The 57,671-nt window shown below is 69.9% G+C and carries 42 protein-coding genes (1 of these 42 running past the window's edge); 34 read left to right on the top strand and 8 right to left on the bottom strand.

What is annotated here, in order from left to right:
• On the bottom strand, positions 1–404 hold the start of the coding sequence (locus ABZ234_RS08000; RefSeq protein ID WP_355011482.1) for a hypothetical protein. Its footprint begins 862 nt before the window's first position; 404 of the gene's 1,266 nt are visible here — the first part of the coding sequence; it begins with the start codon at positions 402–404; its stop codon lies off the left edge, out of view.
• 520 nt (positions 405–924) lie between these two features.
• Here ABZ234_RS08000 and ABZ234_RS07995 point away from each other — a divergent pair.
• Positions 925–1,878, top strand: a complete 954-nt coding sequence (locus ABZ234_RS07995) for a MinD/ParA family protein (RefSeq protein WP_355011481.1) — start codon at positions 925–927, stop codon at positions 1,876–1,878.
• Between the two features lie 70 nt (positions 1,879–1,948).
• Here the strand turns inward: ABZ234_RS07995 and ABZ234_RS07990 are convergent, their stop codons facing one another.
• Positions 1,949–3,061, bottom strand: a complete 1,113-nt coding sequence (locus ABZ234_RS07990) for a lytic transglycosylase domain-containing protein (RefSeq protein ID WP_355011623.1) — start codon at positions 3,059–3,061, stop codon at positions 1,949–1,951.
• Between the two features lie 460 nt (positions 3,062–3,521).
• Between ABZ234_RS07990 and ABZ234_RS07985 the strand changes: the two genes are divergently transcribed.
• The 15 genes from ABZ234_RS07985 (at position 3,522) to ABZ234_RS07915 (ending at position 39,300) form a co-directional block, all read left to right on the top strand.
• Positions 3,522–3,857, top strand: a complete 336-nt coding sequence (locus ABZ234_RS07985; protein WP_355011480.1) for a hypothetical protein — start codon at positions 3,522–3,524, stop codon at positions 3,855–3,857.
• Complete coding sequence (locus ABZ234_RS07980; RefSeq protein WP_355011479.1) at positions 3,857–4,147, top strand: hypothetical protein; 291 nt, start codon at positions 3,857–3,859, stop codon at positions 4,145–4,147. The genes ABZ234_RS07985 and ABZ234_RS07980 overlap by 1 nt, the downstream gene beginning before the upstream one ends.
• Entirely contained in the window at positions 4,147–4,872 is a 726-nt protein-coding gene (locus ABZ234_RS07975; RefSeq protein ID WP_355011478.1) for a hypothetical protein, read from the top strand. Before ABZ234_RS07980 ends, ABZ234_RS07975 begins: the two co-directional genes overlap by 1 nt.
• An 8-nt stretch (positions 4,873–4,880) precedes the next feature.
• Positions 4,881–6,314, top strand: a complete 1,434-nt coding sequence (locus tag ABZ234_RS07970; protein WP_355011477.1) for a hypothetical protein — start codon at positions 4,881–4,883, stop codon at positions 6,312–6,314.
• A complete protein-coding gene (locus ABZ234_RS07965; protein WP_355011476.1) occupies positions 6,314–7,786 on the top strand; it encodes an SCO6880 family protein in 1,473 nt (490 codons plus the stop codon). The genes ABZ234_RS07970 and ABZ234_RS07965 overlap by 1 nt, the downstream gene beginning before the upstream one ends.
• Positions 7,787–7,808: 22 nt before the next feature.
• Positions 7,809–9,368 carry a hypothetical protein gene (locus ABZ234_RS07960; protein ID WP_355011622.1) on the top strand — a complete coding sequence of 520 codons (1,560 nt, stop codon included), beginning with the start codon at positions 7,809–7,811 and terminating at the stop codon, positions 9,366–9,368.
• Positions 9,365–11,170 carry a TraM recognition domain-containing protein gene (locus ABZ234_RS07955; protein ID WP_355011475.1) on the top strand — a complete coding sequence of 602 codons (1,806 nt, stop codon included), beginning with the start codon at positions 9,365–9,367 and terminating at the stop codon, positions 11,168–11,170. The genes ABZ234_RS07960 and ABZ234_RS07955 overlap by 4 nt, the downstream gene beginning before the upstream one ends.
• Positions 11,167–11,763 carry a DUF4913 domain-containing protein gene (locus ABZ234_RS07950; protein ID WP_355011474.1) on the top strand — a complete coding sequence of 199 codons (597 nt, stop codon included), beginning with the start codon at positions 11,167–11,169 and terminating at the stop codon, positions 11,761–11,763. Before ABZ234_RS07955 ends, ABZ234_RS07950 begins: the two co-directional genes overlap by 4 nt.
• A 100-nt stretch (positions 11,764–11,863) precedes the next feature.
• A complete protein-coding gene (locus ABZ234_RS07945) occupies positions 11,864–12,148 on the top strand; it encodes a hypothetical protein (protein ID WP_355011473.1) in 285 nt (94 codons plus the stop codon).
• A gap of 41 nt (positions 12,149–12,189) precedes the next feature.
• Positions 12,190–35,220 (top strand): AAA family ATPase, encoded by a 23,031-nt coding sequence (locus tag ABZ234_RS07940; RefSeq protein ID WP_355011472.1) that lies wholly within the window; start codon positions 12,190–12,192, stop codon positions 35,218–35,220.
• Between the two features lie 63 nt (positions 35,221–35,283).
• Positions 35,284–35,676, top strand: a complete 393-nt coding sequence (locus ABZ234_RS07935; protein WP_355011471.1) for a hypothetical protein — start codon at positions 35,284–35,286, stop codon at positions 35,674–35,676.
• Between the two features lie 254 nt (positions 35,677–35,930).
• Positions 35,931–36,446, top strand: coding sequence for a hypothetical protein (locus ABZ234_RS07930; protein ID WP_355011470.1), 516 nt, complete (start codon positions 35,931–35,933; stop codon positions 36,444–36,446).
• Between the two features lie 429 nt (positions 36,447–36,875).
• Complete coding sequence (locus tag ABZ234_RS07925) at positions 36,876–37,184, top strand: hypothetical protein (protein ID WP_355011469.1); 309 nt, start codon at positions 36,876–36,878, stop codon at positions 37,182–37,184.
• Between the two features lie 15 nt (positions 37,185–37,199).
• Positions 37,200–37,706 carry a hypothetical protein gene (locus ABZ234_RS07920; protein WP_355011468.1) on the top strand — a complete coding sequence of 169 codons (507 nt, stop codon included), beginning with the start codon at positions 37,200–37,202 and terminating at the stop codon, positions 37,704–37,706.
• A 451-nt stretch (positions 37,707–38,157) separates the two neighbouring features.
• Entirely contained in the window at positions 38,158–39,300 is a 1,143-nt protein-coding gene (locus ABZ234_RS07915; protein WP_355011467.1) for a hypothetical protein, read from the top strand.
• A gap of 222 nt (positions 39,301–39,522) precedes the next feature.
• Here ABZ234_RS07915 and ABZ234_RS07910 read toward each other — a convergent pair whose 3' ends face one another.
• The 6 genes from ABZ234_RS07910 to ABZ234_RS07885 form a co-directional block, all read right to left on the bottom strand.
• The gene (locus ABZ234_RS07910) at positions 39,523–39,960 is read right to left on the bottom strand and encodes a winged helix-turn-helix domain-containing protein (RefSeq protein WP_355011466.1); all 438 of its coding nucleotides are present in this window, start codon (positions 39,958–39,960) and stop codon (positions 39,523–39,525) included.
• Entirely contained in the window at positions 39,957–40,538 is a 582-nt protein-coding gene (locus ABZ234_RS07905) for a hypothetical protein (RefSeq protein ID WP_355011465.1), read from the bottom strand. The genes ABZ234_RS07910 and ABZ234_RS07905 overlap by 4 nt, the downstream gene beginning before the upstream one ends.
• 607 nt (positions 40,539–41,145) lie before the next feature.
• Complete coding sequence (locus tag ABZ234_RS07900; protein ID WP_355011464.1) at positions 41,146–43,140, bottom strand: hypothetical protein; 1,995 nt, start codon at positions 43,138–43,140, stop codon at positions 41,146–41,148.
• Positions 43,141–43,413: 273 nt separating this feature from the next.
• Positions 43,414–43,965 carry an isochorismatase family cysteine hydrolase gene (locus tag ABZ234_RS07895; RefSeq protein ID WP_355011463.1) on the bottom strand — a complete coding sequence of 184 codons (552 nt, stop codon included), beginning with the start codon at positions 43,963–43,965 and terminating at the stop codon, positions 43,414–43,416.
• A gap of 24 nt (positions 43,966–43,989) precedes the next feature.
• The gene (locus ABZ234_RS07890) at positions 43,990–45,153 is read right to left on the bottom strand and encodes a hypothetical protein (RefSeq protein WP_355011462.1); all 1,164 of its coding nucleotides are present in this window, start codon (positions 45,151–45,153) and stop codon (positions 43,990–43,992) included.
• A 106-nt stretch (positions 45,154–45,259) separates the two neighbouring features.
• Entirely contained in the window at positions 45,260–45,571 is a 312-nt protein-coding gene (locus tag ABZ234_RS07885) for a winged helix-turn-helix domain-containing protein (RefSeq protein ID WP_355011461.1), read from the bottom strand.
• A gap of 116 nt (positions 45,572–45,687) precedes the next feature.
• Here ABZ234_RS07885 and ABZ234_RS07880 point away from each other — a divergent pair, with 116 nt between their 5' ends.
• From ABZ234_RS07880 to ABZ234_RS07795, 18 genes are all read left to right on the top strand, one after another.
• On the top strand, positions 45,688–46,365 hold the full coding sequence (locus ABZ234_RS07880; protein ID WP_355011460.1) for a hypothetical protein: 678 nt from the start codon (positions 45,688–45,690) through the stop codon (positions 46,363–46,365).
• A 55-nt stretch (positions 46,366–46,420) separates the two neighbouring features.
• Complete coding sequence (locus ABZ234_RS07875; RefSeq protein WP_355011459.1) at positions 46,421–46,588, top strand: hypothetical protein; 168 nt, start codon at positions 46,421–46,423, stop codon at positions 46,586–46,588.
• A 40-nt stretch (positions 46,589–46,628) separates the two neighbouring features.
• Positions 46,629–46,805, top strand: coding sequence for a hypothetical protein (locus ABZ234_RS07870; RefSeq protein WP_355011458.1), 177 nt, complete (start codon positions 46,629–46,631; stop codon positions 46,803–46,805).
• Positions 46,802–47,704, top strand: coding sequence for a hypothetical protein (locus tag ABZ234_RS07865; protein WP_355011457.1), 903 nt, complete (start codon positions 46,802–46,804; stop codon positions 47,702–47,704). Before ABZ234_RS07870 ends, ABZ234_RS07865 begins: the two co-directional genes overlap by 4 nt.
• A gap of 92 nt (positions 47,705–47,796) precedes the next feature.
• Entirely contained in the window at positions 47,797–47,961 is a 165-nt protein-coding gene (locus ABZ234_RS07860; protein WP_355011456.1) for a hypothetical protein, read from the top strand.
• Positions 47,962–48,186: 225 nt separating this feature from the next.
• Entirely contained in the window at positions 48,187–48,348 is a 162-nt protein-coding gene (locus ABZ234_RS07855; RefSeq protein ID WP_355011455.1) for a hypothetical protein, read from the top strand.
• Between the two features lie 91 nt (positions 48,349–48,439).
• A complete protein-coding gene (locus ABZ234_RS07850; protein WP_355011454.1) occupies positions 48,440–48,859 on the top strand; it encodes a hypothetical protein in 420 nt (139 codons plus the stop codon).
• On the top strand, positions 48,856–49,134 hold the full coding sequence (locus ABZ234_RS07845) for a hypothetical protein (RefSeq protein ID WP_355011453.1): 279 nt from the start codon (positions 48,856–48,858) through the stop codon (positions 49,132–49,134). The genes ABZ234_RS07850 and ABZ234_RS07845 overlap by 4 nt, the downstream gene beginning before the upstream one ends.
• Complete coding sequence (locus tag ABZ234_RS07840; protein WP_355011452.1) at positions 49,131–49,343, top strand: hypothetical protein; 213 nt, start codon at positions 49,131–49,133, stop codon at positions 49,341–49,343. Before ABZ234_RS07845 ends, ABZ234_RS07840 begins: the two co-directional genes overlap by 4 nt.
• A 74-nt stretch (positions 49,344–49,417) precedes the next feature.
• Positions 49,418–49,672: a hypothetical protein gene (locus ABZ234_RS07835; RefSeq protein WP_355011451.1), complete on the top strand. Its 255-nt coding sequence runs from the start codon at positions 49,418–49,420 to the stop codon at positions 49,670–49,672.
• Between the two features lie 31 nt (positions 49,673–49,703).
• Positions 49,704–50,024: a hypothetical protein gene (locus ABZ234_RS07830; RefSeq protein WP_355011450.1), complete on the top strand. Its 321-nt coding sequence runs from the start codon at positions 49,704–49,706 to the stop codon at positions 50,022–50,024.
• A 98-nt stretch (positions 50,025–50,122) separates the two neighbouring features.
• The gene (locus tag ABZ234_RS07825) at positions 50,123–51,682 is read left to right on the top strand and encodes a hypothetical protein (RefSeq protein WP_355011449.1); all 1,560 of its coding nucleotides are present in this window, start codon (positions 50,123–50,125) and stop codon (positions 51,680–51,682) included.
• Between the two features lie 427 nt (positions 51,683–52,109).
• A complete protein-coding gene (locus tag ABZ234_RS07820; RefSeq protein ID WP_355011448.1) occupies positions 52,110–52,304 on the top strand; it encodes a hypothetical protein in 195 nt (64 codons plus the stop codon).
• 29 nt (positions 52,305–52,333) lie between these two features.
• Entirely contained in the window at positions 52,334–52,900 is a 567-nt protein-coding gene (locus ABZ234_RS07815; RefSeq protein ID WP_355011447.1) for a hypothetical protein, read from the top strand.
• A gap of 27 nt (positions 52,901–52,927) precedes the next feature.
• Positions 52,928–53,359, top strand: a complete 432-nt coding sequence (locus tag ABZ234_RS07810) for a hypothetical protein (RefSeq protein WP_355011446.1) — start codon at positions 52,928–52,930, stop codon at positions 53,357–53,359.
• A gap of 7 nt (positions 53,360–53,366) precedes the next feature.
• Positions 53,367–54,497, top strand: coding sequence for a hypothetical protein (locus tag ABZ234_RS07805; RefSeq protein ID WP_355011445.1), 1,131 nt, complete (start codon positions 53,367–53,369; stop codon positions 54,495–54,497).
• Between the two features lie 176 nt (positions 54,498–54,673).
• Positions 54,674–55,066, top strand: coding sequence for a hypothetical protein (locus ABZ234_RS07800; protein ID WP_355011444.1), 393 nt, complete (start codon positions 54,674–54,676; stop codon positions 55,064–55,066).
• Between the two features lie 90 nt (positions 55,067–55,156).
• Positions 55,157–57,460: a hypothetical protein gene (locus ABZ234_RS07795; RefSeq protein WP_355011443.1), complete on the top strand. Its 2,304-nt coding sequence runs from the start codon at positions 55,157–55,159 to the stop codon at positions 57,458–57,460.
• The last annotated feature ends 211 nt before the right edge of the window (positions 57,461–57,671 follow it).

The following is a 57,671-nucleotide window of genomic DNA, read 5'->3' as shown; positions in this document are numbered from 1 at the left end:
TCGACGGCGTCCGAGGTCTCCTTGGGCGCGGTGCTCTCGGACTCCTTCTTGGCGGTGGTGCTTGCTTCCTTGTCCGAGGCCTCCTTCGCGGCAGGGGCCTTGGGGGCCTCAGAGGCGCCCCGGCGGGCCTCCAGGTTCTCCCTGAACCTCTTCAGGTTCACGCGGCCCTTGTCGAGGATGTCGCGCATGGCGCGGAACAGGTCCGCGATCTTTTTCGTGATCTGACGCGGGTCGATGCGGTTGCGCCTGTTGAGCTGGTTGGCCACCTGCATCGCCGCGAAGACGATCTCGGCGGTCGTTTTCGTGGCGCGTGCGCCGGCCGAGGTCATTGCCACCGCACCGGCGCCCAGCGGCTCGGGGTGGTCCGTGGTCGGACTGGCGTCCGTGGGGGTTGGAGTGGACATGGCCTTACCTTACGAGAGGGAGCCGTCGTCACCGAAGATGGCGGAAGCATCTGTCATCATCTGCACCGTGAATGCTCAACGGCCGACCGCGCCACCTCCCGTCCCCTCAGCCACACCGTTCGGTCCAGCTGGTGTTCCCCACGCTGCACCTGTGCCCTCCGCGCCGACCGCCGGCCCTGCCCTTCCCCCCGCAGCGGAGCCGCATGCGGCCACACCGGCCGCCACGCCCTTCGGTCCTGCCCACGTACCGCACGCCGCGGAGCCGATCGTCCCACCGTCTGCGCTGGTGCCGGGGGTTCTGCGCCCCGGGGCGGACAAGGCCCCCCCGTCGGCGGACTCCGGTCCCGGTTCGGGCCTGCGCGCCCTGGCCCAGGAGCAGCCGACGCCGACCGCGGCCGCAGCCGCGCCTGCCGCTGTAGTCCCCAGGGCCCCTGCGCCCCCCACCCCCGCGCCTACGGCGCCGGAGGCGCGGGGGTGGGCACCGGCTCCGCCCCCGTCTGTGGCTCCCCCTGCTCCGTCGATGCCTCCGTCCGCAGCGTGGCAGGAAGCCATCGCGGACAAGAACGCCGCTGTGCACTCCCAGCGCACTGACCCTGCGCAGAGCGGGCTGCGCAAGGCCCTGTCGCGGGCGTCCTTCGGGCTGATTCCCGCCCAGACGCCGCGGCAGGCCCGTATGCACGAACTGGGAGAGGTCATTGCCCTCCCCCTGCCCGAGCACCATCGCGTGGCGGTGCTGGGCCTGAAGGGGGGCGTGGGCAAGACCACGACGACGGTGGCCCTGGGTTCGGTGCTGGCGTCCCAGCGCGAGAGCCGGATCATCGCCGTGGACGGCAACCCGGACCGGGGCACCCTCGGGGACCGGGTCCGCAGGACCACCGACAAGACCGTGCACGACCTGTACACCGACGCCGAAACGATCAGCCGGTACACACAGTTGCGCGCCTACACCTCGGCCAACAGCGCACGCCTGCAGATCCTGTCGAGCTACACCACGGGCCCCATCCTCAAGCGCTACGACGCCGCCTCCTACAAGGTCACGGCGGACCTGTTGGAGCAGCACTTCGACCTGGTGGTCACCGACTGCGGCACGGGACTGCTGGACCCGGCCATGGCCTCGATCCTGGACCTGGCGGACCAGGTCATCATCGTGCTCGAGCCGGCTGTGGACGCCTCCAACTCGGCGATGGCCACCTTGCAGTGGCTTCACCAGAACGGCTACGCGCATCTGGCGGCGGCGTCGTTCGCAGTGGTCTCGGGCGTGCAGGAGCACACTCGCAGAGCCTTGAACCTCGATCAGATCATCGCTCAGTTCGAGCAGTATGTGCGGGGAGTGGTGCAGGTTCCCTACGACGACCACCTGGCAGAGGGGAGTGTCTTCGATCTCGACCTGCTGCACGCGCGTACGCGGGAGTCCTACATGGACCTGGCCGCGCGGGTGGTGGGGCGGCTGGCGGAGGCCTCCGGGGGCAGGTGATCATGGCGCAGGGGGTGGGCCCCACACCACCCCCACACCTTTTGCGTCTGTATAGGCCTTTTTGTCTGATCTAGTGTGTCCAGCTGATGTGGACGTGGTCGTAGTGGTTCTGGGTCAGGTCACCGCGGTCCTCCATCCCGCACCACTTGCCGCCCGGCATGTCGGGGACGTTGTTGTACCACTGCGGGGTGCGGTCTGCGCGGGTGCAGGCGGTCCACCCCGGGTTCCAGATGGACTGGCGCCAGATGACGTAGTCGATGCCCAGCTGCTCGTGGTTGGCGATGGCCCACATCGCCAGGGCGTCGCCGTTGGCGTTGCCATCGGGGGTGTTGGGGGCGGTCATGAAGTCGCATGCGCGGCCGGCGCCGTGGTCGTCGGCGCTGGCCCGGTCGCAGTGTTCGCCCCAGGAGACGTTCGGAAAGTGCGTGATGATCGTCTGGTGGCCCAGGCAGGTCAGCTGCGTCGTGGTGCCCATGGGTCCACAGTTGTGGGACTTGCCGGTCGCAGCGATGTCGGAGGCCTGGTAGGAGATGTTGCCGTCGCCGACGAAGACCACGCTCATCGCGTCGTAGGCGTCGATCTCCCGGAGGACGTCCTCGACGTAGGAGGTGCTGCGGTTGTAGCTGAACAGGGCCGACCGCAGCTCCTCGCGGTCGCTGAGGTCGCGGGTGCCGCTGCCGCACAGGTGGGCGGCGGCGGCCAGGGTGGCGTCGAAGACGTTGTGGGGGTCCTCGATGCCGTCGCCGTTGCCGTCCTGGCCGTAGGCCTCCCAGGAAGTGGGGATGAACTGCATCGGGCCCACCGCGCGGTCGTAGTCGGTGTCGCCGTCCCACTGCCCGCCGTCGGAGTCGGGGAAGGCCACGGTGTTGCCGCCGGCGCCGCTGCCGTCCAGACGTGGCCCGATCACGCGGGGATCGGTGTCACCGGTGTTGGAGATGGAGCTGCCCGCCGCGTGGTTCGATTCGATTTGGCCGATTCCGGCCAAAATCGTCCACCGCATCCCGGAGCAGTCGGGCCGGATGTCCGGGGTGGACGACGCAGCCTGCCCGTAGGCCTGCAGGAGCGTGTCGTGGATGCCTTCCACACTGTCAGGCAGGCCTTGGTTGTTCTCATTTCCGCTGGTGAGAAGCGTGAATATGAGCAATGGCAGCGCCACGACGAGGGCGATGAGCCCCGCGATCACTCCCTTCAACGGAGCTCCTCCTGATCCCTTTTCTCTGGCTGGCAGCACAAACGGTCCGTAGGCGACAATCCTGCCTCGGCGGAACTTCAAGGCCCCTGTGCGACGGACTTGCGGACAGTACCGGGGAAGCCGCACGCTCGGGGAGCCCCAAACGGAGGTATGTCGTATTTGTGACCTCGTGAGGTCACAACTGCATCCTGAGTTCCTCAGGGGTCGTTGTGTCTCGCTAGGCTATCGGTCGCACAGCCCGGGGGTTTCGGCTGTGCAGCGGCATGCAACGGAGGCACATATGGATCGACCCCCCTCTGTGGCAGCGGGCGAAAGAGGCTTTGAGGGCGTAGTCGTCCTGGGCGCACACGGCGGAGCAGGGACAACGACATTGGCCCGCCTTCTACCTGATCCTGCCTTTGACCTGGGCCCGGTGATGGACCCCGCTGGAACGGCCCGACAGGTCAATCCGGTGGGCAGGCCCATCGTCCTCGTTACCCGCAACACCGTGCCCTCTGCCGCGGCCGCCTCGACCTCGATCACCGAACTGGCAAAACAAGGGCTGCGACCAGCCTGTTTGGTGATCGTCTCCGACGGCGTCGGCTCTGAGCCCCGCGAGGCCAAGGTGCGTTTTCGCATGCTCGACCCGCATGTGGGACCGGCAGGGGGCGGAGGTCTGGTGCGGTTCTCGTTCATTCCCTCCATGCGCGGCAACGAGGACCTGCCCACGGCAGAGGAACTGCCACGTCGCTCCGCCCTCGAGCTGGCGCAGATCAAGGAACTCATCGTGCAGAAGGACACCGTTTGATGACCGAATACCTCGAATTCGCCACAACACAGCTGGCTGTGGGGGCCCCCAACCCGGCGCCGGAGGTGCCGGACGGCATGGCCGGGCCGGTGAACCGCATCATCGGGTGGGGCAAGTGGATCGTCATGGCCATGGGGGTCATCGGCCTGCTCTTTTGCGCTGGTCAGATGATTATGGGACGTCGCAACCGACACCAGATGTCCGCTGACGGAGCAGTTGGTGTGCCCTGGGTCATCGGGGGGATCTCACTGATCGCCCTGGCCGCCCCGCTCGTGGATGCGTTCGCCTGATGGGCCGCGAGTTCACCCCGTTCGCCAGCAGCCCGCAGACCCCGCGGCTGCGGCTGGTCCTGGTGGGCGGCGCCATCGTCCTGGCAGTGGGCGCGTTCGGCCTGGGCCGACTGACGATGCCCGACGAGGCGCCCGCGCCGGACGCGGGCGCGCCCAGCGAGACCGCTCCCTCGGAAGCAGCTACACCCCCCGAAGGAGGTCCGCTCGACGCCCAGGACGTGACCTGGCGTGAGCACGGGGGTGTGCGCGTACCGTTCTCGGCCACGCACGGGCCGGCCGAGGACGAAGGCGGGTGGGTGCGCGGGTTCGAGCGCACCGAGCAGGGCGCGGTCCTGGCGGGCACCCATATCTTCCTGCAGGCCAGTGGCAGCGCGGACATGCCGGAGGAGGCTATCAACGCCTCCCTCACCCAGCAGCTCACCGGCGAGCACGCTCCCACCTTCGCCGAGGGCATCCGCGAGCGCGGTTTCGACCCGGACCCCAGCCGGTCCGACATCCTGGTGGAGGCCTACAGCATCCACGAGTTCAACGACACCGGGGCGGTCTTCGAGCTCGCCCTGTCCAACCAGGGCAGCGACGGCTCGACCATCACCACTTCCACCGTGATCACCATGATGTGGCAGGACGGGGACTGGCAGATGCTGGTGCCCGAAAACACCATGGAACACGTGCGTGTCCTGGAGAACCTGGACGGCTTCACCCCCTTCCCCGACGACGAATCGTGACTTGACGCATGCCCGAAACCGTTGAGGACTGCCAGGGCAGCGACTTCGCCCTCAACATGGGCGACTGCCTCGAAATCCACATGGAGACGCTGCGCGACAACGTCGTCTCCAATATCCGGGATGCGGTCATGAACACCGTGAACAACGAGACCGAGAACGCCCTGGCGAACCTCGCCGAGTCCATCAACAGCGCGGTCGCCTACATCCTGGACGTCCTGCTCGGCTGGATCGTGGGAGGTGAGAGCCTCGACCTGTCCACCGGATCCGAAGGCACGACGATCGGCCTGATGGGGATCTACCTGGATCCCATCGTCATGGCCGTGGCAGTGGTGGGCATCCTGGTGGCCGCAGGCCAGATGGTGCTCACCCGCAAGGCGAATCCGCTGCTGCCCGTGGGCCGGGGCATCTTCGTCATCATCGCGGTCCAGGCCATCGGTATCCCTGTGGCCAACGCCCTGATCTCCTTCGGGGACATCTGGTCGGAATGGGTCATCACCGACGCACGCGACCGCGGCGTCGAGGAACGCCTCATCTTCGTGCTCACGTTCGGCCAGTACTCCGGCGGCGACGTCGACCCCGAGACCTCGGTGGGCGCCCTGTGGGCCTCCACCCTGCTGATCACCCTGTTCGGGGTGATCGTTGCGATCGTGGCCGCGATCCAGATCGTGCTGATGATCTTCCGTGAGGCCGTCATCGTCATCCTGGCCGCCATGCTGCCCCTGGCGGCAGCGGGGATGCTGATGCAGTCCACCTCCAGCTGGCTGACCAAGGTCACCAGCTGGATGCTCGCCCTGATCATGTACAAACCCGCCGTGGCCGCGGTCTACGCGATCACCTTCATCTTCATCGCCGAGGGCAACGACCTCAACACCTATCTCACCGGCGTGATGATGCTGATCGTGTCGCTGTTCTCCATGAAGGTACTCACCAGCCTCTTCTCCTGGGCCACTGGGTCGGTGGCCAGCCCCGGCGGCCTGGGCGGCGGAGGCGGAGGCGGCTCCCTGGCTGGTGGCGCGATCGGCGCGGCCATCGGCGCTGGCTCTGCAGCGGCCGGAGGCTCCGGAGCCTCCAACCAGGCCGCCGACACCAACCAGCGCCTGGGCAGCGCCGATCAGGGCGCGAGCGGCGGCGGAAGCGGCGGAAGCGGCGGAACTCAGAGCCCTACCGGGGCCAAGCAGGACGCGGCCGGCCAGGCCGCCAGTTCCAGCGGTTCGGGCAGTTCGGGCGAAGCCGGTACCCCCGACGGCGCCAAACCCTCTACTGGCAGCAGCACAAGCAGCATCGCCGACGCAGGGATCAAGGGCAGCGCCGCCGGTCCCATGGGCAGCGCCCTGGCCGCGGGCGCCAAGGCCGGCGAACAGGCCACCGTGGGCGCCTACCGCGGGCTGGAAAGCGCGGCATCTGAGTCCACCACACCCCCCGACGAGCAGAAAGGCACCTGATGAGCGAGGACGGCCCGCGCACCTACGGAGGTTGGCGCAGGTCCCGAGGGATCGGCTTCTTCGGGCTGGGGATGGGCGGCACCCTGGTCCTGTTGGGCGCCTTCCTGTTCCTGGTTATCGCGGCCCAGATCGCCCCCGTCCTGCTGCTGTGGTTCGGCCCACCCTCCCTGCTCGTGGCTGCTTCGGTCCTGGTCCGCGTCAACGGCGAGCCCGTGGGCATGGTCGTGGTCCAGCGCATGCGCTGGGCCCTGGGGTCCATGCGCGGACACAACCGGTACAAGGCCGGGGTCATCACCGACCACCCGCACGCCTTCCAGCTCCCCGGCACCCTGGCGCCGTTGCGGCTCCTCAGCGCCAACGACGGGCTGGGGGGCCAGTACGGGGTGGTGTGGAACCGGCGTACCGGCGACCTGACCGCGACCATTCGCGTGGCACCGGCCTCGATCTGGCTGGCCGACCCCGAAGAGGTCGACACCTGGGTCGCGAACTGGGGCCACTGGCTTTCACGCCTGGGCCACATGCCGCAGGTCAAGTGGGTGGCGGTCACCGTGGACACCGCCCCTGAGCCCGGTTCAGTGCTGGCCGAGCGGGTGGGTGCCTCCCTCGACGGCACCGCTCCCCCCCAGGCCCGCGACATCATGGAGGAGCTGGTGCGTACCGCGCCGGCCGCGGCCGCCGACGTGGAGACACGGGTCTCGGTGACCTTCAACCCCTCCCTCTTCCCGGCCCGCCCCAAGACCATGGTCGAAGCCATCGGCGAGGTCGGACACAGCCTCACCCAGCTGGAGTCCTCCCTGTCCAGCTGCGGCGTCTCTGTCCTGGGCAGGGCCAGCGCCCCCCAGATCGCCGGCGCGGTGCGCGTGGCCTTCGACCCCAGCGCGCGCGGCCGGGTGGACCAGTTCCTGGAGGAGGACCCCGGCCAGCTGACCCTGGAGGGCGCCGGTCCCGTAGGGGCCCACGAGCACGTGGGCTACTACGAGCACGACTCGGGCATCAGCGTCTCCTGGGCCTGGAACGAGGCCCCGCGCCAGAACGTGCAGTCGCAGATCCTGGCCGGCCTGGTGGCCCCCACCCGCGACCCCAAGCGCATCACCCTGATCTACCGTGCCTACAGCGCCGCCGACGCCGCGCGCATCCTGGAGGCCGAGGTCAACGCGGCGCACTTCCGCCAGAGCCTGCGCCGCAAGCAGGGCCGCGACGAAACCGCGCGCGATACCTTCGACCAGGCCCGTGCCCGCCAGGCCGCCGCCGAGGAAGCCGCCGGGGCAGGAGTGACGCTGGTGACGATGTACGCCACCGTCACGGTCACCGACCCCGAGCAGCTGCCCCGCGCCATCTCCGAGGTGGAGTCGTCGGCGGAGGCCTCCAAGATCCGGCTGCGCCGCCTCTTCCACTCGCAGTCCAACGGCTTCGCCGCCACCCTGCCGTGTGGCATCTACCCCCCCGCCCTCGCCTACGAGCTGCGTAACTAGCAAGGAGGACGCCGTGGTGCTGATGCGCCGCCGCGCCAAGAAGAACGCGGCCCCGACCCCCGAGGACACCTCCCCCGCCCCGACCGAGCAGGTGCCCCCGACGCCCGCACCGAACGCCGGGCAGGACCGTGACCCCGATGTGGACCTGTCCCATGTGGCACCGCTGTGGGGATGGCGCCACCCCAACAGCGGACGCGCCCTGCACGTGACACCGGGAGTCGAGTACCAGGGCACCACGACTCAGGTGTGCGGCCTTTTTCCCTTCACGGCAGGAGCCGGCACACCGGTGGTCGGCACCCCCATCGGCCGCCACCAGCTCCACGGTGAGGTGGTGTGCCTGGACCCGCTGGAGTGGCTGCGCGAGGGGCTGGTGACCAACCCCGGAGTGTTCGTGCTCGGCCAGCCGGGCACCGGCAAGTCGACCTTCGTCAAGCGGCTGATCACCGGGGCGGTGGCCACCGGCACACGCGCGCTGATCCTCGGCGACTCCAAACCCGACTACACCGACCTGACCGAGTACCTGGACGGGCAGGTCATCCGGATCGGCCGCGGCCTGGACCGGATCAACCCGCTGGACTCGGGCCCCATGGGCAAGGCGCTCAAGCGCATGAGCGGCCCGGACGCGGAGAAGCTGCGCTGGGAGGTGCGCTCCCGGCGCCTGTCACTTCTGCTGGCGCTGTGCACCCTGGTGCGCGAGGGACCGGTCACCAACGTCGAAGAGGTGTTGCTGGGCCGGGCCATGGACCTGCTCGACACGCGCCTGGACGGCCAGCGCGAACCCACCGTTCCCGACGTGCTGCGCATCCTGGACCAGGCGCCCGACGACCTGGTGGCCTCTTCGCGCTCGCGCACCCTGGACGACTACCGCAGGCGCACCGACGACCTGGTCTTCACGCTGGACCTGCTGTGCAGCGGCTCGCTGGCCGGGGTCTTCGACGACCAGACCTCCAAGCCCATCGACCTGGACGCGCCCATCGTCAGCGTCGACATCTCCGCCACCGGCGGTGCCGGGGACAAGTTGCTCACCGCGGCCATGCTGTGCACCTGGGCCTACGGGTTCGGGCTGGTGGACGCCTCGGCGTCCCTGGCCCAACTCGGCTTGGCCCCGCGCCGCAACTACATGGGGGTCATGGACGAGCTGTGGAGGGCTCTGCGCGGGGCTCCCGGGCTGGTCGAGCACGCCGACTCCCTGACCCGGCTCAGCCGCGCCAAGGGTATGGCCTCGGTGATGGTCACCCACTCGCTCGCCGACCTGGAAGCCCTGCCCACCGAGGAGGACCGGGCCAAGGCCCGTGGTCTCATCGACCGCTCGGCCGTCACGGTGATGGCGGGCCTGCCGCCCCGGGAGTTGGCCCGGGTGCACGAGATCATGGCCATGACGCCACGGGAGCGGGCGATGATCACCTCCTGGGCAGCCCCGGACTCCTGGCAGCCCGACGCCCGCCACCCCGGCCGCGGCAAGATCATGATCAAGGTCCAAGGCCGCCAGGGGCTTCCGGTGGACGTGACCTTGACCAGCGCTGAGCGGCGCCTGTACGACACCGACCAAGCCATCCGCGCCGAGGCCAAGGGGGGCCGGTGAGTCGCACGCTGGGCCCCCAGACCAGTCCGCTGCAGTCCCAGCAGGCCCCCTGGATCATCCTGGGCGCGGCCTGGGGGCTGGTGGCCCTCTTCGCGTGCGTGTGGGCGGCCGCGTGGGTGGCGGCCGCCCTGGCGGGCGGGTCCGTGGCGCCCTTGAGCGGTGAATGGGTGGGCGACCTGGTGCGCGGCCACACCGACCAGACCTGGCCGGGCACCCCGACCCCGGTGGTCATCTCGGTGGCCGGGGTCTTCGTTCTGGCCGCGGGCACGGTGGCCGTGCTGGTGACCCGCTTCGTCCTCAAACGCCAGACGCGCCCCGATGACCCGGTGGCCGCGATGGTGCGCGACAACCCGATCGTTGCCGAGGCCGGCGAGCAGGCGACCCGTGACAGGGCCCTCAAGCTCCGCCAGCCCCTGGCTGCCCTGCCCAAGAAGAAGCAGGCCAAGCTGCCTCAGGAGGAGATCGGCCTAGCGCTGGGAGATCTGAAGCTACCCGGGGAGCGCAGCGGCCCCACGCTGTTCGCATCCTGGGAGGACACGATCCTGGCGATCATGGCCCCGCGCGCGGGCAAGACGACCTCCCTGGCCGTACCGCACATCCTCTCCGCGAAGTTCTCCCCCGTGCTGGTCACCTCCAACAAGCCGGACGTGTGGCAGGCCACCGTAGGCCTGCGCGAGCAGGACACCGGGCAGCAGTCCTGGTTGTTCGACCCCCAGGGCATCACCCACACCCCCCAGCAGTGGTGGTGGAACCCGCTGCAGGGCATCTCCAACGTCGAGGACGCCTTCCGCCTGGCCGGGCACTTCGTTCTCACCGTGGACGACGGCCAGAACAAGGACCTGTGGGGCCCGGCGGCAGCAGACCTGCTGTGCGCCTTCATCCTGGCGGCCGCGGGCGCGGGCAAGGACATGAACACCGTCGCCATGTGGCTGGACGACGAGCTGCTGCCCACCCCGGTGGAGATCCTGTACGAGATGGGCCAGGCCCCCATGGCCTCCTCTCTCAAGGGGGCCCAGGACGGAGCACCCGAAACCCGGGCGGGCATCTACCAGACCGCGCGCACCGCGGCCAAATGCCTGCGCGACCCGCAGATCATGCAGTGGGTGACCCCGCCTCCCAAAGAGCTGCCAACCTTCGACCCCGACAAGTTCGTGGTCTCCAAGCAGACCCTTTACCTGATGAGCAAGGCGGGCGCCGGCGCGGCCGCCCCGCTGGTGGCCGCGCTCACCGACCGGGTGCTGCGCTCGGGGGAGAACGCTGCCGAGCGCCAGGGCGGGCGCCTGCACAACCCCCTCATCGCCGTGCTGGACGAGGCCGCCAACATCTGCAAGATCGCCGACCTTCCCGACCTGTACTCCCACTTCGGATCGAGGGGCATCATCCCGGTCACCATCCTGCAGTCGCGCAAGCAGGGCGTGGGCGTATGGGGTGAGAACAAGTTCGACGCCATGTGGGGGGCCGCCACCCGCAAGATCGTCGGTGCGGGCATCGACGACCCGGGCCTGGCCCGTGACCTGTCGACGATGATCGGCCAGCACGACGTGGCGGTCTCCAGCGTCTCCTACGCGGAGCGCACCAGCGAGTCGGTGTCACTGCGCCGCCAGGACATCATGGACGCCGCCTCCATCCGGGCCCTGCCCCGCGGGTCCGGGCTGCTCCTGGCCACCGGTATGAAACCGGCCCTGGTCAACCTCAAGCCCTGGTACACCTCGACCCGTGCCGCCGAGATCGGCAGGGAGTTCCAAAAGGCCGAGCAGGCGACCGCTGCTCGGGCCGCGAAATCGTCGGAGGCCACCGTATGAGCACCCCCCCTGCGTCCGCGCCCGACCTCACTCCGGAGCCCGAGAGCAGCGGGCCCTACTGGGACACGTGGGTCAAGGACATGGCCCGACAGCGGGTCGAGATGGAAGAGGAGCTGTCCATGGAGGGGGCTCCGACCCTCCTGGAGGACCCCGCCGAGGAGGAGGACGAGCTAGTTCAGGACCAGGAGGACATCCAGGACGAGGACACAGGCGGCGAAGGCGAAGAAGAGGACGGCGAGGTCGAGCCGGTCTTCCATTCGGTCGAGGCCTGGGTGAACCACCACTTCCTGCCCATGTTCCGGCGTGTGCCCGGAGGTGAGAACAAGTGGTGCCCCGAGTGGTGGAGGCACGCAGAGGCCATCGCCCGGCTCGACGCCATGTGGCGCGCATGGGAGAGCCTGCGCCTGGATGATCAGACCGGCATGTCCACCTGGTTCCGCGACCACGCCGACCACCACATGCCCCTACTGATGGGCCAGAACGGGCCTTTCCGCCAATGCGCCGCCGAGCACCGGGAAACTGACCAGCTGGAGAGCCGCTTCGCTCCGGACGGCTGGTGGGACGGCGAGTACGACGAGGACGAAGACGAGTAGTTCCACCAGGGGCAAGGCAAGGACACACGGGGCGAGTAGGCGGCGATGAGCGATACCTTCGGACAGCAGGCACTGAACTTCGACGCGGCGGGTGACACACATGAACGTGTACGGGGAACGGATCCGGGCAGCGTGGACGCGCCTGAAGCCGGACGAGGTCGCCGAGATGCTGGACCCGGAGGAGTTCTTCAGGGCCAAGGGCGAACAGGTCGAGGAGGAGATCGTCAACCGCGCCCAGGAGCTGGCGGACCGGGAGCCGCAGGAGCCGGACTACCTCCGGGAGGTCAAGCGACTGCAGACCTGGCGGACGGAAGCGGAGTCGATAGTCATGCGGGAGCGGCTCGACGAGTGGCTGCCCCCGGAACTGGAGCAGCCCGGCCTGTAGCCGCCCCCCGGTTCACCCCCTCCGGCCAACAGGACCTGGGGGTGGCCGGTCTGCGCCCCCGCCTGCACGCCAACCTGGCAGCCCTGCGCACCCTGCGCCAGATCCAGAGTCAGGCACGGCCGGCCACCACACAGGAGCAGCAGGTGCTCGCCCGCTGGTCGGGGTGGGGGGCCATCGCCCAGCAGGCGTTCAGCGCGTCCCACGCCGCTGAGTACGCAGCCGAGCAGGCGGAACTGCGCTCCCTGCTGGACAAGGACGAGTACGCCGCGGCCAAGCGCAGCACCCTCAACGCCCACTACACCGACGCCGCCCTGGTCCAGGCCATGTGGGGGGCCCTGAGGGATCTGGGAGTGCAGGGCGGCAACGTCCTCGAGCCCGGCTGCGGATCGGGCAACTTCGTGGGCTTCGCCCCGTCCGGGGTGCACATGACGGGCGTGGAGCTGGACTCCACCACCGCCGCCATCGCCTCCCTGCTCTACCCCGATGCGCGGGTGCGCAACGAGTCCTTCGTGGAAACCCTCGCACCGCAGGGCGTCTTCGACGCCGTGGTGGGCAACGTGCCCTTCGGTGACCACAAGCTCTACGACCCCGAGTACAACGCCGACCGTTCCCTGTCCATCCACAACCACTTCATCGTCAAGTCGTTGGACCTGACCAAGCCCGGCGGCGTGGTGGCGGTGGTGACCTCCCACCACACCATGGACAACGAGACCGAGGAGGTTCGGGCTCGTATCGCCACGCAGGCCGATGTGCTGGGTGTGGTGCGCCTGCCCTCCTCGGCCCACCAGGAAGCCGCCGGCACCAAGGTCGTCACCGACATCATGGTGCTGCGCAAGCGCTCGGCCGGGGAGCAGAGCGCCCATCTGGCGCCGATCACCGACGGGGTCCGCGACGTGGCCGCCCAGGACGCCGCGGTGGACGTGCCCGTGCACGTCAACACCTACTTCGACGCCCACCCCGAGCACGTGCTGGGAAAGGTGGGCTGGCGCAGTGGCCAGTTCGGCCCGGAGCTGGAGGTGCACGGTCCGGCCGAAGGCCTGGCCGAGCGTGTGCGTGCGGCTCTGGGCGACATCGTGGCCCGGGCCGAGGAGGCCGGTCTGGGCGCGGTGCCAGCGCCCGCCGGAACCCCGCGCCTGAACCTGGCCGAAGTCGGCCAGGGCCGCTACGAGGGCCTGATCCAGGTCGATGAGCGCGGGCAGCTGACGCGCATGCGCCGGGGGATGCCGGAAGAGTACTCCCCCAAGCAGGAACGCCAGGAACTCATCGCACTGGTGCGCCTGCGCGACACCGTCCTGGAGCTGATGGACAGCGAACAGGCCACCCGCGTGGAGACCCCCCACATCACGGAGCTGCGCCGGCGCCTGAACACCCAGTACGACGCCTATGTGGACACCTACGGCCACATCAACCGGCGCCGTGTGGACAAGAACGGGGTGGCCTCGCGCCCCTCCCAGGGAATGTTCCGCTTCGATCCCCTGGCGGCGTACGTCTTCGGGTTGGAGGAGTACGACACCGACACCCACACCGCCATCAAGACCAAGGTGTTCTTCTCCCGGGTCCTGAACCCGCCGGTGGCGGTGGAGCGCGCGGAGAACCCGCGCGATGCGCTGTACACGTCCCTGCGCGAGAGCGGTGCGGTCGACCTGGACCGTGTCGCCTCGCTGCTCGGGCTGAGCTCAACCGGGCGGGCGCGCGCGGCCCTGGGCGAGTTGGTCTTCGACGACCCCGCCACGGGCGAGTTGGTGTCGGCTCCGGCGTACCTGTCCGGCAACGTGCGTCTCAAGCTGCGGCAGGCACGTCAGGCGGCCGAGTCCGACCCGGAGCTGCGGGTGAACGTACGCGCCCTGGAGAAGGTGCAGCGCCCGGAACTGACCGCGGCCGAGATCCTGCCGCAGCTGGGCGCGGCGTGGATCCCCGATGAGGTCGTGCAGCAGTTCGCCCGTGAGGTGTTGGAGAACGACGAGATCGAGGTCGTCTACACCGGGGAGGGCAAGTGGTGGGTCAGCGACCACGGCGAGAACTCCCATCAGGCCCGCACCGTGTACGGCACCAAGCATCAGCGGGCCAATGAGCTGCTGGCAACGGCCCTGAACATGAAGTCCGTGCAGGTGAGGACCCAGGACGAAGACGGCCGCCGCCACGTGGACCTGAAGGCCTCCGCCAACGCCGAGGCCAAGATGCAGGCGCTGCGGGAGCGCTTCAACACCTGGTTGTGGCAGGATCCCGCGCGCACCAGCGAACTGGTCGAGAGGTACAACGAGCAGTTCAACTCGTTGCGGCTGCGCAGCTACGACGAGGAAGTGCGCCTGGACCGGGTCTTCCCCGGCGTGGACGCCGGCTTCGAGCCCCGCCCCCACCAGATCGCCGCGGTGGAACGGGTCCTGGCCGAGGACGCGGTCCTGCTCGCGCACAGCACCGGTGCGGGCAAGACCTCGGAGATCATCATGGCGGCGATGGAGGCCCGCCGCCTGGGGCAGGCCAACAAGCCTGCGATCGTGGTCCCCAACAACGTCATCGAGCAGTTCGCGGGCGAGTTCAGGCAGCGCTACCCCAACGCGCGCATCCTGGTCGCCGACAAGCAGAAGATGGGCTCGCAGTACCGGCAGGAGTTCCTGTCCCAAGTGGCCATGGGCGACTGGGACGCGGTGATCTTCACGCACGAGCAGTTCGAGAAGATCCCGATGAACCCCGAGACGCGGCGGCGGCGTCTGACGGAGGACTACAACCGCCTCCAGACGCGCTTCGAGCGCCTGGAGGGGGACTCGGTGGTCTCCAAGGCCACCATCAAGCAGGCCGAGCGGGCGGCGATCAAGGCCGAGCAGCGGCTCATCAGGCACCTGGAGAACGCAAAGGACCCGGGCATCACCTTCGAGCACACCGGCATCGACATGGTGGCGCTGGACGAGGCCCACAAATACAAGAACCTCTCGGTGATCTCGAACATCGTGGACGCGGCCAAGGTCTCCTCCAACCGCGCCGACGACATGCTGATGAAGTTCGACCACGTGCGCGAGGGCGGCGGCAAGCTGGTCATGGCCACCGCCACCCCGTTGGCCAACTCGATGTCGGAGATGTGGGTGTTCACCCGCTTCCTGAACCCGTCGTGGCTGGCCGAGCGGGACATGATGGACTTCGACCGGTGGGCGGCCACCTTCGGTGTGCTCCAGTCGATGCCCGAGACCGACGAAGCCAACCAGCTCGTGATGCGCACGCGCTTCGCGAAGTTCCGCAACGTCCCCGAGCTGGTGCTGGCCTGGTCGCAGTTCTGCGACACCAAGACCAAGAAGATGCTGAACCTGCCCGAGCCCGCTGTGGCCTGGTTCGACGAGCACGGTGCGCGCCATGAGGGCGCCCGCAGTCTGCTGGTCCCGCCCACACCCGAGCAGCTCGACTACCAGCTCAAGATCATCGAGCCGCGCATGGAGGCCTTCCGCCTAGGCTCCCCGTGGGTCATGGGCCACAGGATCGACGAGGCGACGGGCAAGTCCTACGAGGTCAAGGACATGACCTTGTGGATCGGCAACCACGCCCAGGCCAACTCCGTGGATCGGCGTCTGGCTCCGCACCCGCCCCAGATCACGCCGCTGGCGATGGAGGACCTGCACCGGTCCCTGGCGGAGATGGAGCGGTTCAACGCGCTGAAGTCCGAGGACCGCGAAGCGCGCATGCAGGAGTACCAGCAGCTCCTGCAGCACCGCTCCCGGGGCGCGGTGGACGACGCCGACCTGCCCGAGTGGTTCAACGCCATGTCGCTGGGCCTGACCAAGACCGACGTGGCCGCCAACCTGCTGTTCGAGGTCTGGGACAAGAACAAGGACCGCGTCTTCCTGGACCGCATCACCAAGCAGCCGCACCCGCGACCGGGCGCCCTGCAGCTGGTGTTCTGCGACTCAGGGGTGTGGAACAAGGACAAGGCGCGCGAGGGTGTCCAGTACACCGTCTACGAGGACCTGCGCGAGCGCCTGGTGGCGATGGGCATCCCCCGGGAGCAGATCCGCTTCCTGCAGGAGGCCGGGGACGACGACCGCAAGAAGGCCCAGATCTTCGAGGCCTGCCGGGACGGTCGCGTGTCGGTGCTCATCGGCAGCACCGAAGGCATGGGGGTGGGCACCAACGTCCAGGACCGCGCGGTGCACCTGCTGCACATGGACTGCCCCTGGCGGCCGTGCGACATCGAACAGCGCGAGGGGCGCATCGAGCGGCAGGGCAACCAGAGCGACGAGATCCAGATCACGCGCCTGACGACGGCCAACTCCTACGATGCCAAGAAGTGGTCGACCAACGCGCGCAAGGCCGGGTTCATCGGCCAGATCATGCGGGGCGAGGTCACTGAACGCGAGATCGACGACATCGACCCCCAGCAGGCCGACTTTGGCATGACGGCCGGCCTGGCCGCCAACAGCCCGCGCCAGCAGGCCTACGCCGTCGCCAGCCAGAAGCTGAGCATGGTCGAGATGGAATACCAGAACTGGCAGTCGAGCCAGGCCACCTCCCGCCAGGTGCTGAAGTGGATCCCTCACCGCATCACCGAGGCCGACGCCTTCCTCTCCGAGCTGGACGCGGTGTTGGACAAGCGCGTCTCCACCCGCGGGGACGACTTCCGCCTGCAGGTGGGCGAGCAGGTCCTGGACAAGCGCAAGGACGCCGGAACCGCCCTGAAGGCGGTCATCGCACGTGCGATGGACGCCCATCCCAGGGACGAGACGGTGACCGTGCACCCTGTGGGGCGTCTGGGCGGCCTGGAGTTCTCCGCCAGCATCGGCTACGACTCTTACGCACGGCGGATGTGGGCGGTGTTGTCCTTCGATGACCTGCCCGGGCGCAACTCCCTCACCGGGCTGGTCACCAACCGAGTGGCTCTGGGCACCCGGGAGGACGTGCTGGGAGCCAACCCGCTCTCGGTTTGCCAGAGCCTGGAACGCGTCCTGAACCAGGTCGAGTCGCTACGGGCGGACTACGCGACCTACCGGCAGGCCCAGGTCGACAGCGAACGCCAGGCCATGGCCCACCTGGAGATGGGCTTCGCCCACAGCGAGCTGCGTGAGGAGCTGCGCCAGGAGGTCGCCCGTCTGGAGGAGGAACTGGGCATCTCCCGCCAGGAGAGCGAGATCGCCGAGCCCGGTGAAACGGACGATATCGCTGTGGTGGCGGACGTGGATCCGGGTGTGGGTGCGCGCAGTGCCCCCCGGGGCAAGGTGACCGCGGTCGAACCTTCGCCCGGGCGACCGGCCGGGGGCGGTGGCGCCTCCTCCGGCACGGGGTCCGGTGCGGGAGCATCGGCCGCACGCGGTTCCGGCCACGCCGCGGAGCAGCCGGGCACCGATGTGGTGCGTGATGCGCAGGCAGCGATCAATGAGCTGTACGAGAGCACGCCCAAGAAGCGCCCTCAGCTGCGTGCGCGAGTGCAGGTGCGCATCCTGAACGCCATCAAGGCGGGCACAGACGCAGCGATGATCGGCAGTCTGCTCGCGTCGGCGCACATGTCCGACACCAGCGGCCCCTGGGACAAACCGGATCAGCTGGCCAAGTTGGGGCTGCTGCCCGATCCGGAAGCGGGGGAGGCGGCCCCGACGGCGGCCGCGCCGACCCAGCAGTCCGCAACGCCCGTCCGCGACCGGGCTGGCGGCGAGAAGGACGTGCCCCCCGGGCAGGGCGAAGAAGTTCTGAGTGTGCTCGGGCGCGCCCGCAAGGCCCTGGAGGAGCAGCACCAGTCCTACCGCATGGGCAACCGGGAGGCACGGCTCGAAGCCGCCACCAAGGTCCGGGTGCGGCTGAAGGATCTGACGCACGCGGTCGAGCTCGGGGAGGAGGACCGCGAAGCTGCCCTGGAGGTCTTCGCGTCCTTCAACAGGGCCAACCCTGAGGCGGCCTACGCCATGGAGCCCTGGCGCGAGCGCATCGCGGTGCCCTCCACCCACAGCCCCCACTTCGACCAGGCCCTGATCCTCTTGCACGACCGGGACCAGAGCACCGTGCAGGTGCCCCCGCACCTGGTCGAAGACCTGCAAGGGCTCCTGTACCGGCGCGGGTTCGAGCCGGGTGAGACCAACCTGCTCTGGTCGCTACCCACCGACCTCACGAAGGTCCGCGAGGAGAAGCTCGGCCTGTTCCTTCGTGACCTGGACGAACACGCGGGCGTGGAACGGATGCGCACCGCCCACTACGAACGGCTGCGTGAGCGAGCCCTGAGCGGCCGCGAAGGAGCCGATCAGGGCTGGGAGCAGACCGACGCGGATCTGCGCGAGCGTGTGCACCACCTCCTTGCCGACAACAATCTCCACCAGGCGTGGGAGGAGATCGCCGCGCGCGTGGCGGAGCTGCGCTCCGCGGAGGACCCCCTGCCCGAGGCCGAACTCGCCGAGCTGCCCGTCGGACGCCTGCGTTCCCAGGTCCTCATCCAGGCACGGCGCAACGAGCGCGCCCTGGACCAAGAGACTGGGAAGCGTGCGGAGCTCTCCCCTGATCAGCGCGAGGAACTCGCCCGCCGCTACCGCCGGTCCTGCCCGCACCTGGACGAGGACCAGATCCGGGTCCGCCTTGAGGCCTCCGCCGACCAGATCACGGTGCTGCGCAATGCCTACGCTGCGGTCGAGAACCTGGGAGGGGGATTCGGGCACACGCTTCGGAGTGGTCGGTGGCAGGTGGAGGGCCTGGCCAAGGAGGTCGCCAAGACCCTGGGTGCGGAGCCTGCGCGACAAGTCCTGGCCGCGGCCAACGAGATCGACCCGGCCCACGCCTGGGCACGGGAGAGCCTGCGCACGCAGTGGGCACTGGAGAACCAGGACGACACCGCTGAGCCGCCGTTGCTGGCCTTCAGCGACCACGGAAACACCTTCAGGGTGTATGTGTCCGTGCACACCCCCCAGCCTGTGCGCCGGCTGCTGGCCGAGCACGGGTGGCACGGCATGGGCGGCCCGCTGGACCCGTGGCTGACCCTGGAAACGGATACCGACTCCGACCTCCAGGCGCAGCGTGAGGCCGGGCTGGCCAGCACCCTGATGGCCCTGGACGCCCTGGACGAGCCGGTCAGCCGCGTCAACGTGTTCCACTGGCTCCAAAAGCGCGACCGGGTGCAGGAGTACGCGGCGCTGGTGCAGCAGGAACCGCAACTGCGCGAGCAGGTCAATGCCCTGATGGGCAGTGACGAGGTGCGCCGGGCGGTGCATCTGGTGCTGGAGCACCTGGAGCTGCGCCGCTCCACCGCCCGAGTGGAGGAGACGTTCAACGAGGAACCGTTCGCCCTGCATCTGGACCTGATGGCGACGGGCTTTCGCAACGAGGCAGAGCTCAACGACGAGCTTGCCGCCCTGTCTGCGCACGACGAGGACGCCCGCTACCACCTGGCCGGGGCCTACTGGCAGAAGTGCCCGCACCTGACGCTGGAGCAGATCGCCGCACGCGTGGGCCACGATGTGGCGGACCTGGTCCCTGCGGGTGAGCACGGGCTCATGTACGCGCTGGAGCAGGGTGGTGCCCGCGAGCGCGCCACCGCACCCGTGCGGGATGTCTTCACCCCGGTGCGCGAGGCCATCGAGCAGCTGCGTGCCCTGCAGGGCGGGGCACCCCGCTCAGCGCAGAGGTTCAACCTCAACCAGGCCCGTGTCGGGTTCGACAACACCCTGGCCGCGGTCGAGGCAGAGCCGGGCATCGACCGCGGCGGTGTGGCGGAGATGTTCGTCCTGGCCAACCGGGCCGACCCCGGGGGCGCGTGGAAGCGCGAGGAGATGCGCTCGGTCGCGCTGTATCCCGTCGAGCGCTACGACGAGGGCGCTCCGATCCTGGAGGTGCGCGAGGGTCGACCGGTCACGGTGAGGCTGTTGGTGGAGGCCGACCAGGTCCCCGCCGCCCTGTGGAACACCCTGGAGGAGCTGAAGTTCTCCCAGCGCAGGTCCGATTCCTCCGGCATGTACTCGCTGCCCGGCAACCTGGGATCCGACAAGGCCGCGGACCGGTTGAACGCCCTGGTGGCTGCGTGCGATGAGGCCGGAGTGGGGCTGATCACCCACGCGCAGAACGAGGAGCGTCGGCGTGCACGTGACAACGCCGCCTGGCAGGCCCGCCAGGAGCGCCTGGCTGTGGTCGAGGCGCGCACACCCCAGGTGCGCGCCTCGGTCACGGCTCTGCGCGAGGGTGGCCGACTGCGTGATGCGGTGGAGGCGATCGAGGCCCACTGGACCGAGCTGGAGCTAATGGGCCAGCGCGAGTGGCAGGGGCTGGGTGACGCCAAGAAGCACGAGCTGTGGCCACTGCGCCAGGAGTTGATGGACCAGGGCAAGGAACATCACGCTGCGCTGAAGGAGGAGTACGGCAAGGCCGACCTGGCCGGCCAGGTGGAGGGGGTGCGGCGCATGCTGGTGGAGTGTCCGCACCTGCGCCGTTCCGAGATCGAGACGGCTCTGGCCCAAGGCGAGGAGAAACTCGCCCGGCAGCGGATGGAGCAGGACCCGCCGGCTCCCGTGGAGGCTGAGTCCTCCCAGGAGACCCCACCGGTGCTGCTGTCCCGGGAACCGGGCCCCCGCACCCCGGTCTCCCTGGAGCTGGACTCCGCCGAGGCCGAACAGGACCGTGCCCTGGTCGCGGAGTTGACCTCCTCCTGGGCGCACTGGCGTTCCGGAGAGCGCACGGGCGCCGAGCACGAGCGGGTCCGGGCCCAGGTGCGCCTGGAAGTGCAGGCGCGCCTTGACCAGGGCCGGTGGGGGCCGGCCTGGCGGCTGCTGCAGGGCGCCCGGTGCGTGGACCCCCAGGGTGTGTCCGCCTACACCTCACTTGACGCCGACAGGCACGAGGAGATGCGTGAGCTGGCGTGGCACGTGCTCGCCGACGGACCGGGCGACCCCGACATGGAGCGCCTGGCCTTCGAGGCAGCCGACCAGGCGCTGTCCGCTCCCGGTGTGCCCGCCGTCGGTTACCGCACGCCGTTCCGCACGACCCTCCTCAAGCTCATGCACGCCGGCCTGTGGCAGAGCGCTGACGAGCTGATCACGCTGGGCCGGGCCCGCGGCGCCGACACCTCACAGGCGAGCGAGCAGCTGCGGGGGCAGATGCTGGAAGGGCTGCTGCGCGTTCCGGCCGACAACCAGCTGCTGCCCCAGCCCCAACCCCCGGCGCCGGTGTGGGCCCGGGCCTTCGGCCGGCTGGGCACCAGCACCGTGTACGAACGCGAAACCAAGGACCGCAACCGCGACGCGGTCTCCTCCCACCGCGGAGCCTTGTTCACCTCGGAGCTGTTCACCCTGTGGGCGAACAACCACGGGACCGCAGCCCTGGCTCTGATCGAGCACGCCAACCACCGCGATCCGGCCCGGGCCTGGCACCACGAGGAACTGCGCTCGCGCATGCTCTTCTCGGCGCTGCCGCAGGCTGCGAACCTGGTCAGGATTGTTCACACCGAGGCGGGCACCCACGTTCTGGGCCTGGAGGACAGGGCGGGCATCGCCTGGGACTCCCCCGCCGGCCAAGCCCTGAAGGAGGCGAAGTTCTCCAAGGGGCGCAGGAACGACGCCAAGCACCTGTGGTACCTGAACTCCACCACCAGCCTGGAGGTGCGCACCGTACGGGTGGGCCAGCTGATCAGCCTGTTGGACCGGTCGGGCGTCCCCCACATCACCGAGAGCCGCTTCCAGGCCCTGGCAGCGGACGCCGATGCCGCTGTGAACCAGGACGTGAGCCTGAAGGAGATGATCGTCCAGGCCCATCGTGAGGTGGAGGAGCTGGCCGGGCAGGCCCAGCACAAGTCGGCGCTGCAGGCGATCCGCAAACACCTGGAGTTCGGGCAGCTGATGCCCTCGGTCAACTCGCAGGAGGCTTTCGGGCTGTCCGGGGTACGCGAGGACATCATGGAGGAGGCCCGCGCCCTGGGAGGCAAGGCCCGCCTGCGCTACCAGAAGGCCAAGCGGGAGGGGGCCCGTCCCAGTGAGCTGCTGCGGCTGCTGGAGGACTTCACCGGACAGCACCCCCAGGGTGAGGACGTGCGCGATGTGCGCTCCCTGCGCACATCCTTGGAGGGCCGGGTCCGTGACGGCGACCTGCCGCTGAGGTCGGAGGTCGCGGTGGAGTCCGCGCCGGAGCCGGCGCGGACTCCACACCAGGACGCTCCGGAGCGGGAGGGCGCCCCCATGGTTGCCAGGGCCGAGAGCCCGCCCGCCCCGCAGCCCGAACATGCTGCACAGGCCCCCTCCCCGGAGCACCTGCGGGAGCGCACCCGTGAGCTGCTCGAGGCGTTGGACGGTCCCGAGCGTGTGCGAACGCGCGGCCCGCTGCTGCAGCACATGACCGAGATCGAACGCCTGCGAGGAACCGCCCCGGCGCTGCAGGTGATGCGTGAGGCCAACCGGATCGACCCCCAGGGACGGCTGGAGCGCGAACGCCACCGCAGCGCCATGGTCCTGTCCGAGCTCGAGCACACCGAGCTCCCGCGGGTCATGGTCTTCGACACCGACCAGATGGACACCGCCGGCCTGGTGCACCTGGCCATGCCCGAGAACGCCCCCGCGCAGGTACTCGATGAACTCGCCCGGCTGGGATGGCGTAACACCGGCGCCGGCTTCACCAACAGGTCCTTGTACCAGTCCGACCTGGGTCAGGGAGAGCAGCTGGCAGACCGGCTCGCCCAGACCTGGCAGGCGCTGGAGGAGTTGGTCCCGGAGCCGGAGTTCGCTCTGGCGCAGGTGTGGGAGCAGCAGGCCGAACCTCTGCGCCGGGTGGTGGAGGCGGCCTTGAGCGCGCGCATCCAGGAGCTGCACGCCCATGGGCGCCTGGACTACGTGCGAGAGGCGCCGCTTTTTTCCCGCAACCTGGAGATGCTGCGCCTGAACGGGACCCTGGATGAAGGCTGGCAGGCATTCTTCGGCTCCAGCGTGCGCGAGGTCGTGTATGCGGAGTTCGGCGGGGCGGTACAGCTGACCCGAAACCAGTTGCACTGCACCTACCTGGGAGCGGCGCTGGAGATGGAACTTCCGCCGCAGGAGAGCACCGCCGCCGCGCGGTCTCGCCAGGTTCTGGCCCACCTGGAAAAAGCCACCGTCGAGCGGGACTGGCTGCGCGACCGGCTCCTGGGCTTGTTGCCGCAGGCAGCCGCGGAGCTCTCGCCTGAGGGCTTCTACCGCCTGGTCAAGGACGCCAACCAGGCCGACCCCCACGGACGGTGGGAGCGGGAGAAAGTACGCTCCATCGTCCTGTTCCCCAACGACCACGAGCAGAGCGACTGGCCCGTCATACCGCGCTTCGTCGTCGACCCCTACAGTGCGTTCCCCCTCCGCTCCCCCTACCCGGTCGACGACTCACTCGCGATCCTGTCCACTCCGCCCCTGGTCAAGCAGGTGGGCCCGACCTGGACCCAGTACGCGCTGGACAGGCCTGTGCCGCCCGGTCAGCAGCGGGAACTGGTGGAGGAGGTTATGCGCCAGCTCGAGGAGTTGGGTGTGCCCGTCATCACGAACGAGCAGCACGCAGCGTGGCAGGAGCATCAGCGCACGGCCCCCGCCACCCAGCTGAGGACGAAGCAGGGTGAGCAGCTGGCACAGCGCGCCCACACCGCCGCCGAGGCCCTCGCCGACGCAGCCACTCCCACCGCACGCACGGCGGCCCGGGAACTGGCCGGGCAGGTGCGGGCCTCGGCTGCGAGCGACCGGGCGCTGTCCGTGCTGGACCTGGCCAACCGCCATGACCCCGCTGGGGCGTGGGAGCGCGAGGAAGACCGCTCCCAGTGGGCTCTGCCGACCAGCGCCGCGCTCGGGTTCACCGCCGCTGTGGTGGTGGACCACACCGACAGGCACACGCGCGTGTATGTGCCCTCGGCGGTGGGCTCGGACGTGCGCAGGCGCCTGGAGGAGCTGCACTTCACCGCTGGACAGGACCACGGCCGGCTCGGGCCGCAGACCGGCGCCGGGATGCTGGCGCTGCCCGCCCGCCTGGACCTGGAGGAGCGCACCGCGCTGGTGGGCCAGGCCCTGGCCTACCTGGGTGAGGTCGACCAGCCGCGGATGACCTACGCCCACTGGCGGCGCCGCCACGAGATCGGCCAGTCTTTGCCCATCTCCAGCGTCCGCGGACAGGATCGGGCCGAGGCCGCCGACGCACGCAACCACCCTTCCTACCGGCGTGCGGACCTGGCCGCCTACCGGTGGTCTTCCCACCCTGCGGCCGACGTCGAGGAACGGTTCACCGCCGCGGTCCGACGTCTGCTCACCGACACCACCCCGGCCACCGCTCTGGACCTGGTCAGCCGGGTCGAGCAGGCCGGCCTGCCGCTGCCGCAGGAGATGATGCGGCTGCGCGATGAGCTGTCCACCCCGCTGCAGGTCGACCTGCACCTGGTGGCCACCGGCGGCACCTATCCCGGGCAGGTCGACCTCCTGCGCGATCCGAGCGCCTCCCAGGTGCGCCTGTCGCGGGCGACCATGGAGCAGCTGGACGTGGATCTGGCCTCCCATGTCACCAACTGGCCTGCAGAGGGCCCGTTCCCGACGTTCGTGCTGTCCAGGAACGAGCACTCCGACGGCTACTTGCTGCACCAGCTCGGCGACCAGGCCCAGCAGGGTGTGCGCCTGGACCCCGATGAGCAGGACATGTTCGTCCTGGACCGGGCCTGGGGCGGGGTGGCGCTGCGCGAACCCCACCCGGCCGGGGACCGGCTCGATTGGCCCGGACGCGACGACGAGAACCTGCATCGTCTGCTGGCCACACCGCAGATCGCACGCCTGGACGTGCCCCCGGTGGTGGCCCAGGAGCTGCTCTCGCCCCCCGAGGAGCCTGTGGCGCGTGCTGCCTTCTGGCTCACCAGCAGCAACAAGGTGAGCGAGCTGGTCGAGCAGGGATCGCACAGTGAGGCCGTGCGCGTGCTCGATTCCCTGGGAGAGGCGTGCCGCACACCGGGCGAGTACGAGCTGTGGGCGCGCCACCACCGGGCCCTGGCGCTGGCACTCAAACGTCCCCAGCAGGTGATCGCCAGCGACGACTTCGCCAGCAAGATCCGCGCCGATCTCCATGCCCGGTACCTGCTGGCCTGGCACACTCAGCAGCCGAAGCAGCAGTCCGCGCGGATGCTCGAGCGGGCCGGGGAGCGCATGCTCGACGCCGTCGTGGCGGCCCCCGATGACCTGCAACTGTTCTGGCGGGGGCGCAGCCTGTCCCAGAACACCCGGGCCTGGGACGACGCGCATGAGCACATGCGTCTCAGGAGGCCGCTGCCCGAGGACGTGGTCGAGCGGATGCGCGAACGGGGCATCACCCTGCCCTACGCCAATGCCGAGCACACCCCCGCCTTCCCGATCGAGGAGAAGGACCTGGCCCTGCCCGGCGAGCAGGTGCCCTTGGACGCAGCCACGGTCCGGGCCCGCCGCGCTTGGGCCCACCAGGTCGCCCTGACTGCCTGGCAAGACCTGGACGCACTGGACCGCCTCATGGAGAGGTCCCCCTACCGCACCTCGCCGTTCACCGGCTCGGAGGTTCGCAGCAGTGAGGCCTCCTCGCCGGCGGCGCCGTGGGCGGGTCGCCCCTCGGTGGACGACCGTGTGTTCGTCTACACCTGGGCCCGGCGTACCCGCGCCGACCTGGCCCCGCCCACCGTCGAACAGGCCTTGGCCGAGGCGCGGTCCCTGAGGCTGGACAACCACCCGGAGGCAGCCCGGAAGTGGCTGCACGCCTACAGCGACCTGACGGCTGGCTATGAGTACGCCCGGGCCGGGCTTCCCGAGTTGGGCCGCGAGGAGACCCGCGCCCTGGACGAGGCGTTCAGTCGGGAAGCCGGCGGCGCCGAGCATCTGCAGGCCCACGCCCAGCGCGCCTTCGACCACTACTGGCAGCGGGGCGAGTTCACCAAGGCTGCGGCGGAGATGGACCTGGGCGGCCGGGAGCTGTTCCTGACCGACCTCGAGCGGTCCGGCGTAGTCGCCCAACGGTACTGGGCCGAGTTCCAGGCCACCGTGCCCGTCGCCCAAGGGCTGTTCGATGCGGGAGAGCTGCACCAGGCGGCCACCGCGATCGACGACTTCCACCACCGGTGGTCGGGCTTGGACCATCTCAACTCCCAGGTCAAGCACCATGGGGCCAAGGTGGGGGATTCCCAGGCGCTGTTGTCGCTGCGCTATGAGATTCAGGCCGAGGTCTCAGAGCGCTCGGGGCGGCGGTTGCGGTCCCAGATCGCACAGGCCTATTCCGAGGGCGAGACCGCCCACGCGGCCCGGCTCTACGCCGACTACGAGCGCATGGCGGGACCGGACTCCCTGGCCTCCTACAGTCCCTTCACCGACGAGGTCGCCCAGGAGCTGCGCCAGTTCGCGGCCGCCGTCCCCTCCGCGGACGCCAGCCCTGAGCCCGCGGCACCGGCCGCGGAGCAGAGCCTCTCCACGAATCCCACGTCCGCATCCCAGGACGACCAGGCCGCCGACAGCCGGATCCGCGAGGCCATCGCTGCCCTGGATGCCAGGGTCACCACGCCAGGAGCGGACTTCTCGGCCGAGCGCGCCCAACTCCTGCACGCGCTCGAGGAAACGGGCCCCGCCCTCGACTCCTGGTTCGTGGAGGAGTTGTTCGCCCAGGCCAACGCTGTCGATCCGGTCGGCGCCTGGGAGCGGGAAGCGGCCCGGGCGCGGATCCTCTACACCGATCCCGGCGAATCGGAGGTGGCGCGGGCGCTGGTGTTCGACCACACCGCGGACCACACCACTGTCTCTGGCACCTTCAGGGCGGATTCGGCCACCACGCAGGCGCTGGCCCGGTTCGGTTTCTCCCCCGCAGAGCACGCCCATGTGCTCCGTCTGCCCGCCGAGTGGCCCCTGGCCCGTCGTGAGCAGACTCTGGGCCTGGCGTTGGCGGCGCTGGACACCGTGGGGTTGCGCCCACACCCGCGTATGCCCCTGGCGCACGCAGAACACCTGAACCGGGCGGGCTTGGAACACCAGGCACAGGAGCTGAACGGCCGGCGCGAGGAGGTGTTGGCCGAGGCCCGGTCCCTGACCGGGAAGGGCGACTTCCGCGCAGCCGAGCGACGACTGCGCGAGCACATGGAGGACGCCTACCGGCTGAACGCCGCCGAGTTGGGCGCTGAGGACGAGCACCCGGTGGAACAGGCTCGCCAACGGCTCCTGGAAGTCTCCGCGCAGCGTGTGCAGACCTTGGCCGAGCGCCTGCCGAAGCTCGAGGGCCCCGAGCACGAGGGGGGTCGGGCACGCCTGGCACGGCAGCTGTGGAACCAGTGCGCCCACCTGGACGTGGAAGGGCTGCTGTACGTCCTGATGCCCTCCTGGCAGGACCAGGAAGGTGTGCGAGGTGCCCTGCCCCACCTCGAGGAGGTCGCCCGCGCCCTGGACGCCAGCGACTTCCCGCGCGCACGCCGGGCGCGCAGCCAGCTGACCGCCCAGATGTCCGCCCTGGTGCAAGCCGAGGACCACCAGGCGGTGGTTGTGCTTTCGCGGATGGCCAACGCGATCGACCCCCTGGGCAGGGCCGAACGGCAGACACCCCGGGACCGCTCGCTGGCCGCGACCGGCCAGGTGCCGCCGGAAGCCGTGCGCATGGTCTTCACTGACGCACGCGCCCTGCGTGTGGAAGGCGTCGGGGACGGGCCCGAACATGAAGACGCACGGATGGTGCTGGCCACCCACGACATGGTCCCCCTCGGCCAGGGGCGGTGGCGACCCTCGGCCGAGCTGCACTTCCCGACCCGTCCCAGCATCCGCCTGTCCATGCTCTACCGGCGCCTGACCGAGGACTTCGAGACCCACGAGGTGCCCTTCGTCAGCGCGCAGGTGGCCAAGCAGTACGACCTCGACAACGCCGAGCAGGCGGCGGCGCCGGGCCAGGAGCCCAGTGCCCGCGCTGCGGCTTCGCCCCCGGCCGCCGCTGCCTCGGCACCCGCCCCCGAGCCCGCCGCGGAGATGCCCTCGTGGGTGGCCGAGCCCCTGGCCGGCGCCGAACACACTCTGACCGCCCTGCGCGGGACGGCTCGATTGCATTCCCGTGAGCGGGTCCAGTTGCGTCGGGCCCTGAACGACCACCTGGGCACACTCGTGTACTACCGCCGCTTCTCCGAGGTCATGGACCTGGTGGGCCGGGCTGACGACCCTGCCCTGGACTCCGCGCACGCCCTGGACCGGCTGACCCTGCACTCGCTGGCGGCGGCAGGGATGGACACGGCTCTGCCCGAGCGTGCCGTGCACCTGGACCACGACCCGGTCGGCCGTACCCGTGTACACAACGTCCCCGAGGACCCGCAGTTGCAGAGGGTGCTGCGCGCCAACAAGTTCGCCCCGGCCAAGGACGAACAGAGCGGCGTGTGGCAGTTGCAGGACTGGAAGGAGCCCACCCGTCTGAAGTGGGCCCGCGCCGCCCTGTCCGAGCTGCGCCTGGACGGTCACTCTGTCATCAGCCGGGAGGCCTACCGGCTTCTCGACGAAGAGCCGAGGGAGCAGCGGCGCGCCAACCACGCCCTGGACAGGCTCAAGGCCGACCCGCAGGACCCGCAGGCCCGCCAGGAACTGACCCAGGCCCTGCAGGAGTGGGTGGAGACCGACCCCGCCGCCTCCCAGCGCGTCGGCGGGCTGTGCAACCAGGCCGACAACGCCGACCCCGAAGGGTGGCCCACGCGCATGCACGTGCGCGGCCTGGCCCGCTTCGCTCATGACCCCGAGGCGCTCCGGGGTGCGGTGCGCATCGACTACGACGGCGTCTCGACCAGTTCCCTGGTGCGCCTTCCCGCTGAAGGCGACTTCCAAGCCGCGGTCGACATCTTGCGGGGCAGGCCCTTCGGCTATGCCTACGACGAACAGGCGCAGGGCTGGAGTGCCTCGCGCCCCCGCGTCAAGGCTCATACCTACCGCGCACGGATGCTCGAGCTGATCGGTGAGCTGGAGACCGAGGGGCTGCTCGTGGTGAGCGAGAGCGCCCACCAGGCCCTGGCCGCCACCGCCCAGGCGGCGCCCGGGGCGGGCGAGCCCGATTCCGCTGCCTCGGTGCGATCCGCACACGAGCTCACCACGGCGTCGGCACCTGCGGTGGAGCCGACCGCCCCGGCTGGCACGACCGAGGCCGCCGACACCAACCCCACGAACGGCACAGCCGCCCCCGAACAGCTCATCGGCTCCCAGCCCGCGGAGGCCAGCACCGCACCGGAGCAGGACAGCCGCGTTGGCCCACCGCCGCCGAAGGCACCGGAGCCGGAGATGGTACCGGCACCGGAGGTGGTGACCACGCCGATGACCATCTCCTCCACCGGGCACGTGGGAGAGCCCTTCGACGTACTGCGCCTGCCCACCGCCCAGGTGCACCGGATCCGCGAGTTTCCCCCTCGAAAGCCCGGCGATCCCAGCACCTGGATGGTGGTCTACCGCACCGACAACAGCCGCGAACTGGTCGCCTACCTCGACCAGGATCCTGGCCTGGCCGAGGGCCAGCGCGTACAGGACCTTCTGCTGAAGGTCTCACGCCACACCTGGTGGACCCCCAAGCGGGGCCCCAACGCGGGCAAGCCCCAGCCGCGCACCGAGGTGGAGGTGGTCACGCCCCCCACCGGTGAGCGCCACGCCCCCACCCCGGAACAGCAGGCCATCATCACCGCGGCCAGCCAGCGCAAGAAACTGGGGATCATCGCCGGAGCCGGCACCGGCAAGACCACCACGATGACCCTGGTGGCCGAGAAGCTGGCAGCCGACGGCCGCAAGGGCACCCTGGTGGTGTTCGGTCGGGCCAACGCCCTCGACGCCGGACGCAAACTCGCCCACGTGCCCGTGCAGGTCGCCACCATGCACGCCCTGGCGCGCCGCGCCGTGGGTCGGCCCTTCGAGCGCCGCCTCCAAGGCGAAGCCACCCCCGACTGGGATGTCGTCGCCCGCCGGCTGGGGTTGAAGACCCTGGTCCTGGCGGACAAGAAAGTCCTGGAGGCGCGCGGCCTGGCGCGCCTGCTCAACCGCGCGGTGGAGACCTTCGAGCTCAGCGCCGACACCACCATCGGCGTCCAGCACATCAAACGCCCTCCGGGCATGAACGACCAGGCCTTCAAGCTGGTGCAACGCGCACTGGAGCCGCACCTGTCCCGGGCCTGGGACGACATGTGCGACCCCCACGGCACCCTGCTGCGCTTCCGGCACGACACCTACGTCAAGCTGTGGCACCTGTCCGGGGCACGCATCACCGTCGGTGACTTCCTCGTCATCGACGAAGCCCAGGACATGTCCCAGATCTTCCAAGCGATCCTGCAGGATCAGACGCACATGCAGCAGCTGCATGTGGGCGACCCCCATCAGGCCATCTTCGCTTTCCGGGGCCCTGGCAAGGCCTTGGAGAACCAGGACTTCGACGAGACGCTCACGCTCACGCAGTCCTTCCGGTACGGGCAAGCGGTAGCCGATGAGGCCAACAAGGTGCTGGCGGAGTTGGGCGCAGACTTCCGCCTGCGCGGCAACCCCGCTATGGACTCGGTGGTCCACGACGGCGACCTGGACCAGGCCGACGCCGTGCTCGTGCGCACCAACGCCGGGGCGTTCAGCGCCGCGGTCGCCGAACTGGGTGCCGGGCGCCGGGTCGCGATCCAGGGTGGCACCGAGGAGCTGGCGTCGCTGATCCGCGCCGCCCAGTCCCTGCAAGCGGGCCAGCGCACCTCCCACCTGGATCTGATGCGGTTCGAGTCCTGGGGGCAGGTGGTCAAGGAGGCCAACGAGCACCCCGAGGACCTGGGCCAGCTGGCGACGTTCGTCAAGCTGGTGGAGTCCTACGACCACGAAGACGGCATCGGTCGGATGCTCGAGCTGCTGGGGCAGATGGACGACGCCGACCCGGACGTGGTGGTGTGCACCGCGCACAAGGCCAAGGGCCTGGAGTGGCGCCGGGTGCGCATCGGTTTGGACTTCACCCTCCCGCCGGAAGCGGACCTGCCCGAGGGGCAGGTCGACGAGGACCGTGTCGGCGAACTCCGGCTGGCCTATGTGGCCATCACGCGCGGCCGCGATGAGGTCGTACGCGGGTCCCTGGCCAGCATCGACGAACTCGCCGCCGCACCGTCGGCGCCTTCGGCCCAGCCGCAGGCATCGTCGGCGCTGGAAGGGGCCCCCTCCGCTGCCCTCGCGCCGGAAGGGTCCCAGGAACCGGGCGAGGCGGCAGAGCCGGACCAGGACCGAGGAAGTCAGGGCCACCTGCACACCCAGGCCCCTGGGCCACTGGCGCACGCGCAGAGCACGCCAGTGCACTCGGACGGGGAGCAGATGAACGAGGTCGTGCGCCGAGCGCTCACCACGCACGTGGACAATCTGGCCTCCCAGGCCGAGGAGGACCAGCGGTTCCGCTCCCATGTCGCCACCATCACCGACCTCCAGGGCCGCCTGGTCCAGGCGGGAACCGTCGATCCGGGCACCGAGGCCGCTGCCCTGCCGTTCGCCTCCCAGCTCGCTGCGCTGCGAACCCGGGGTGAGCAGCGGGCGCATGAGCTGCGCCAGGAGATCGACGTCGAGCTGCGAAAGGTGCGGGTCGACCGTACCCGCGTCATGGAGCTGTTCTCACAGGTGGAGGCTGCCGTACCGGCATCGGAACTCTCCGATGCGGATCTGGCACGCCTGCGCGTGTCCTTGGAAGAGTTGCTGCACCAACCGACCCCTACCGCGGAAGGGCCCACCGTGGCGAAGACGCCTGCTTCCGAGACGCCCCGAGACGACGTCGAGCCGGAACTGGAGGACGGCGAGATGCTCATCGAGGCGCACTCGGTGGCGACCGGCGGCTCCTACCCCGCCTACTACCTGCCCTCCGCGTCCCCGGACCAGCCCGGGCGTATTCGGATGACACGCGAGACCCTCGGCCAGCTTCGCCAGGTTCTCAGCGAGGCGGATCCCGACCCCTTCGCCGCCCCCGAGATGCCCGAGTGGCCGCGCTTCCCCGTGGTAGAGGGCAGGGAGGACCCCGCCGCGGTGACCGGTTCGCGCTCCGGTGGGCTCGTGTGGTTGGACGCCAACGACCAGGGCCTGATCACCGTCCCCTTCGGCTTCGACGGCCTGACCGACACCGACGGGCGCTCGCTCCTGCATCTCCCGAGCCTGCCCGAACCCACTGGTCCGCTCCCTCTGCCCGAGACCGCGCCCCAGTTCGATCTGGAGGAGATGCCCTACAGCTCCGCCGACTGGGCCGATCAGGCGGTCCAGGCCTATACGACCCAACCCGAGACCGGGGTGGAACGCCTGGAGCAGGTCTCCCAGATCACCGCCCAGGTGAGCTCCCTCCTCCAGGACGGCCGCTGGCAGCACGCCGAACATGTGCTCCAGCGCGCCCTCGAAAACGCGACGAACCCGGCCGAGGCGCAGATCTGGGAGCGCGAGCAGTGGGCTCTGAGCTACGCGGTCAGGGTCGCCCCGGGCCTCCTGAACACCGCCGACGAACACGCGCTCCCCCACGTCCTCCGCGCGGTGCACAGCCAGGCTCGCCTACGGCTCGACCACTCCCACCCCACCCTGCACCAGGGGGCCTTCGAACGCCAGTCACTCTTTCCCGACACTCCCGCCGTCCTGTTCGCACCCTGGGCCATGTCGACTCTGGAGCCGATCCTGGCGGTGGAACAGGCTGGACTGCCCTCCGTGGCAGCTGATCTGTACCGCACCGCCGCGCACCAGGCGGCCAATCCGGGCGAGCGTAACTTCTGGGCCGCCCAGCACGAACTGATCCACGTGCCCGTCCAGTACCGTCACCTGCTGCACCAGGCCACCCAGTCGCCTGCCGACAGCCAAGAGCGCGAACAGTCCGTCCAGGCCCTGGCCCAGGCCGTCAACACCCAGCTCACCTTGCACCGCGGCCTGCCGGACGCCGGGGCGCCGCATCCACAGGAAGCGGCCCTCCACGCGCTGCACGCGCACATGCTTCAGCAGGCGCTGAGCGAGATCGCCCCCGAGGCGGCCCAGGCCACGCGCACCCAGGTCGACCAGGTGCGCGAGCAGCACACCTTCCAACCCCAGCCCAGCTGGTCGCAGCCGGCCCCCGCGGAGCACTTCGAGCGGACCCCGCGCCTGGCGGCGGGGGAGATCCCCGTTCAGGCGCACGTGGCCGCGACCCGTGCGTCCTACCCCGCCTACTACCTGCCCCCCAAGGACCTGCGCGAGCAGGGGCGAGTGCGCATGACCCCCGAACAGCTGGGACACCTGGTGGACCACTGGAAGGCCGCCGAAGGCGATCCCTACGGGCTGCCGGCCCTGCCCGACTGGCCCCGCTTCGGAGAGGGCTTCAACCAGCAGACTGGCCGCCGGGAGATCGACCTCGATACTCCGGACGGTTTCGTCGGGCTCTCCCCCGACGAAGACGGCCTGATCACCCTGCCCCTGAGCTTCGACGCCCTGACCGATGCCGAGGGTGCCCGGGTGCGCCCCCTGCCGCCCCTGCCCGCCACGGACCGCACCCTGTTGCCCCAGGCGCCCGACGAGGAGGCGCGTCGGCTGCACGGGCTCGGCGCGGAGGAACTCGAGTCGATCGCCCGCAACGACGAGGTCGGCGCCGGCCGCCTCGAGCAGTTCATCGGGCTGGGCCGCCTGACTTCCTCCATGGTCCGCTCCGGCGCCTGGCACGACATGGAAACCCTCCTCGAGAGCGCCCTGGAGAGCACCCCCGACCAGGGCGAGAAGGCCCTGGTGGAACGTGAGCTGTGGGCGCTGCGGTACGGCCTCGCCCACGCCACCTCCATCACCCCCGCAGGGACCCGGCACCCCGCGCTGGCACAGGTGGTGGTCGCGGCCCAGGTCCTGGCCCGCGACCACCTCACCCACCTGCGCCCCTCTTTCCAGGACTCTCCCTACGAACGAGCGGACCTGTACCCGCACACGCGAGCAGGGTGGCCTTCGCTCAACTCCCCGCACCGGGAGATCCACCGGTTGGAGAAGGCCGGGCTGGTGGTGGAGGCGCACCGCCTGTACCAGGAGGCCTACGCCGCGGCGCCTTCCCCCAACGAGCGCGCCTACTGGCAGGCCCAGACCGAACTGCCCTACGCCCCTCCCGAGTACCGACCACTGCTCAACTGGGCCCTCAACACCACCGCTGGCACCGATGACCACTACCGGGCCAGCTCCGCCCTGGCCCAGACCCTCAACGACCAGTACCACAACCCCATCGGCCCCCCCGAGGAGCGATCCGAGCGGCTCAACCAGCTCTATCTGGCGCTGCGCACGATCGACCCCGAAGCAGCCGCTGACGTCAACCCCGAGATCTTGGACCGACGCGAGGAACTCGGTGCCAGCGAAGACCCGATCTGGCTGGTGCCCGGCCCCTCGGTCACCGAGCAGCGCACCACCCTGCAACAGCTCGTCCCCCTGGCAGAGCACCGCGCCATGGCCCTGGCCCAGAACGGAGAACCGACCCGCGCCATCGAGGCGCTGGAGCACTTCCGGGCGCACCTGGGAGATTCTGCCGAGGGAGCCAAGGTCGACTCCTCCTCCCTGCGAGAGCTGTACGCGAAGCTAAGCGGCGCCCCGGCCCCCACCGCCACGGCGGACACGCCGACGCCCGCCCCCGCGGCGCGCGCCGAGAACGAACGCGCCGCACACCTGGCGGGAGCGACGGCCGCGAAGACGGTGTCCGCCCCCGAAACGGCCCCACCCACCCGCGCCGCGAGCACGCCCAGTGCGGCTGCTACCCAGCCCGCCTCCGCCCCCCATGAGCCCACGGTCAACAAGCAGGACTGGCAGGCGGCCACCGAAGCCTTCCAGCAGGCAGGCCGGGAACGCCAGGCCCGCAACTACAGCTCCGCGCTACAGCACCTGGCCCACGCACAGCGGCTCGATCCCACCCGCGCCTACCACTGGGAGCACGCCACCAACGTCGTGCGGGCCGACCAGGCGGCCGAGAATGCCGGGCACCTCATGCGCAAGGGCAAGTTCCAGGCCTCGCTGGCCTCTCTCAAGCAGGCACAGCGCCTGGACCCCAGCCGTGAGGAACTCTGGGACATGCGCCGAGCCCAGGTCAACCAGGCACGGCAGAACCGCCCCCAGGAAGGATCCGGAACGGCGAAGAAAGCCGGCACCGCCAAGCCGCGCCCCAAGAAGCCCGACCCCTCCGCCCAACGCGCCGCTTCGCCCTCGGCCCGCTCCGCCCAGGAACGCCGAGGGCAGGGACGCTGACCTCTAGATTCCACAGCGGGGCCGGAACACCACTCCGGCCCCGCCCGACACGAAAGTACTCACATGCGCTGCGACCACGCCCCCTACACAGCCGCGGTCCACACCGCACTCGTCGACGCCGGCCACACACCCGAACAGGTGCGGACCGTGACCGAGGCAACTGGTTTGCGCCGCTCCTTGCTGCGCCTGAGCGGACTGCGGGTGCTGTGGGAGGAGGAGAAGGGGTGGTCGGCCGCCGACGCCGACGGCCAGGTGTGGTGGTGCACCGGCGGAGTCGTCGTTCCGCCCGAGCGGGTCGTGGCCTGGGTCGAGGGGGTTCACGCCCGACAGGAGTCAGCGCGCGGGGCCGAGCTCTCCCGCGTCCCCGGTTCCGCGTTGGAGCGAGAGCTGCTCGACTACGTGGACCCCGCCTGGGCAGTGGGCCCAGCGTCTGAGACGGACCCGGCGTGGGCATGAGCGGGGTGCCTCGTCGCTGGCCCCCTACGGTAGGCGCATGAAAATCGCCCTGGCTCGTTCAACGAAGCCTGAGCTCGTCCGTGCGGCGGTTCAGGAACGATGACTGCTCAGGATGTCGATGACGTGTTCGGCGACAGCAGCCAATCAACGAGAGCTCCCCAAAAAAATACACATAGAAGTGACCTGATACTGATAAAAATACCTACTGCCGCAGACCCCCAGCCAGCAAAGACCAATACCAACAGGAGAGACATTTGGAAAAGAAACAAATAGCCTTCTATCCGGGAGTCAAAGAGGATGATATTCCCAGGCTACCGGAGGCGATAAAGATAAGTCTCGTGGAACGACTAACCGAGCTTGCCAATGGGACCATCGAGGGCTTCAATCTCGATCAAGATGTAATAGCAACACTCGGGAAGTACTCATGCAAAAAAGTCTACCTGACCGACCCCGAAACCACCAGGCAATTCAGAAAAGATTCACTTGATGGCAAGAAATCGAAGGTGGGCGCCGACCAAGACGGCGGCTACCGGCTGATATACCGCGACGCCGTAGTTCGACAAAAACCCGCCATCGTTGTGGTTTCGGTGGGACCAAGAAAAGGCCTCGCCGCCTATAAGACCGCAATGCACAGAATCATCAAGCAAGAGACTCAGCGGCAGACAACCACTTCCCAGAAGAAATTTCAACCGCAAAAGCCGACACGCCACCAGGAGAATGCTTCACGGCGAACCAACGGTGGAAACCAAAAACCTGGACGTGGCCTCTAATGCCGAAATAGCAGATTTAGGCCAAGGCGACAGCGGGGCGGCTTCCGAAAGGCACCTGGAGCTAAGATGCACGACACAACTTCTCGAGCGCGTTTCCCTGCACAGCTCTCCCCTGAAATCTCTTCCACACTATCGCCCAGCACGTGCCCACACACCTGGCACACGTGGGCGTAGTCGGCCTCCAAAAAGGCATCCAGGTCCATGGCATCCGCAGGTTGGTGCAGATCGAGCAGGAGCCAGGCGAGACTCCCGCACTCGGGACACGCATGCGTCTTCATGTTCTCCTCCTCACGCTTGGGGTGTCTTCCTTTCTACAGCACTGCACCACACTTCGGGTCGGCGCCGAGCTCGCGCAACCGAGGACGCCACGCCAGGCCTGCATCATCGATGCACAACTCAGATCGCACCCCATCCATCCACGGAAGGTCCATGAGCAACAACACGCCCCCGCCCAACCCACACTCCACCTCGTTCGTCCAAGAACATCTGCCTGCGATCGTGGAACAGATCAGCAGGGACGGACTCAACGCACACCCACTGGTCTTCGGCACCAACCAGCCCGATGCAGTGCTGATCAGCGCGGGACAGTACCGGGCCCTGTCCGACTACTTCGATGACCTGCTCGATGAGAGCTTCTTGCGGAAGCGCTTGTCCGAAGTTCCCGACGACGATGACCTGGAGTTGATTTCCCCCTCGGACCTGAAGAAGGAATTGGGCCTCGAACTGGACGAAGAATAGAAGGACGCAATGGTGATGAAAGAGATCGCCTTCTATCCGGGCGTCAAGGAACACGACTTCCCTCACCTTCCCCAGGAATACAAAATACCCCTAGTCAACGCCATCGAAGGAATCAGGAAGGGAAAGATATCGGGTTCACCACTCGAGCGCGAACTCGGTGATTACGGATGCAAAAAGCTGTATCTCTCCACACCAGAAGAAAGTAACCAGCAAGAACAGAACAAGGCGTCTGGGCTCCCCGTCAACCAGGGGGTGGACTTCGCCGGGGGGTACCGGCTGGTGTATCGCGAGGCTAAGGTTCGCGGCAAGGAAGCGATAGTCCTGGTTTCCGTCGGCCCCCGCAAAGGGTCTGAGGTTTACAGGGCAGCAATGAGTCGGCTCAAAGCCCAAGCGAACGCCGCCTGGGAAGCAACAAAGAAAACTCAACCGACGAACTCAAGAATTAGCCCGAGCCCACCGACCACACAGACCAGGGCAGCACACCGACCCCAGCCCAAGTCAGCTGGCGGACGAGGTCTGTGACAAAAACGAGTACCGACTGCTTCGAGGGACCCATCAAGCAACTGCGCAGGTCGGCCCCTCGACGCGGTCCGGTCGGCATTGTCAACGGGGCGGCAGATGCCGCCCCACACGGGCTGGGGCCCAAAACTATGCCTGCTCTTGCGGAGATCCTCCCTGCTCCGTGGCCGCATCCTGCCGGTCGATCACCTTCTGCAGCCGGTCCAAGGAAGCGCGCATCCTACGGATATGACCGACACGCACAGCCTTCGACCGCTCATAATCCAATCGCTTCTGCTGCACCCACTTCCGCGACGGGGGAACGCCATCAGGAATGCTCTCATCTGACCTCATGACTCCATCCTCCCCAATGCCGAGGACACAACAGCACCCCCATCCCGCACATGAGCAATCACAGACACCACCCCCAACTGAGTTCCCTGGCCTGAAGCACACCCCCGGAGGACCAACGCACATGTCCCAGGACGCACAGCTGCTCGTGGATCTGGTCAGGGCCACGGCACCACTCAGTCCCGCGCAGGCGCGCGCGATCCTGCGCACGTCCGGAGTGGTCTCGCCAGAGTCCTTGGCCGTCGTCGCCGCCCGGGCACGCGCCCTGGCCGACAACGCCCGCGTTCTGGAGCTCGCCGCTGGCACAGCCGCCCGCACCGCGGGTGTGAGCCCCGCTGTGCTGAGCCACGCTGTCGGCCTCAGCAGCCGAACGCTCCACGAACGCTACGCACGCCACAAGGTGCGCATCATGACGCCCTCACGCGCGGTGCCCAGCCTGGTGGAGTACGACCCCGCCACCGGCGCCCCCCGCCCCCTGGTGTTGGAACTGCAGCTACTCACCGGTGTTCTGAGCCTGATCCCCGTCGACACCCCCCGGTCGGGTTGGGTCGAGGACTGCCACCACTGGCCCGTGCCCCTGATCACGGGGCCGGCCGGCCCCATCCTGCTGCAACGGGTCAACCCGCTCGCCCTACGGGTCCTGGTGGGCACCGACCACGTCAACGGACACAAGGTCCCCGACGATGACGCCCGGCAGGCCATCGAGCAGATCCAGCAGATCTGCGCTGCGGTGGAACACACCTACCCGGTGCTGCGAGTGGTCAGTGCCACCGACTACTTCCGCGGGCAAGACCCTGCGAGCGTAGCTTCAGGCCTGGGCCTGTCCGTGGGTGCTGACACCGACCAGGTGGCCGCAGCCGCCGAACGCGTGCAGAGCAAGGCCCACGAGGAGCTGTGCCTGCTGGAGGGCACCGTCGACTACCTCACCGCCGCAGTATCGACTGGGTCTCCACCCTCACTTCGCCCGCAGGTTTCAGACGTTGCCCTGGACCTTTCCCCGCAGCTGGGCGAACCTCTCCGGGATGTGGTGCGCGCTCTGAGCCCTGTGATGGACAGGGTGCCGAATCCATTGGGTTCGGGGCGCGCTTACCGGGCCTGCGCGGAGCTGATCAACGCCATCGAATCCGAGGATCCGCGTGCTCTGTCCCGGGCGACAGCAAGCCTCTTGGGACTGGACACGGCTGATCAGTACGACTTGGCCGGCGTGCCCGGTCTGCGCCCCGCATGGGAGGCCTTGGTCCAAGCCGAAGAGCAATCGAAGAAGTAGTGGGCTGGTGCCTTGGGCAGACCCGCGCCGCGGCCCTGCGTTCGGCGGCCAGGCGGGGCATGGTGCGTAAACGCTACGACGATTCGAGGAAGGTCTCCGGGCCGTGTGCTGCTGCACTCGAACGTGCCCATGGAACAGCTCGCAATGGGGCGCGACAGTACCTGACCTGCCGCCGGCGCTCAAGCTCGACCTGCAGCGGCCCCACCAGGGTGGGTGCGGTCCTCACACCGCGCGCAACCGCGGTTGGTCTCGGCGCCGCGGCGGCCGTACCTCGTAGAAGGGGGCCTGGACCTCGGGGATGTCGTCTGGCAGGTCTGCAAGTAGGGCTTGCCAGTCCTCATAGCTGCCTTTGAAAGCCAGCTGGGGGTTGACGTACCACACCGATTCGCGTCCCCGGCGAAAAATCAGGCCAGCCTCTGTGAGCGGCTTGGTCGCGTGGCTGACGTAGGTCTCGTCGATGTTCAGGCGCTCAGCGATCTCCGCGCGGGTGACGGGGGAGGCGTAGCCCTCTTCGATGTTGTAGAGGATCTCGTCCCAGACGTCCCGGCAGGTCCCAGTGAGGATCATGTTCGGCAGCAACCGGTAGAGGTCGTGAGCCGTCAGGAGTCCGTATTCCTCGATGGACACAGTTTGCGTGGCAGTCGTAGCGCTCATCTTCATCCCTCCACTTTGAGTTTACGACGACGGCGGGGAGGGCGGACTTTCGTGGTCGGCAGTTCGATCTCGGGGATGTCTTCCGGGATGTTGGCGATGGCTCGGGCCTGGAGCTCGCTCTTACCGACGAAGACGCAGCGAGGGTTGACGGTGACCTTGCCACGCTTGGTCCACAGCAACAGGCGGTCAGCGAGCACCTGCAGGCTCTCCCCGACCTGCTGGCGAACGATGCCCAGCTCGTCGGCAATGTCCTGTTGGGTCACTCGGATCGTGAGTCCTTCGAGGTCGCCCTTGCGGCCCTTCCGTGGACGCAGCTTACCGAGAAGCGTGTGAAAGATGTCGTAGTCGGTGACGTTGAGCCCCATGTGGGGGAGTTTGGCCGAGAGCTCGACCGACATCATGTAGAAGCCACGCGAGCCGACGAAGTCGTAGTGCGTTTGGTCTGCTCGGTCGACGTGGAGGCGGTCACCCCGCTTGAGGTACAGCATCTTTCCGTCGTCGTCCGGCTCTGACTGCGGAAGGTTGCGACGCTTCGCTGGGCTGTCGACTGCACGCAGCGGGACGCGGCGTGCCAGGTTGGCCACGTGAGTTGCCCTTTCCGTTCGATCATGCGGGGAGGTTCCTGCCACTCCTGCCGCATCACACCCCACTGAGGTGTTGTTAATTTACACCTGAAGGCAGGTTACAACCTGCACTCCACCCCGCGCATCCCCTCGCGCCGTTCTGAGGTGTTGTTAATTTACACCTTTAGGCAAGTTACAACCTGCACAAGCCACTCCGGCGCGCCGAACGCTAGCTATAACCTGCTTTCGGGCAGCCGAAAGCAAGTCACAAGCTGCACACGATCCTGCATTTCCGCTGGTCACAGCGTTTTTGCCGGACTGGCCTCTTGTAGTAAAGGAAGTACGGCTCTGGGCCTCCCCTCGCCCCGCGCACGCGAACGGAGCACCCCTCCGAGCAGTTATCACGACACCGGAGGGTTGCTGGACTTCGTGGTCAACGACTGGTGGTACCCGGGGGGCCAGCCCCCCGGGACCCCCCGCGCCGACCGGGAACCTGGCGCGCATCCGACGTGCGCAACCCCAGGAGGCTCGCGCCAGAACCCCGGCCGGACCAGTCACCTGGGCTGAAGTCACCCGGGGCTGGTGCATCCGTACCCCACCTATACAAAGTAAAGGTGACATGTCCGCTCTACCCAGCCTTGGTCAGGCTCCAATGGCACCGGGGGCAGCGCCGCCGTTCGACGTGCGTGGAGCTCACCTGGACAGTGATCGTCCGGAACTCCGCGTTGCAGGATCCGCAGTGCTCCCGCTCCGGCTGGGGCTCCAAGGCCTTCAGGAACGCCCCCAGACCCCCTGGGCCGCCAGCTGGCGGCTGTTCACTCCTCGCAGAACGGGCACCGGTACGGGCGCTGGCCAGGCTCTGCCGAAACTTCTCCGCCACCTCCTCCTCTGACGACCCCGGGGTTTCTCCGTCCGTGCCTCCCCGGCCCACTGCTGCCTGGGGCTTGTCCAGGGCCTTTTCGCAGTCCACGCACATCGGGGCGTTGTACTTCGCGAACAGCTCCGGCATGAGCGCGAGGTTGTGTTCATAGCAGTGCCCTTCCCCCGGTACACGCGTGGAAGAGGCAGCCGCGGCCGCCGCTTCGGCCCGGCGCCGGCGCACGACCTCCAGGTGCTCGTTCAGCCGTGAGACCGAGCTGAGCCGACTCGACACCACCCCGAACGGCTTCACGATCTGCTCCAACCCGTCGAAGACGTCACCGAGCTCGCCCTCGGCCAGGTGACCCGCCTCCAGCAGGGTCCGCAGGCGGCGGGCGAGTGAGCGCTGGTCGTCGCGGCCCTTCAGGCACATCCTCCACGGCACGTACCGCTCGACCAGGGCCAGCACCGGGTCCGGCGCGGGCGCCGTAGGCGGCTTCGCGTCGTGACCCGACCCTGCCTGAGAGTTCTCTCCTCCGTCCGTGGCCGCATCGCGCGGGTGGGGCACCCCGCCCTGTGGCTGGGGCTGCTGCGCGGACGGAGAAGGGTGTGTCCGGGGGTGTGTATGAGGGTGTGTACGTAGGTCTCCAGTTTCCACATCCCCAGCCTGCAGTTCCCACATCCCCAGCCTCTTGTTTCCACGCACCCCTTCCTGTGGATAACTCGGGTTATCCACAATTCCCAGGTCAGGGGGGGTGTGTGGAAACTGCAGGCTCACGGTCTGGTCGCCTCGGACAACTTCCTGGCGGGCGGTGATCAGGGCTGGGTCGCGCCACTCCGAGATGCGCAGTGCCTTGGGGTAGTGCAGGCCCCCGCGCGGCATCACCCGCATGGCATAGGAGACCGGTTCGTGGGTGACCCCGTGCCGCTTGTCCCCTCGGTGCACCAGGCCGTGCTTGGCGATGTAGCGGGACTCCTCCAGATCGCGGGTGATCTGACTGACCCGCGACACCGACAGGCCGAACCGGTCGGCGATGGTCTCGCGGAAGAGCCAGTCCCCCGTGGTCACCCGGGACCGGGACAGGTCGCTGTGGGCGGCCAGGAACACGTACACGCCCAGGTGGCGCAGGCCCATGTCCGGATCCAGGGCAGGCCAGGACAGGACCTGGACGTAGGGCATCTGGTCACGGCGTTCGGCTGGCGGAGTGGTGCTGTCGGGGCCCTCCTCCCGAAGGCGGCGGGCGATCCCCTTGGGCTGGGCGTACTCCCACCGGTCCATGGCGCCCGGGTACAGGAACCCCTCGGGCGGGGCCTGGGAGAGCTGGAAGCGCGGCTTGACGGACTTGCGGCCGCGCTTCTCGGTGCACTCGGCAGGGCACGGCACCTCCGCTTCGGTGAAGCATCCCGGGCAGGTGCGGATCTTGACCCGGGACGGGCCCACGATCAGCGCGCCGGCCTGCGCCAGGCGCGGGACCAGGCCGGGCGGGTTGTCCTTGCGGCCGCCCTTGCGCATCACCACCTGTTCCGACACTCGGAAACGGGCAGCGATGTCAGCGGCCGTGACCGAGGAGGACACCTCGCCCTCCGAGGTGTCCAGGAAGGACCACAGGAACGCGAGGGCGCCCAAGGCCTGAGCGTCTACCTTCCGGTCGTAGACCGCGAAGCCCGGCATCTGGAAATGGGGGATGACGATGGGTCGGCCGTTGGGGCCGATGATGGGCGCCCCGTCGTCACCGACGGGACGCTGCAGCTGATACTTCGCCACGGCAAGCCTTTCCAGGCCGTCCGCAGACAGGGCAGCTCAGTGGACTCATCGCCTCGAATGGGTAGGATGAGACTGTGTTGGTGAGCGCCCTGGTCCACGATCGACCAGCTCATCTGATTGTGTGACAAGGCCCGGGTTGCCCCCCGGGCCTTCGTCGTGTTCAGGGCCCCTGTGGGGCCCGTGCTCCTCGATGTCGCCTGACGCTAGCGCCCGGTGCGGGCGCCCATCAGGGGACAGGTGAGGACATCGGTGACATCGCCGATGTCCCCGGCATCACGTCGACACGGTCGCCTCCAGGCCGAGTTCGGCGCTGGTGGCCAGCTGGGCGCGGCCGATGTTGCGGCCCATGACGAAGAGCCCGGCCTGGTGGGCCTGGTCCCCGGCGTGGGAGGCGCAGCCGTCGGTGATGACCACGGGCCTGATGCTGCGCTCGAAGGCGCCGACCGCGGTCTGGGCCACGCAGGACTCGGTGTCCAGGCCCACGATGTAGGCGGTGGTCCACCCGTGGCGGTCGAACAGCTCGACCCCTTCGGCGGTGAAGGTGGTGTAGACGCGCTTGTCCAGCACGTGGGAGCCGCTGACGTAGGGCTGGAGCTCGGGGACGATGTCGGTCTCGGGCGGGGCCTGCATCTTCGACCAGCCCATCCAGCGGGTGTAGGGGCTGCCTTCGTAGTTGAGGTAGCGGGTCATCAGGACGGGTGCGCCGGCGGCCTGCCAGTGGCGGACCAGGTGCACCACGGTGGGGACCACGTGGGCGGAGCCGGGGGAGATGAAACCGTTCTGCATGTCGACCACGACCAAGACTTCGCTGGTGGCGGGGCGCATGGTGTGTCCTTCCGGTGTCGGGTGCTACAGGGTGCGGGCGCCAGCTGCGTCGCGCAGCTGCTCGATGGTCTCGGGCAGCATGGTGCGCAGTTGGGAGGTGTCCAGGACGGCGTCGCGCATGCTGCGCACCTGGCGGGTCTCGGTCGGCCGGGGGCGGGTGATCTTGCTGGTGACCGCGCGCAGCCACCGCCATCCGTACTCGGGGTCCACCTGGGGGTCCTGGCCCTCTTCGACGGCGGTGCGCACGGTGTGGCACAGCGACCACAGGCCTTGGCACAGGGTCTCGAAGTCGCCGAGTTCGTCGGGGGCCAGCGAGCGCTCCACCGCCAGGGGGGCGTAGGCCACCCCGGACCAGGTGGCGTAGCCGACCGAGACGCCGGGCAGGCCGAAGTCGACCAGGCCGGGGCCGGGGTCGAACCCGTGCTGCCAGGCGGCCTTCTCCGCGACCTGGGCGCCGATGAGGAGTTCGTCGGCGGTGGGCTGGCCCTGGCGGCGCAGCAGTGCCGAGGGTGTGCTCATGATGCGCACGGCCGTGTCCAGGTCGGGTCCGGTCCAGGCGGAGCGGGCCAGCCACCAGGTGCCGAGCACGTACTCGGGGGCGGTGGTGATCTGGGGCCAGGTGCGGCGCAGCAGTTCGCCCACCTGGGGCCGGTCGGTCTCGTAGCTGGTGTGGCGCCACACGGCCAGTTCGGCCAGGTCGGCGAAGGCCAGCGTCTGGCGCAGCTCGGCGACCAGGCCGCCGAAGGCGAACGCGGTGACGGTGAGCCGGGCGTCGGGGTCGTGGGGCCAGGGCAGGGTGGTGCGCCAGCAGGCGGTGTCGTCGATCAGGTCGGGGCGCATGCGCGGGTCGCGGGCGATCAGGGCCGCCAGTTCGGGGGTGGCCGTGACCGGGACGTATTTGCGGCAGGTCACGGTCAGGGAGGTCGCTGTGGTGGCGGGCTCGGGTGTGGGCGCGCCGAACAGGGTGACCGGTGAGGTGCGCAGCACGTCGCTGATCAGGTGCCGGTAGGTGCTGGTGGGGTTTTGGACCTCGCCGGTTTCGAGGCGCTTGATCGCGCGTTCGGCGGACTCGGCGCTGATCCTGCCCTGGGAGGCTGCGGCGACCTGGCGCGCCAGTTTGGCCCGGGACCAGTCGAGTTGTTTGCGGGCCCGGGTCAGGGCGCGGTTGGGGGTGGGGGCGCGGGTCATGGTGGTCGTCCTCCTAGGGGACACGTGGGATGTCAGTGGTGTCCTGTGGTGTCCTCTGGTCGTGAGCGGGTGCGCTCGGGATGCTGGTGGCATGGGATCAGGGACGTCAGCTCTGGGGCAGGCCGAGGTGTTGCTCGACTCGGGCGAGTCGTTCCAGCACCTGCTGGAGCTGTTCTTCCACCGTGGGTCCGGGCGGCGGCGGTTCGGTGACGAACCAGCCGACTCCCTGTTGGGAGGTGGCCAGGCCCTCGTCCCTCAGTTTTTCCAGGGCGCGTCGGGCGGTCACAGTGGCCACCCCGTGCTCGGCGGCCAGTTCGTTGACGCTGGGGTACTTGTCCCCCACCCGGATTCGGCCGGTGTCCAAGTCCTCCCTGAGTGCTTCAAGGACGCGTTTGTACGGCTGCTGTGGCGTGCTCATGGACTGACCATACCTAGGTAGCTCATCTCAGTTAAGTAGCTGTGCTGCTTGACAACCCTACTGTGCTTAGTCATGATAGCTTATGTAAGCAAGGTTGTTCCAGGGGGGAGCTCAACATGTCTCGGATCGCGCAGGTCGTCGCCGCCACCGGCGCCGCTGTTGCCGACGTGCTCCGGGTCGCCCGTGGAGGCGGATCCTCTGCGGACGACCTGGCCATCGCCGAGGCCATCGAGAAGGCCGGCGGGCGCAAGGCCGCCGACATGATGGCCCAGGCCGACCCCGCCCGCGCCGAGGCCCGGGCCTGGCGCGCCGAGCACGCGCGCCTGCAGCGCGCCCTGTGGGAGCAGACCGCTGAGGAGGACATGGAGTTCCTGCGCGAGAAGGCGGCCGAGGTCGGCATCACCGACATCGAACCGCTCCTGCCCGCGATCAGCGACACGCCCGTCGAGGACACCAGCCGCAAGTCCCGGCCGGTCATGCGCGTGCCCGTCTACAGCGAGGACACCGCGCCCGACAGCTCGAACAAGATCGCGCCCTACCACCCCCACGGGGACGACGAGGACGCCGTCCCCACCCGCGAGGACGAGGCCGCCAGCGCGCACGCCGACCTCGCGCACCTGCTCGACGACACCGCCGCTGCGGCCCGCCTGGCCAAGAAGTGGGCCTCCCGGATTGCTGCGGTGCACCAGGCCGCGAAGCAGGCGGTGCAGCAGATCCTGCTCACCCACCCCCGCACCAGCCGACGCGCGATGCGCCGGGCCCGCCAGGTCCGCCGCATGGCGCTGGCCGCCTGAGCAGCACCGCACCGCGACCGGGTCCACCACCACGACACGCAACAAGGAGACCGCCATGGCCGTGCCCGAGCAGCGCGAATGGACCGTCGAGGTCATCTGGACCAGCAGCCCCGGCATCCCCCGCGACCGCATCGTCGACGGCATCCGCGCCCGCAGCGCCGGAGAGGCCGCGGACAGGGCCGCGAAGAACTGGCCCGACGCCAGCAGCATCACGGTGCTCTGATCCGCACTTCCGCACCGCTGCAACCAGAGAGAAGGCATTCATGACCCTGCCCGAGGCCCTGACCGATCCGCTGGACGAACACCCCGGTGGCCTGCGGGCCGCCGTGGAGGTGGCCGCCGAGACCATCCGCTCCCACGTGGACGCCTGGTCGGCCGGGAGCGGCCCGGCCCTGACCCCGATGCCCGCCCCCGTCCGACCCGAGAGGAACGCCGCATGAAGATCAGGATCACCCACCGCCGTTGCCGTGCCGAGCTGGCGGAGGCCCACACCCAGCTGGAGGGCCGGACGAAGGACCTGCGGGAGCAGAAGCGCTCCACCGAGGGTCTGTGCCTGGAGGGCCGAGGCCACTCCATCTCCCTGGGGCAGCAGCTGGACGAGGCCGAGGCCAACCTCCAGGCCGCCGAACACCAGCTGGGCGAGATCAAGGCCGCCTGCGAGGACATCGAGTACGCCCGCACCGACGCGGCCATCCCCGAGGACCTGCGCGAGAAGCTCCTCGACGCCGACGACCGCCAGTTCGTCCTTGCCGAGCACTCCCGGGCCCTGGACACGATCGACATCCTCACCGAACAGTGCGACCGCACCCTCGCGGCCGCGCACGCCGCAGGGATGCTCGCCCGCGTCTACGCCCTGATGGTGGGCGCCGGATACCGCGGGCTCGGCGAGGCCGGGGACCTGATGGCGGGGATGCGGTTCTCGTCGTGGACCGGCTTCCCGCACACGTGGAAATGCCGGTCCGCCGAGTGCACCGAGGACACCCGGGACCTGGTCTGGCACACCGATTTCCCCGAGCGGGCCCACCTGGTGTGCGGGTGCGGGCGTATCTGGCCGGCGGGCCCGGGCGCCGTGGACCGCAGCGTGGCCGAGATCCGCGAGAACCGGCTGCTCGGCCGGTCCAGCACTACAGAGCGGTCCTGGCCCCGCTCCCCGGCCCCGGTGCTGGAGGCAGTGGACCGGGCCCTGCCGCCCCCCGCCGAAGCCCGCCGGGCCGCCGATGCGGCTGCGCTCGCCGACGGCGACGGCGAGGACGAGATCGAGTGCCTGGAACGCCAGATCGCTGTACTGGAGGACCGGCGCGCCCGTCTGCTGAAAGAGAAGACCGGGGTGCCCTTCTAGCCCGGTCGGCCCCCCTGCCCCGCCCGCCCGTCCTGCGGGCGGGGCGGGGGGACCGCCCGGTCCGCACCGCCCACACCACAAGGAGCGCACCCGTGGGAGAGCAGCACACGCATCAGGAGATCAGCGGCCTGGACGGCTTCGTCTTCGGCGACGACGTCGTGCTCGACGGCTGCGCCGTGGGCCCCGGCGCCACGGTGACCGACGGCACGGTCGTGCGCGGCCAGGAAGTGAACACCCCCGCTGGCGGCGACCGGTGACGACCCCGGAGGAGACCCGCGCCGCGGCCGTGGTCGCCCTCGTGGTCCTGGCCGTGCTGGTCGCGGTGCCGCTGCTGGCCCTGCGGGCCGAGCGCGCCCGCACACCGTAACCCCCTGGGGTGCCTGCCGCGCCCCGCCCCTGCCGCTCCGGTGCGGGGGCGGGGCGGGTCCGGGGGACCACCAGGGTCCACCACCTGCACGCACACCCGAACCAAGGAGACCGCCATGGCGAAGAACCCGATCATCGACGCCCAGAAGAAGCTCTACAAGGCCACCGACGGCACGGTCCAGGACATCAAGGACGCCCGCAAGGCCACCAAGGCGGCCTGGGAACAGGGCGAGAAGGAGCAGCGCGACCAGGCCCGCAAGAACCCGCGCCTGCGCTAGCACCCCGCACAGCTCGCAAGCGAGCCCCGCCCGGAAGCGACCCGGGCGGGGCTCTCGCACACCCGCCCCACCCATGAACAGGAGAACGCAGATGAGCGTGCTGGAGTATACGACGATCGGCCCCCGCCGGGACTACGGCTGGGGGGTCGAGTACAACCTGGAGGCCGCGGCCGCCGCGGGGCGCAGCGCCCCGGCGTACTGGGACGCCGAGGCGGGCGAGCTCGCCTGCCACGACCCCGAGGAGGCCGCCTGGTACGAGGGCGAGCCCTTCGACGCCGGCTGGGAGGACCCGGCCCGGGCCGCCGCGATCCTGGACCAGGTCCTGATCGACGACGCCCGGCTCACCCCGCTGGCCGAGACCCCCGTGTGGCGGCCCCTGGACCGCCTCGTCGACGCCGCGCTGGTCGACGCGCCCACCCCCGAGGAGGTCCTGCACGAGCGCCGGGGCGGCTACCCCGTCCTGCGCCTGGACGCCTTCGCCGACGAGTGGGCCGGACAGGAGGCGGCATGAGGAAGCTCCGCTACTTCGCCGCGCGTCTGCGGGACCAGGGGCCGGTGCACGCGGCCATGCACCTGACCCTGCTGGCGTGCACCGTCTACCACGCGGTCAGCCTCCTGCTGTGGGAGGACAGCGGGTTCATACTCGCGGCGGTCCTGATCGGGGCGTTGGTCCTGGCCGGGCGCGTCGCCGACTGGTGGCCGCCCCGGTGCGAGTGCGGCAGGCGCCTGTGGGACGGCCCGTGCCAGGACCACCCCGAGGACGACTCCTTCGGGATGGCCGCATGAGGCCTTCACCGGAGAGCGCCCTGACGGCCGTCGTCGTGGCCATGGTCCTCGCGGTCCTCGCGCTGGGCCTGTACCGCAGCTGGTGGGAGGCGCTCACGCTCGCCTACTGCTGCGTTTTCGCGCTGGCCGACATCGCCCGCCTGCTCGGCCTGGCCGAGGACCCGCACGCGGACTGTGAACCGGGCTGCGACCTCGACCACTGCTGCTGACCGACACGACCTTTTCCACGGACCCCGGACCGCACCCGCGGCGGGGTCTTCCTTCGAGCACAGGGAGATAGGACATGAGCCGCGAGGAACTGACCGACGTCATCGGCGGCGCCCTGGAGGTGCGCCTGGATGAGTACGACAGCACGGGGGTCCTGCGGCCGGTCGTGCGCGGGCGCCTGGTCGGCGGCGACCGGAGCCTGAACACCATCCTGGTCGCCCCCGGCCGGGGCGCGCCGAGGCAGGTCACGCTGACCAGCCGCCACCGCCTGGTGTACGAACTGCCCGCCCCCCAGGGCCGGGCCGCGGCCCTGCTCGCCGACGCCGCCTGAACCGCCCCGAGCACCTGAACAGGAGCACACGATGCCCATCACCGAAGAGGACCTGGACGACATCTGGGCCACGGCCAGGATGGGCCTGCCCTTCGCCGACTCGATTCTGGAGGCTCGGCTGTGCCGCAACGGCGCCCAGGTCCGGGTCCACCAGAAGTACGCGCTCAGGGTGGCCGAGTTGCTGCGGGGCAGCGGCTACACCGTCCAGGAGTTGGGCGAGGGCCTGATGGTCGTGACTGGCGCTGTCGACCAGCTCACCCTGCTGCAGGCCGAGATCGCCCGCCTGCAGGCTGAGGTCGAGCGCGTCGAAGCCGGGCGCCGGGCCGCGGCCCTGCTCGCCGACACCGCCTGATCGCGCCCCTGGACCGCCTACACAGCGGGGCACCTGCCGAGTCTAAGACGGCAGGTGCCCCGCCCCCATATCTACCACGACCCGTGAGGACGAACACGATGAAACTGACCATGCCCAAGCTGGCGTGGGGGCTCGACAAGAAGAACCGCGCCGAGCCGCCGACCGAGCAGGCCCCCGCACCGGCCCCGGCCCCGGCTCCGGCTGAGCCGGAGACCGCCCCCGCCCCCGCGCCGGAGGACGCCCACCCGGCCCCGGCACCCGACGCCGAGCCCGAGTCCGCGCCCCCGGCCCCCGGGACGGAGCCGCCGGAGGCGGACGCCGCCCCGGCCGCCGAACCCGGACCGGAGGCCGAGCCCGAGGTCCAGGCACCCCAGGCCCCGGCCCCTGCTCCGGCGGCGGTGCCCGCCGGCGGGCCGCGGACGCTGGCCGCGCCCCCCTCGGCAGGGCCCGACCCGGTCCGCCTGATCGCCGGGCTGATCACCATCGCCTCGGCCATCACGACCGTGTGGGCGCTGTGGGACCAGGTCGCCGGTGTGAACGCGGCCCTGCCCCTGCACGTGGTGGGCCTGGCCGCCGGACTGGTCGTCGAGGGCGGCTGGCTGCTGGTGCTGGCCTCCAACTACCAGCAGGCCGCCCGCGAGGGCCACGTCGCCCCGTGGCGGACCGCCGCCGGGTGGGTCCTGGCCCTCGCCGCCGCCGCGCTCCTGCTCTTCCACGGCGTGGACGCCGGCCAGATGGCGTGGACGGTCCTGGGGCTGCTGCCGATGATCTCCAAGACGGCGTGGGCCGTGCTGACGCACTCGCGTGCGCAGCAGACCCTGGCCGCCCTGGCGGCCCAGGCCGAGCAGGAGACCGCGGCGGCGGCGGAGGCCGCCGCCGACGACACCTCGCTCTCGGTGGAACGGCGCCGCGAGATCGCCGAACTCTGGCAGGACACGAACTACATCGAGCTGAAGTCCGAGGCCGAGGTCGGCAAGGCCGAGGCCGAGATCAACGCGCGGACTCGGGTGCAGGTGGCCCAGGAGCGCGGGAACTTCACGGTCATGAGCGAGCGGCTGGAGATGGCCGGTCAGCTGGTGGGGACGATGCCGCTCCAGGTGCTGGCCATGCTCATGCAGAACTCCCCCCCTAACGTGAGCGCGACCCAGGTCCCGACCTGGGCGCTGGGCGCGGCCCCGGCCCAGCCCGGGGGAGGCGGTATGGGGATTGCGGCGAACACCCCGGCGGCGCCGGTGGCGGGGTTCGGCGCGGGCCTGTTCGAGGCTCAGAGCGCCGGTGGCGGCAATGGCGGCAATGGTGGCGGCATTGGCGGCACTGCCCCTGACCAGGCACAACGCCCCGCCCCGGCACCCCAGGGTGGCGGAACTGGCGGCATTGGCGGCACTGCCCCTGACCAGGCACAACGCCCCGCCCCGGCACCCCAGGGTGGCGGAACTGCCCCTGAGCGGGAGGAACGCGCTCCGCACCACGCCGCCCGCATCGCCGAGGGCGAGCGCAACCGCCAGCGCGTCCTGGAAGTCATCCAGGAGCTGGGCGTGGACGTGACCAACGCCGAGCTGGAGAGGAGGCTCCCGATGTCGCGCACCACGGTCCGCGACCACCGCAACGCCCTGCACAAGAGCGGCCACACCGTCTTCGGTGAGAACAGGCAGCCCTGACCTTCGACCCCGCCCCCGCCCTGCGCGGGGGCGGGCCACCCGCCCCGGCGGGTGAGCACGCCCACCCGGCCCCCCTCGGCCGGGTGGGCGCGCTCACCACTCCGGGGGACGTGACGCACTCCGGTGACGCACGGCGACCAACGCCTGCGAGCCGCGGTGCGAGCGGCCCCGCCCACCCCGTTCGACCACTACCGAGAGGAGGCCTGTATCCGCCCACCAGACCCACGAGCCCGACCCCCGCCCCAGCGGGGGCGACCACGTTCTTCACGGGCCGCCGCCCACACCCGGGCGGCGGCCCCAACCCTGCCGCACCTGCGGCGATATCCACCTGCTCTGCCTGCCCGCGCGGCCGGGCCGGACCCGCCCCGAGGGGCGGTGCCCCCCGCACGCGCGGGCAGGCAGAGCCCTTCGACCGAAGGAAGAACCCATGGTCCTCAGCTTCGTCGGCGGCGTCCTGTACTGGCTCGCCGTCCTGTTCCTGGTGTGCGTCGCCGCCGTGGCGGCGGCGGTGCTCACCGTTGCCTGCTACCGGATGCTCGGCCGCGAGATGCCCCGGCATCCGCCGCTGCTGGTCTTCCTGGCCCTGAGCGGCGGCGCGCTCGTGGTTCTCGCGCTCGACTGACCTGCTACTTCGACTGATTGGAGGGGCCGATGGGTGCCCTGCCTGACCGCGAGCCCCCGATCGGGGCTCCACACCGCAGCCGCGAGTCGGCGCCGCCCCTGTGGGCGGTGGAGGCCCGACGGCCCGCGAACGAGCCGCAGACGCCGCCTGAGGCGCCTGCGGAGCCGCCCGAGGCGGCACCCCGGCCGGCCCCTCCTGTTCCCCCTCCGGCCCCGGCCGCCCCGGCCACCCCGGGCGGGGAGGACGGCCCGGACAAGGACGAGGTCCCCTACAGAGGCCTGGACCTGGACCGGGTCGCCGCCCTGCGGGCGTGGGCGGCCGAGCACCTGCGGCCCCCCGACCTGCTCAACGAGGCCTCACCCGGCCTCAAGCAGCTCTGGGAGCAGGCGCTCAAGGGCGACCACCTGCCCGAGAACACCGTCCTGCGCGTGGCGGAGGTGGCGCGCCTGGTGGTGTCGCTGCCGGTGATCGGCGCGGCGGTGCTCCTGGCCTGGTCGTGTGTGTCCGCGGCCCGCCAGGCGGCTTTGATCCTGGCCGTGCTCTCGCTGTGGGTGGTCGGATCCGCCCTGGTCAGCGCCGTGCTGGCCCTGTTCTGACATCCCGATTCGTTAGGAGGTTTTTCAATGTTGGCGTTCTTGCTCGGCTCCACGATGTTCCTGGTCATGCTTGCCTCGCTGGCCGTGATGGTCGCCCTCGGGCGCAGCCGCAAGTACGGCAAGTACACGGCGTGGGGGGTCTTCCTCTTCGCCCTGATGGCCGGGTCCGCTGCGGCCCTGTGCTTCGTCGGTGAGGGCATCACCTGGGTGCTCACCTTCCTCTGCGCCGTGGTGGGCCTGCCCGTGGCCGCGATCGGCATCATCGCCATGTTCGGGGTCCTGGGGACGATCATCGACCTGGCCGACGGCCAGCCCGACGGCTTGGCCAAGACCATGGCGCTGATCGTGCCCGTCCTGCTGGCAGTCACCGGCGGTGACCTGGGCCTGTACGGCACCCAGGCCACCAACGGGCTCTCGGGCGCCGGCGCCGTGCTCTTCGGCAACCTGATCGGGGTGTGAGGCGCCCATGGAACCGATCAGCGCACTGATCCTGGCCGGTCTGCTCACCTGGGGCACGGCCGGGGGCGGCATCAAGGACACCGCCGCCATTCTCAAGGGGCAGACGCCGCCCTCGGTGGCCTACCGCACCGCCCGCATGGCCCACGACGAGAAGCGCCTGCGCGCGTGGGAGAAGGCCATGGCCACGGGCAAGCCGCTGCCGCCGGCCCTGGAGCCGCGCCGGATCCGCATCAAGGACCTGGCCCGGCACTGGTGGGAGGACGCCCTGGACGACGCCGACGCCTGGCGGGCCGAGCGCCACCTGAGCCGCCCCGAGCGCAAGAAGGCGCGCAAGGAGCGCCACGAGAAGAAGAAGGCCCTGGTCAAGAAGGGCTACACCCTCATCAAGGACCGGGGCGAGAAGCGGTTCGGCACCGGCTCCGAGGACACCGTGCCCGACCCGGCCGGAGCCCCTGAAGGCGCGGGCGCGGCCGGGGACGGCGGGGAGGTGCCCGACAACGTCGTGCCCCTGCACGGGCGCAAGGCCAAGGACAAGGACGGGGCGCCCCCCGCCGAGGAGGCGGGCAAGCCCCCGGCCCCCGACAGCGGCGCGCCCCCGGTCGGGGGCGCTGCCAAGGAGGACCTGGCCGAGGCCGCCAAGGCCCCGGCCGGGCCCGAGGAGGCCAAGGAGGCCCCGGTCCTGCCGGGCGGTGAGGACAAGCTCGCCGAGGCCCTGGACACCCACCTCAGGACCGCTGAGGACTACGACAACGACATCGCGCGCGAGGCCGAGGCCGCGCGCACCGGGGACGGCGAGCCGATCGCCGGCCTGAGCACCGACACCAAGGGGGAAATTTCCGTGATCGACCTGTCCGACTCCGCGACCCTGGACAACCACCTGCGCACCCTGGACATCTACCGCCAGTACCTGGAGCGCATCGCCGCGGACATGGACTCCCTGGCGGCCGGGATGGCCAACCACCGCATGGGCACCATCGCGGTCTCCAGCGTCTCGGCGGCCGGGGCCGCCAACTCCGAAGCGGGCACCAAGGTCGGGGCGGTGCGCGTGGACCTGGCGCGCACCCACACCGTGGTCGCCGACGCCCGCGCCGCGGCCCCCGACGCTGCCGACGGCGAGTACCTCACCCGGGGCCGGTAGACGCACAGTCACCGACCGAACGGCGACCACATCCCGACCGAACGGGATTCGGTCGCCTCTTTTGTGCCACTTTCCACCGATTCTTTTGGTCGCCGGGCCCCGAAAACGGGGCCCGGCCGGTTCGGCCGCCAGACGACCGAACCAACCACGCTCACCCACAGTGAAGGAGTTCAGTGATGTCGGAATCCACCGCCGCCCCCGCCCCGGACGCCACCGGAACCGGTTCGGCCCCCGCCGCAAGTAGCACCACGACCGAGACCGCGGCCTCGATCCCGGTGGTCGACATGCCCTCCTACGAGGGCGACGTGAGCGCGATGCGCGAACACACCAACTTCCTCGACACCGTCGTGCTGCCCCATTTCGAGGGGCTGATCAACGCCGCCCACCGCGCGGGGATGGGCCCCGGGCAGATCGCCAGCCTGAGCGAGGGCCAGGAGGCCATCGTGATGGCGCGCACCAGCGTCGCCAACGCCACCGACAAGGTCGTGCTCCTCAACGAGGCCGTGGCCCGGGCCCACGCCGACGCCCGGGACGCCGCCACGGCCAAGAGCTACTACGCGGGCGAATAACCCACCCCACCCCGCCCCGCGCCAGAGCGCGCGGGGCGGGGCCCGCCCCGGTCCCGGGGCAGCAGAGCCGAGGAGACAGGAGGGGCCGCCGTGGCCGTGAAGACCAAGACCCGCCGCACCGCGTGGGGCCGGGCCCGCCGGGCCTGGGACATCGAGATCGGGGACGCCGACCGGGCCGGGCCCTCCCGCGCCAAGGGGTGGTCCCCCGAGGGCGTGCTGGACGCGACCTGGCAGGCCCTGGCCCGCCCGGGCCCGGGCTCACTGCGCCGCATGTACGAGCACGTGTTCGTCCCCTGGTACTGGGGCGGGGGCGCCTTCGCCGCCATCGCCGCGCACGTGGGCCTGGCCGCCGGGGCCGACCTGGTCCCGGCCGCCTCCGCGCTGGTGGCCGCCGCCGGCGCCGGGCTGACCGCGGCCGTGGCGCCGGGCGTGCTGCGCTCGCGCTGGGGCCAGCGCCGCTTCCCCTCGGCCGCCGCCTGGGTGCGCGCCGAGGTCGGCCACACCCGCGTCGTGGCCGGGGTGGCCGTCACCTTCGCGACGCTGGCCGCCGCCGCCGCTCCCACCACCCTGGACGGGTGGTCGACCACGGCCGCGGCCGGGGTGCTGACCCTGCTGGGCGTGTCGGCGCGCTGGTGGCAGCACCACCGCCACGCCCTGGTCGTGCGCCGTCCGGGCCTGGAGGAGATCTTCACCGGCCCCCTGCCGGACCCGGAGTCCTCGGGCGCGGCGGTCCCGGCCGACCTGCTCGGGCGCATCACCACCCGCTGGGGCGCCCACGTGGCCGCCGAGGCCAAGATGCTCCCCGGCGCGAAGATGCTCGAAGTGCAGCCCACCCCGTTCGGGGCGCTGGTCAAGGTCGAGACCGTCGGCGACGGCCAGGGCGCGGAGATGGTCCGCGCCAATCTAGGCCGCCTCGGCAGCGCGCTCAAGATCAGCCCGGCGCAGCTGGAGATCGAGGACGACGCACCCCAGGAGGGCGAGCCCGACCCCACCGTGTTCTGGATCCGGGCCATCTCCCGCCAGATCATGGACGTGCCCGTCCCGCTGGAGGACGGCCGTTCCCGGGTCGTGGAGCGCGACGGCAAGACGCTGATCCGCATGGGCCGCTACGTCGACGGCGACGGCGAGCCCGAGTGGCTGCTCTACGACGGCAAGTCGATGTGGTCGGGCTACATCGGCGGCATCACCGGCTCGGGCAAGTCCAGCCTCTCCGAGGGGCTGATGCTCGGGATGATGCAGACGGGGTGCACCTACACCGTCTACATCGACCCCAAGGGCGGCCAGTCCAGCCCCAGGATCGCCGAGCACGCGAACTGGTTCATCGGCTCCTCCGAGCTCGCCGACTGGCACGCGGTGGTCGACGGCCTGATCACCCTGGTCAAGGAGCGCGGCAAGTACCTCAAGGCCCAGGGCAAGTCCGGCTTCAAGCCCTCGCGCGACTTCCCCGGCGTCAGCCTGATCTTCGACGAGTTCTACGAGGTCAAGGCCGACCCCGTGCTCGCCGAGAAGGTCGGCTGGCTGGCCCGCAAGGGGCGCTCCACCGGCGTGACGGTCCTCATCATCACCCAGGGGTACGGGCTGGAGGACTTCGGCCACGACTCGGTGCGGGCCAACACCACCGTCGCCAACAGCGTCGCGCTGAAGATGCGCGCCAACCAGGCCTCGATCTTCTCCCGCGACTTCCCGCGCTCCAACCCCGCCCGCCTGCCCGACACCGAGAACCAGCCCCGCAACAAGGGTCTGGCGGTGAGCCTGAAGGGCCGCGACTGCATCATGCGCACCGCCTACTCCGGCGACGAGGTCACCGACCGCCTCATGGCCGAGGCCTCCGAGGTGCAGGTCCAGGACCTGGACCCCTTCAGCGCCGACGCCCTGGACGAGGGCTCGGGCGGCATGTTCGCCTCGCGCCTGGAGGACGCCGAGGCGGCCGAGGCCGCGGGCGCCGAGGAGATCGCCGCGCGCATCGCCCGCGGCAAGGCGCTGCTGGGCGGGGCCCGGCCCGTGCGGGAGAAGAAGGCCGGCCCGCCCGTCCCCGCCCCCGGACGTTCGGGCGGGGGGTTCGCGGTGGGGGTGACCATGCCGCCCGCCATCCCCCACCAGGTGCTGGTCGACCTGGGCCTGGCCCGGGAGGAGAAGGCCGCGGCCATCGAGACGGCCCGGGCCGAGGTCGCCGCCCCCGCGGGGGTGGAAGGAACGGCGGCCGGGGTCCTGGAGCTGATCCGGCACCGGCGGGTGATCACCACCGCCGAGGTCCTGGAGGCCTTCCAGGACGAGCAGGGCAGGCCCCAGAAGGGCTACGGGGCCACGGCCGTCAAGGCGGCCCTGCGGGAGCTGGCCGAGGCCGGGCTGATCACCAAGCCCGGCTCCCGCAAGGCCCCCTGGCGCCTGCCCTGAGCAACGCACTGTGACCGGCGCAGCGGCGACCGAACTCCGGTTCGGTCGCCGCTTTCATCCCGCTTTCCACCGATTCTTTCGGCCGCCGACCCCCGAAACCGGGGGTCGGCCGGGGGGGGGGGGGCCCCGCCCCCACCCCCCCCCACAACCCCCAACTAGACTTACACCCAACTTGGTGAAGGCAACAGCACCCGGAGGGTCGAGCAGTTGG

Origin of the sequence: Nocardiopsis sp. NPDC006198 (assembly GCF_040613895.1) — a bacterium.
Classification (GTDB): domain Bacteria; phylum Actinomycetota; class Actinomycetes; order Streptosporangiales; family Streptosporangiaceae; genus Nocardiopsis; species Nocardiopsis tropica.
The sequence above is the reverse complement of the archived record's forward strand: the minus strand, read 5'-3'. Positions and strand labels throughout refer to the sequence as shown.

Coding starts and splice junctions, on each gene's coding strand:
- ABZ234_RS07800 (WP_355011444.1), top strand. CDS start 54,674: ATGTCGGAATCCACCGCCGCCCCCGCCCCGGACGCCACCGGAACCGGT.
- ABZ234_RS07980 (WP_355011479.1), top strand. CDS start 3,857: ATGACCGAATACCTCGAATTCGCCACAACACAGCTGGCTGTGGGGGCC.
- ABZ234_RS07935 (WP_355011471.1), top strand. CDS start 35,284: ATGCGCTGCGACCACGCCCCCTACACAGCCGCGGTCCACACCGCACTC.
- ABZ234_RS07825 (WP_355011449.1), top strand. CDS start 50,123: ATGAAACTGACCATGCCCAAGCTGGCGTGGGGGCTCGACAAGAAGAAC.
- ABZ234_RS07870 (WP_355011458.1), top strand. CDS start 46,629: ATGACCCTGCCCGAGGCCCTGACCGATCCGCTGGACGAACACCCCGGT.
- ABZ234_RS07910 (WP_355011466.1), bottom strand. CDS start 39,960: ATGAAGATGAGCGCTACGACTGCCACGCAAACTGTGTCCATCGAGGAA.
- ABZ234_RS07920 (WP_355011468.1), top strand. CDS start 37,200: ATGAAAGAGATCGCCTTCTATCCGGGCGTCAAGGAACACGACTTCCCT.
- ABZ234_RS07950 (WP_355011474.1), top strand. CDS start 11,167: ATGAGCACCCCCCCTGCGTCCGCGCCCGACCTCACTCCGGAGCCCGAG.
- ABZ234_RS07830 (WP_355011450.1), top strand. CDS start 49,704: ATGCCCATCACCGAAGAGGACCTGGACGACATCTGGGCCACGGCCAGG.
- ABZ234_RS07850 (WP_355011454.1), top strand. CDS start 48,440: ATGAGCGTGCTGGAGTATACGACGATCGGCCCCCGCCGGGACTACGGC.
- ABZ234_RS07875 (WP_355011459.1), top strand. CDS start 46,421: ATGGCCGTGCCCGAGCAGCGCGAATGGACCGTCGAGGTCATCTGGACC.
- ABZ234_RS07885 (WP_355011461.1), bottom strand. CDS start 45,571: ATGAGCACGCCACAGCAGCCGTACAAACGCGTCCTTGAAGCACTCAGG.
- ABZ234_RS07895 (WP_355011463.1), bottom strand. CDS start 43,965: ATGCGCCCCGCCACCAGCGAAGTCTTGGTCGTGGTCGACATGCAGAAC.
- ABZ234_RS07960 (WP_355011622.1), top strand. CDS start 7,809: ATGCGCCGCCGCGCCAAGAAGAACGCGGCCCCGACCCCCGAGGACACC.
- ABZ234_RS07890 (WP_355011462.1), bottom strand. CDS start 45,153: ATGACCCGCGCCCCCACCCCCAACCGCGCCCTGACCCGGGCCCGCAAA.
- ABZ234_RS07995 (WP_355011481.1), top strand. CDS start 925: ATGCCTCCGTCCGCAGCGTGGCAGGAAGCCATCGCGGACAAGAACGCC.
- ABZ234_RS07965 (WP_355011476.1), top strand. CDS start 6,314: ATGAGCGAGGACGGCCCGCGCACCTACGGAGGTTGGCGCAGGTCCCGA.
- ABZ234_RS07865 (WP_355011457.1), top strand. CDS start 46,802: ATGAAGATCAGGATCACCCACCGCCGTTGCCGTGCCGAGCTGGCGGAG.
- ABZ234_RS07970 (WP_355011477.1), top strand. CDS start 4,881: ATGCCCGAAACCGTTGAGGACTGCCAGGGCAGCGACTTCGCCCTCAAC.
- ABZ234_RS07805 (WP_355011445.1), top strand. CDS start 53,367: ATGGAACCGATCAGCGCACTGATCCTGGCCGGTCTGCTCACCTGGGGC.
- ABZ234_RS07845 (WP_355011453.1), top strand. CDS start 48,856: ATGAGGAAGCTCCGCTACTTCGCCGCGCGTCTGCGGGACCAGGGGCCG.
- ABZ234_RS07810 (WP_355011446.1), top strand. CDS start 52,928: ATGTTGGCGTTCTTGCTCGGCTCCACGATGTTCCTGGTCATGCTTGCC.
- ABZ234_RS07840 (WP_355011452.1), top strand. CDS start 49,131: ATGAGGCCTTCACCGGAGAGCGCCCTGACGGCCGTCGTCGTGGCCATG.
- ABZ234_RS07820 (WP_355011448.1), top strand. CDS start 52,110: ATGGTCCTCAGCTTCGTCGGCGGCGTCCTGTACTGGCTCGCCGTCCTG.
- ABZ234_RS07880 (WP_355011460.1), top strand. CDS start 45,688: ATGTCTCGGATCGCGCAGGTCGTCGCCGCCACCGGCGCCGCTGTTGCC.
- ABZ234_RS07835 (WP_355011451.1), top strand. CDS start 49,418: ATGAGCCGCGAGGAACTGACCGACGTCATCGGCGGCGCCCTGGAGGTG.
- ABZ234_RS07855 (WP_355011455.1), top strand. CDS start 48,187: ATGGCGAAGAACCCGATCATCGACGCCCAGAAGAAGCTCTACAAGGCC.
- ABZ234_RS07915 (WP_355011467.1), top strand. CDS start 38,158: ATGTCCCAGGACGCACAGCTGCTCGTGGATCTGGTCAGGGCCACGGCA.
- ABZ234_RS07815 (WP_355011447.1), top strand. CDS start 52,334: ATGGGTGCCCTGCCTGACCGCGAGCCCCCGATCGGGGCTCCACACCGC.
- ABZ234_RS07975 (WP_355011478.1), top strand. CDS start 4,147: ATGGGCCGCGAGTTCACCCCGTTCGCCAGCAGCCCGCAGACCCCGCGG.
- ABZ234_RS07925 (WP_355011469.1), top strand. CDS start 36,876: ATGAGCAACAACACGCCCCCGCCCAACCCACACTCCACCTCGTTCGTC.
- ABZ234_RS07945 (WP_355011473.1), top strand. CDS start 11,864: ATGAACGTGTACGGGGAACGGATCCGGGCAGCGTGGACGCGCCTGAAG.